Annotated in this window: 50 protein-coding genes (1 of these 50 cut by a window edge); 28 read left to right on the plus strand and 22 right to left on the minus strand. The window is 70.7% G+C overall.

What is annotated here, in order from left to right:
• Positions 1-42 precede the first annotated feature (42 nt).
• The 5 genes from ACFY5B_RS16725 to ACFY5B_RS16745 form a co-directional block, all read right to left on the minus strand.
• Positions 43-795 carry an amino acid ABC transporter ATP-binding protein gene (locus ACFY5B_RS16725; protein ID WP_389969573.1) on the minus strand — a complete coding sequence of 251 codons (753 nt, stop codon included), beginning with the start codon at positions 793-795 and terminating at the stop codon, positions 43-45.
• Positions 792-1688 carry an amino acid ABC transporter permease gene (locus ACFY5B_RS16730; protein ID WP_389969575.1) on the minus strand — a complete coding sequence of 299 codons (897 nt, stop codon included), beginning with the start codon at positions 1686-1688 and terminating at the stop codon, positions 792-794. Before ACFY5B_RS16730 ends, ACFY5B_RS16725 begins: the two co-directional genes overlap by 4 nt.
• Positions 1685-2560 (minus strand): ABC transporter substrate-binding protein, encoded by an 876-nt coding sequence (locus ACFY5B_RS16735; RefSeq protein WP_389969577.1) that lies wholly within the window; start codon positions 2558-2560, stop codon positions 1685-1687. Before ACFY5B_RS16735 ends, ACFY5B_RS16730 begins: the two co-directional genes overlap by 4 nt.
• Positions 2561-2973: 413 nt before the next feature.
• Complete coding sequence (locus ACFY5B_RS16740; protein ID WP_389969579.1) at positions 2974-3630, minus strand: MBL fold metallo-hydrolase; 657 nt, start codon at positions 3628-3630, stop codon at positions 2974-2976.
• A 10-nt stretch (positions 3631-3640) separates the two neighbouring features.
• On the minus strand, positions 3641-4333 hold the full coding sequence (locus ACFY5B_RS16745; protein WP_389969581.1) for a maleylpyruvate isomerase family mycothiol-dependent enzyme: 693 nt from the start codon (positions 4331-4333) through the stop codon (positions 3641-3643).
• A gap of 222 nt (positions 4334-4555) precedes the next feature.
• Between ACFY5B_RS16745 and uvrA the strand changes: the two genes are divergently transcribed.
• On the plus strand, positions 4556-7585 hold the full coding sequence (uvrA, locus tag ACFY5B_RS16750; protein WP_389969583.1) for an excinuclease ABC subunit UvrA: 3030 nt from the start codon (positions 4556-4558) through the stop codon (positions 7583-7585).
• A gap of 94 nt (positions 7586-7679) precedes the next feature.
• Here the strand turns inward: uvrA and ACFY5B_RS16755 are convergent, their stop codons facing one another.
• A complete protein-coding gene (locus tag ACFY5B_RS16755; protein WP_389969585.1) occupies positions 7680-8234 on the minus strand; it encodes a YceI family protein in 555 nt (184 codons plus the stop codon).
• A gap of 101 nt (positions 8235-8335) precedes the next feature.
• Here ACFY5B_RS16755 and ACFY5B_RS16760 point away from each other — a divergent pair, with 101 nt between their 5' ends.
• Complete coding sequence (locus tag ACFY5B_RS16760; RefSeq protein WP_389969587.1) at positions 8336-9205, plus strand: helix-turn-helix domain-containing protein; 870 nt, start codon at positions 8336-8338, stop codon at positions 9203-9205.
• A gap of 36 nt (positions 9206-9241) precedes the next feature.
• On the opposite strand, the gene ACFY5B_RS16765 is transcribed toward ACFY5B_RS16760, so the two are convergent.
• From ACFY5B_RS16765 to ACFY5B_RS16780, 4 genes are all read right to left on the minus strand, one after another.
• A complete protein-coding gene (locus ACFY5B_RS16765) occupies positions 9242-10147 on the minus strand; it encodes a carbohydrate kinase (protein WP_389969588.1) in 906 nt (301 codons plus the stop codon).
• On the minus strand, positions 10144-11187 hold the full coding sequence (locus tag ACFY5B_RS16770) for a LacI family DNA-binding transcriptional regulator (protein WP_389969590.1): 1044 nt from the start codon (positions 11185-11187) through the stop codon (positions 10144-10146). The genes ACFY5B_RS16765 and ACFY5B_RS16770 overlap by 4 nt, the downstream gene beginning before the upstream one ends.
• Positions 11188-11333: 146 nt before the next feature.
• Positions 11334-12281: a hypothetical protein gene (locus tag ACFY5B_RS16775; protein ID WP_389969592.1), complete on the minus strand. Its 948-nt coding sequence runs from the start codon at positions 12279-12281 to the stop codon at positions 11334-11336.
• Between the two features lie 250 nt (positions 12282-12531).
• The gene (locus tag ACFY5B_RS16780; RefSeq protein WP_389969594.1) at positions 12532-12684 is read right to left on the minus strand and encodes a hypothetical protein; all 153 of its coding nucleotides are present in this window, start codon (positions 12682-12684) and stop codon (positions 12532-12534) included.
• Between the two features lie 262 nt (positions 12685-12946).
• On the opposite strand from ACFY5B_RS16780, the gene uvrC reads away from it, so the two are divergent.
• From uvrC to ACFY5B_RS16845, 13 genes are all read left to right on the plus strand, one after another.
• Positions 12947-15070, plus strand: coding sequence for an excinuclease ABC subunit UvrC (gene uvrC / locus ACFY5B_RS16785; RefSeq protein ID WP_389969596.1), 2124 nt, complete (start codon positions 12947-12949; stop codon positions 15068-15070).
• Positions 15067-16026 (plus strand): RNase adapter RapZ, encoded by a 960-nt coding sequence (gene rapZ / locus ACFY5B_RS16790; protein WP_389969598.1) that lies wholly within the window; start codon positions 15067-15069, stop codon positions 16024-16026. Before uvrC ends, rapZ begins: the two co-directional genes overlap by 4 nt.
• Positions 16023-17117: a uridine diphosphate-N-acetylglucosamine-binding protein YvcK gene (gene yvcK, locus ACFY5B_RS16795; RefSeq protein WP_389969600.1), complete on the plus strand. Its 1095-nt coding sequence runs from the start codon at positions 16023-16025 to the stop codon at positions 17115-17117. Before rapZ ends, yvcK begins: the two co-directional genes overlap by 4 nt.
• Complete coding sequence (gene whiA / locus ACFY5B_RS16800) at positions 17108-18097, plus strand: DNA-binding protein WhiA (RefSeq protein ID WP_389969602.1); 990 nt, start codon at positions 17108-17110, stop codon at positions 18095-18097. The genes yvcK and whiA overlap by 10 nt, the downstream gene beginning before the upstream one ends.
• A gap of 151 nt (positions 18098-18248) precedes the next feature.
• Positions 18249-21203 carry a M14 family zinc carboxypeptidase gene (locus ACFY5B_RS16805; protein WP_389969604.1) on the plus strand — a complete coding sequence of 985 codons (2955 nt, stop codon included), beginning with the start codon at positions 18249-18251 and terminating at the stop codon, positions 21201-21203.
• A gap of 226 nt (positions 21204-21429) precedes the next feature.
• Positions 21430-22437, plus strand: coding sequence for a type I glyceraldehyde-3-phosphate dehydrogenase (gene gap, locus ACFY5B_RS16810; protein WP_389969606.1), 1008 nt, complete (start codon positions 21430-21432; stop codon positions 22435-22437).
• A 143-nt stretch (positions 22438-22580) separates the two neighbouring features.
• Positions 22581-23792 carry a phosphoglycerate kinase gene (locus tag ACFY5B_RS16815; protein WP_389969608.1) on the plus strand — a complete coding sequence of 404 codons (1212 nt, stop codon included), beginning with the start codon at positions 22581-22583 and terminating at the stop codon, positions 23790-23792.
• A gap of 6 nt (positions 23793-23798) precedes the next feature.
• Complete coding sequence (gene tpiA, locus ACFY5B_RS16820) at positions 23799-24575, plus strand: triose-phosphate isomerase (RefSeq protein WP_033310745.1); 777 nt, start codon at positions 23799-23801, stop codon at positions 24573-24575.
• A gap of 95 nt (positions 24576-24670) precedes the next feature.
• A complete protein-coding gene (secG, locus tag ACFY5B_RS16825) occupies positions 24671-24907 on the plus strand; it encodes a preprotein translocase subunit SecG (RefSeq protein WP_094052663.1) in 237 nt (78 codons plus the stop codon).
• A 208-nt stretch (positions 24908-25115) separates the two neighbouring features.
• Positions 25116-25451, plus strand: coding sequence for an RNA polymerase-binding protein RbpA (locus ACFY5B_RS16830; RefSeq protein WP_003957010.1), 336 nt, complete (start codon positions 25116-25118; stop codon positions 25449-25451).
• A gap of 193 nt (positions 25452-25644) precedes the next feature.
• Complete coding sequence (locus tag ACFY5B_RS16835) at positions 25645-26913, plus strand: MFS transporter (RefSeq protein ID WP_389969611.1); 1269 nt, start codon at positions 25645-25647, stop codon at positions 26911-26913.
• Between the two features lie 69 nt (positions 26914-26982).
• Positions 26983-28635: a glucose-6-phosphate isomerase gene (gene pgi, locus ACFY5B_RS16840; RefSeq protein ID WP_389969613.1), complete on the plus strand. Its 1653-nt coding sequence runs from the start codon at positions 26983-26985 to the stop codon at positions 28633-28635.
• A 93-nt stretch (positions 28636-28728) separates the two neighbouring features.
• Positions 28729-29631 (plus strand): hypothetical protein, encoded by a 903-nt coding sequence (locus ACFY5B_RS16845; RefSeq protein ID WP_389969615.1) that lies wholly within the window; start codon positions 28729-28731, stop codon positions 29629-29631.
• Positions 29632-29650: 19 nt separating this feature from the next.
• On the opposite strand, the gene ACFY5B_RS16850 is transcribed toward ACFY5B_RS16845, so the two are convergent.
• From ACFY5B_RS16850 to ACFY5B_RS16860, 3 genes are read right to left on the minus strand one after another with little or no spacing between them, the layout of a single operon-like run.
• Positions 29651-31933, minus strand: a complete 2283-nt coding sequence (locus ACFY5B_RS16850) for an FtsX-like permease family protein (protein ID WP_389969617.1) — start codon at positions 31931-31933, stop codon at positions 29651-29653.
• A 39-nt stretch (positions 31934-31972) separates the two neighbouring features.
• Complete coding sequence (locus tag ACFY5B_RS16855) at positions 31973-32731, minus strand: ABC transporter ATP-binding protein (protein WP_389969619.1); 759 nt, start codon at positions 32729-32731, stop codon at positions 31973-31975.
• Entirely contained in the window at positions 32728-33243 is a 516-nt protein-coding gene (locus ACFY5B_RS16860; RefSeq protein ID WP_107458638.1) for a PadR family transcriptional regulator, read from the minus strand. Before ACFY5B_RS16860 ends, ACFY5B_RS16855 begins: the two co-directional genes overlap by 4 nt.
• 121 nt (positions 33244-33364) lie before the next feature.
• On the opposite strand from ACFY5B_RS16860, the gene ACFY5B_RS16865 reads away from it, so the two are divergent.
• The 5 genes from ACFY5B_RS16865 (at position 33365) to ACFY5B_RS16885 (ending at position 40042) form a co-directional block, all read left to right on the plus strand.
• Positions 33365-34636 carry an ABC transporter substrate-binding protein gene (locus ACFY5B_RS16865; protein ID WP_389969621.1) on the plus strand — a complete coding sequence of 424 codons (1272 nt, stop codon included), beginning with the start codon at positions 33365-33367 and terminating at the stop codon, positions 34634-34636.
• Between the two features lie 153 nt (positions 34637-34789).
• On the plus strand, positions 34790-36445 hold the full coding sequence (locus ACFY5B_RS16870; RefSeq protein ID WP_389969623.1) for a glycoside hydrolase family 13 protein: 1656 nt from the start codon (positions 34790-34792) through the stop codon (positions 36443-36445).
• 67 nt (positions 36446-36512) lie between these two features.
• Complete coding sequence (locus ACFY5B_RS16875; protein WP_389969625.1) at positions 36513-37838, plus strand: ABC transporter substrate-binding protein; 1326 nt, start codon at positions 36513-36515, stop codon at positions 37836-37838.
• A gap of 6 nt (positions 37839-37844) precedes the next feature.
• Positions 37845-39206, plus strand: a complete 1362-nt coding sequence (locus ACFY5B_RS16880) for an ABC transporter permease subunit (RefSeq protein WP_389969627.1) — start codon at positions 37845-37847, stop codon at positions 39204-39206.
• Positions 39203-40042, plus strand: a complete 840-nt coding sequence (locus ACFY5B_RS16885; protein WP_351639157.1) for a carbohydrate ABC transporter permease — start codon at positions 39203-39205, stop codon at positions 40040-40042. Before ACFY5B_RS16880 ends, ACFY5B_RS16885 begins: the two co-directional genes overlap by 4 nt.
• Positions 40043-40207: 165 nt before the next feature.
• Here ACFY5B_RS16885 and pgl read toward each other — a convergent pair whose 3' ends face one another.
• Genes pgl through tkt form a run of 5 tightly spaced genes read right to left on the minus strand, consistent with a single transcriptional unit; the run spans position 40208 to position 46888 of the window.
• Positions 40208-40993, minus strand: a complete 786-nt coding sequence (gene pgl / locus ACFY5B_RS16890) for a 6-phosphogluconolactonase (RefSeq protein WP_389969629.1) — start codon at positions 40991-40993, stop codon at positions 40208-40210.
• Positions 40990-42123: a glucose-6-phosphate dehydrogenase assembly protein OpcA gene (gene opcA, locus ACFY5B_RS16895; RefSeq protein WP_389969631.1), complete on the minus strand. Its 1134-nt coding sequence runs from the start codon at positions 42121-42123 to the stop codon at positions 40990-40992. Before opcA ends, pgl begins: the two co-directional genes overlap by 4 nt.
• Entirely contained in the window at positions 42120-43643 is a 1524-nt protein-coding gene (gene zwf, locus ACFY5B_RS16900; protein WP_389969632.1) for a glucose-6-phosphate dehydrogenase, read from the minus strand. The genes opcA and zwf overlap by 4 nt, the downstream gene beginning before the upstream one ends.
• A gap of 4 nt (positions 43644-43647) precedes the next feature.
• The gene (gene tal / locus ACFY5B_RS16905; protein ID WP_389969634.1) at positions 43648-44766 is read right to left on the minus strand and encodes a transaldolase; all 1119 of its coding nucleotides are present in this window, start codon (positions 44764-44766) and stop codon (positions 43648-43650) included.
• 34 nt (positions 44767-44800) lie between these two features.
• Positions 44801-46888, minus strand: a complete 2088-nt coding sequence (gene tkt / locus ACFY5B_RS16910) for a transketolase (protein WP_389969636.1) — start codon at positions 46886-46888, stop codon at positions 44801-44803.
• A gap of 383 nt (positions 46889-47271) precedes the next feature.
• Between tkt and ACFY5B_RS16915 the strand changes: the two genes are divergently transcribed.
• The 3 genes from ACFY5B_RS16915 to ACFY5B_RS16925 all read left to right on the plus strand — a co-directional run bounded on the left by ACFY5B_RS16915 (position 47272) and on the right by ACFY5B_RS16925 (position 49848).
• Entirely contained in the window at positions 47272-48189 is a 918-nt protein-coding gene (locus ACFY5B_RS16915; RefSeq protein ID WP_389969638.1) for a heme o synthase, read from the plus strand.
• A 66-nt stretch (positions 48190-48255) separates the two neighbouring features.
• Positions 48256-48588: a hypothetical protein gene (locus tag ACFY5B_RS16920; RefSeq protein ID WP_389969640.1), complete on the plus strand. Its 333-nt coding sequence runs from the start codon at positions 48256-48258 to the stop codon at positions 48586-48588.
• A 153-nt stretch (positions 48589-48741) separates the two neighbouring features.
• Entirely contained in the window at positions 48742-49848 is a 1107-nt protein-coding gene (locus ACFY5B_RS16925; protein ID WP_389969642.1) for an amidohydrolase family protein, read from the plus strand.
• On the opposite strand, the gene ACFY5B_RS16930 is transcribed toward ACFY5B_RS16925, so the two are convergent.
• Genes ACFY5B_RS16930 through ACFY5B_RS16945 form a run of 4 tightly spaced genes read right to left on the minus strand, consistent with a single transcriptional unit; the run spans position 49845 to position 53447 of the window.
• On the minus strand, positions 49845-50852 hold the full coding sequence (locus ACFY5B_RS16930; RefSeq protein ID WP_389969644.1) for a heme A synthase: 1008 nt from the start codon (positions 50850-50852) through the stop codon (positions 49845-49847). The two genes, ACFY5B_RS16925 and ACFY5B_RS16930, sit on opposite strands and share 4 nt — an antisense overlap.
• A 54-nt stretch (positions 50853-50906) precedes the next feature.
• Positions 50907-51683 (minus strand): ABC transporter permease, encoded by a 777-nt coding sequence (locus ACFY5B_RS16935; RefSeq protein WP_389969645.1) that lies wholly within the window; start codon positions 51681-51683, stop codon positions 50907-50909.
• Entirely contained in the window at positions 51680-52603 is a 924-nt protein-coding gene (locus ACFY5B_RS16940) for an ABC transporter ATP-binding protein (RefSeq protein WP_389969647.1), read from the minus strand. The genes ACFY5B_RS16935 and ACFY5B_RS16940 overlap by 4 nt, the downstream gene beginning before the upstream one ends.
• A gap of 31 nt (positions 52604-52634) precedes the next feature.
• A complete protein-coding gene (locus tag ACFY5B_RS16945; RefSeq protein WP_389969649.1) occupies positions 52635-53447 on the minus strand; it encodes an aminoglycoside N(3)-acetyltransferase in 813 nt (270 codons plus the stop codon).
• Positions 53448-53608: 161 nt separating this feature from the next.
• Between ACFY5B_RS16945 and ACFY5B_RS16950 the strand changes: the two genes are divergently transcribed.
• The 5 genes in view from ACFY5B_RS16950 to sufC are tightly spaced (at most 54 nt apart) and all read left to right on the plus strand, a layout consistent with a single transcriptional unit that may run on beyond the window.
• Positions 53609-54331, plus strand: a complete 723-nt coding sequence (locus tag ACFY5B_RS16950; protein WP_389969651.1) for a helix-turn-helix transcriptional regulator — start codon at positions 53609-53611, stop codon at positions 54329-54331.
• The gene (gene sufB, locus ACFY5B_RS16955; protein WP_033310787.1) at positions 54328-55749 is read left to right on the plus strand and encodes a Fe-S cluster assembly protein SufB; all 1422 of its coding nucleotides are present in this window, start codon (positions 54328-54330) and stop codon (positions 55747-55749) included. The genes ACFY5B_RS16950 and sufB overlap by 4 nt, the downstream gene beginning before the upstream one ends.
• 54 nt (positions 55750-55803) lie before the next feature.
• A complete protein-coding gene (sufD, locus tag ACFY5B_RS16960; protein ID WP_389969653.1) occupies positions 55804-56988 on the plus strand; it encodes a Fe-S cluster assembly protein SufD in 1185 nt (394 codons plus the stop codon).
• Positions 56985-57302, plus strand: a complete 318-nt coding sequence (locus ACFY5B_RS16965) for a non-heme iron oxygenase ferredoxin subunit (protein ID WP_030852669.1) — start codon at positions 56985-56987, stop codon at positions 57300-57302. Before sufD ends, ACFY5B_RS16965 begins: the two co-directional genes overlap by 4 nt.
• A gap of 7 nt (positions 57303-57309) precedes the next feature.
• On the plus strand, positions 57310-57671 hold the beginning of the coding sequence (gene sufC / locus ACFY5B_RS16970; protein WP_389969656.1) for a Fe-S cluster assembly ATPase SufC. 403 nt of this gene lie beyond the right edge of the window; 362 of the gene's 765 nt are visible here — the first part of the coding sequence; it begins with the start codon at positions 57310-57312; its stop codon lies beyond the right edge, outside the window.

Raw genomic sequence — 57671 nt, forward strand, 5'->3', positions numbered from 1 at the left:
AGACCCGCCGATCATTGGCGGGCGACCCTTACCACCCGGTTCCTACAGTCGCCCGGCCTCCACGATCCGCCGCAGGAAGCGCCGTGTGCGCTCCTGTCGCGGATCCCCGAAGACCTGCTCGGGGGTGCCGCGCTCCAGCACCACGCCGCCCTCCAGGAAGCACACCTGGTCGGCGACCTCCCGGGCGAAGCCCATCTCGTGCGTGGCCAGCACCATGGTCATGCCCTCCTCCTTCAGCCCTCGGACCACGGTGAGGACCTCGCCCACCAGCTCGGGGTCGAGGGCGGCGGTGATCTCGTCGAGCAGCAGCAAGCGAGGACGTACGGCCAGGGCGCGGACGATCGCGACGCGCTGCTGCTGGCCGCCGCTCAGCCGGTCCGGGTACGCGCCGGCCTTCCCACCGAGCCCCAGCCGCTCCAGCAGCTCACGCGCGCGTGCCTCGGCCTCGGCCCGGGGCACACCGTGCACGCGGCGCGGGGCGAGCGTGATGTTGTCCAGGACCGTCATGTGCGGGAACAGGTTGTACGCCTGGAAGACCACGCCGATCCGGCGGCGCACGGCGTCCTGGTCGGCGCGTGGGTCGGTGATCTCCTCGTCGTCGAGCCATATCGCCCCGTCGTCGATCTCCTCCAGCAGGTTCGCGCACCGCAGCAGCGTGGACTTGCCGGAGCCGGAGGCGCCGATCAGCGCGGTGACCGTGTGCGGGGCGACCTCCAGGTCGACGTCCCGCAGGACGACCGAGCCGCCGAAGGTCTTGCGGACGGACTCCATGCGCAGCACGGGCGTCTCGCTCATGCGGTTCCTCCCTGGGCCTGCCGGCGGTCCATCCGGGCCGTCACCCAGTCCGTGAAGCGGGTCATGGGGATGGTCAGCGCCACGAAGACCAGCCCGGCGACGATGTACGGCGTGTAGTTGAGGCTGCGGCCCACGATGATGTCGGCGGCCCGTACGGCGTCCACCGCACCGCCGATCGAGACGAGCCCGGTGTCCTTCTGCAGCGACACCAGGTCGTTCAGCAGCGGCGGCACCTGGCGGCGCACCGCCTGGGGCAGTACCACGTACCGCAGTGCCTGGCGGTTGCTCAGCCCCAGCGAGCGGGCCGCGGCGCGCTGCGAGGGGTGCACGGACTCGATGCCGGCGCGGAACACCTCGGCGACGTACGCCGAGTACGTCAGGGTGAGCGCGGTGCCGCCGAGCAGCACCGGATCGACGGTCACTCCCTGGAGCCGCAGCGCGGGGACGCCGAGGACCACGATCATCAGGTTGATGATGAGCGGCAGCCCCCGGAAGAAGTCCGTGTACGCGGCGGCCAGGAAGCGCAGCGGGAAGAACACCGGCCCGCGCAGCGTGCGGGCCACGGCGATCAGCATGCCGAGGACGAGCACCGCGACCCCGCAGATCAGCAGCAGCCGGACGTTCAGCCACAGCCCTTCGAGGACCTTCGGGAACGCCTCGCGCGCGTACCCGGGGTCGAAGAAGGTCTCCTTGGTGCGCGGCCAGCCCGGTGCGCCCACGACGATCAGGTAGAGGAGGACCGCGGTGACGAGGGTCGACAGCGCGCCGATCGCCGTCGCGCGCCGGGCGCGAGCGCGCTTGTGGCGCTCCCGGTCCAGGCGCCGCTGTGAGGGGACGTAGCCGTCCGCCGCATCGTGCTCGTCGGAGGCCGGCTCCTCCTTGTGCACCGTCACTTGAGCACCGGCGCGTCGACGGCGTCCGACAGCCACTGCTGCTCGATCTTCGCGAGCGTGCCGTCCTCGCGCAGGCCGTCCACGGCCCGGGAGACGCAGGAGGTGAGCGCGCTGCCCTTGTCGAGCACGAGACCGAACTGCTCCGGGGTGCCGCCCTGGTTCTCGAACTGGCCGACGATCGTCGCGTCGGTGATCTCGGCGCCGGTGATGTAGAAGGCGGTCGGTAGGTCGACGACGATGGCGTCGACCTGGCCGTTCCTCAGGGCGGATTTGGCCTGGTCGTTCTTGGCGTAGACGGCGGCGGCCTGCTCGGGCTCCACCACGTCGTCGATGTAGTCGAGGCTGGTGGTGCCGACCTGCGCGCCCAGCTTCACACCCCGCAGGTCCGCGATGCTCTTCGCCTTCGCGGCCTTGGAGCCCTTCAGTGCGACGACGGCCTGGCGTACGTCGTAGTAGCCGGAGGAGAAGTCCACGGCCTTCTTGCGCTCCTGGCTGATGGACACCTGGTTGATGTCGAAGTCGAAGGTCTTCTCGCCGGGCGCGAAGGCCTTGTTGAAGGGGACGGTCTGCCAGGCGACCTTGTCCTTGCCGTACCCGAGCCGTTCGGCGACGGCGTAGGCGACCGCCGACTCGTAGCCCTTGCCGTTGGCCGGCTTGTCGTCCTTGAACCAGGGCTCATAGGCGGGCTCGTCGGTGGCGATCGTCAGCTTGCCCGAGGTCCGGGTGGCCAACTCGCCCTTCTCGCACGCGCTCTTGGCCGGCGACGACGGCTTGCCCGCTTCCTCCGGCTGCGGAGCGCAGCCCACGGCGGCGGCGGTGAGGAGGACGACGGCGACGGCTGCGCGGCGCAGGGCACGCGGGACGGGTTGCATGGCGGGAGATTGGCAGCCGGGGGTCTTGTTTGTCGAGGTCACACCAACACCTGTCCGGATAGTGGGAACGGGTGTTGCGGTGGTGTGAACGGGCCGCCATCGCTGTCGCGTAGGCATGCGCCGGGGCCGCCGGCCGAGGGCGGGGATCGACAGGCCGGCGGCCCATCCGCCCAGGAGCCGTCATCCTGCGCGGGGCTGAGACCAGTTGACTGCGCAACTACGTACGAGGGGAGCGCACGTACGACACCGGCGCGTGCGAACGATTCACACGGGGCGCGTGCGCGGCGCACCACGCAACGCGAAGGCGTCCGACTGAGTCCGGCTCGGTACGCCTAGACGCCCAACTCACTGCGAACGCCGACTCGGAATGCCGAGGGCGCCCCACTCACCGCCAAGGCGCCCCGCGCGGCCACTCACCACCCGCGCGCGTGCCACTCCGGCAGGTGCGGGCGCTCCGCGCCCAAGGACGTGTCGTTGCCGTGTCCCGGGTAGACCCACGTCTCGTCCGGGAGGGCGTCGAAGATCTTGGTCTCGACGTCGTGGATGAGGGTGGCGAACGCCTTGGGATCCTTGTGGGTGTTGCCCACACCGCCGGGGAACAGGCAGTCCCCGGTGAACACATGCGGATGCCCGTGCGGATCGTCGTAGACGAGGGCGATCGAGCCGGGCGTGTGCCCGACCAGGTGGCGCGCGGTCAGTTCCACGCGCCCCACCCGGATGGTGTCGCCGTCGTCGACGGGCACGTCGGTCCGCACGGGGATGCCCTCGGCGTCCTCCCGGCCCGCGTAGGTGCGGGCGCCGGTGGCCGCAACGACCTCGGCGAGCGCCTGCCAGTGGTCACCGTGCCGGTGGGTGGTCACGACGGACGCGATGCCGTCGCCACCGATCATGCCGAGCAGCGTGTCCGCCTCGTCGGCGGCGTCGATCAGCAACTGCTCGTCGGTTGCCCGGCAGCGCAGCAGATAGGCGTTGTTGTTCATCGGACCCACCGCGATCTTGGTGATCATCAGGTCCTTGAGCTCGTGCACATCGGCCGGTCCGCCGACCGTCACCTCTCCGCTGTACGTCATGTCCGCCAGCCTATAGCGGCGGCAGCGCCGGAAGCGGGCCGCCGGCCGAGGCCAGCGCGGATCCGTCGCGGCGGCCCGCTAGCCAGCCCAGCAGGTCGGCCGGGGGACCCGTGACGGTCACCTCGGGCCCCTGCCCGCCCGGCTCCCGTCCGGTGCTCCACGCGCGTGTGCCGTCCGTGACGCGGGTGGCCGGTACCTCGGGATGCCCGGCGAACCGGTCGGCCAGGAAGTCGATCTCCCGCTCGGTGAAGTCCGCCGGAAGATCCTCCAGCTCGTATCCGATGCCCAGGTCCACGTGGTGCAGCTCCACCTCCACCCACCGCCGGAACGGCACCCGGGACGCGGAGTCCGTGACTCCGTTGCGCAGCTCCACCGTGCGCGACCAGTCCGCCGGAGCGTCCCCCGCCTCCTGGAAGCGGGCGGCGCTCTCGCGCAGGTCGGCGAGCTGGACGTCGAGGGCGCGCGGCGCGTCCCGCTCGATGTCGGCGTCCCGGGCCTCGCCGGACACGTACATGGGACGCCCTTCGAGCACGTTCACAAGGGCGTCCGCGTTCCGGGCGAGGTGGGCCAGGACATGGCCGCGGCTCCAGCCGGGCAGCCGTGACGGCTCCGTCACAGAGGCGTTGTCCAGTTTGCCGACTGCGGTCAGCAGCCGCTCCGTCGCGTCACGTACAGACGCCAGGTCATGAGCGTGATCAATCATGGTGCTGACCCTAGCTGCGCCACTCCTTCGGGTGAAGGTGGTGAAGCAGTGCCGTAAATCGAAAGCACGTGCTATATGGTCGGACGTGGCGTCGGGCATGCTGGAGAGCCGGGGTTTGTTGGCAACCCGTGAATCCGACCGGCGTTGTCAGTGGCTCCCCCTAGTCTGAGAAAGACGGGGGCCCCGCCCCTGTCACTTCTCTCAAGAAAGGTGCGGACCGGCGTGGCCGACCGTCTCATCGTTCGTGGAGCGCGCGAGCACAACCTCAAGAACGTCTCGCTCGACCTCCCGCGCGACTCGCTCATCGTCTTCACGGGCCTGTCGGGGTCGGGCAAGTCCTCGCTGGCCTTCGACACCATCTTCGCGGAGGGGCAGCGGCGCTACGTGGAGTCCCTCTCCTCGTACGCCCGGCAGTTCCTCGGCCAGATGGACAAGCCGGACGTCGACTTCATCGAGGGTCTGTCCCCGGCGGTCTCCATCGACCAGAAGTCGACCTCGCGCAACCCGCGCTCAACGGTCGGCACCATCACCGAGGTCTACGACTACCTGCGCCTGCTCTTCGCGCGCATCGGCAAGCCGCACTGCCCCGAGTGCTCCCGGCCGATCTCGCGCCAGTCGCCCCAGGCCATCGTCGACCGGGTCCTGGAGCTCCCGGAGGGCAGCCGCTTCCAGGTGCTCTCGCCGTTGGTGCGTGAGCGCAAGGGCGAGTTCGTCGACCTCTTCGCCGACCTCCAGACCAAGGGCTACTCCCGCGCGCGGGTGGACGGCGAGACGATCCAGCTGTCGAACCCGCCCACGCTCAAGAAGCAGGAGAAGCACACCATCGAGGTGGTCGTCGACCGCCTGACGGTCAAGGACGGCGCCAAGCGCCGCCTCACCGACTCCGTGGAGACCGCCCTCGGCCTGTCCGGCGGCATGGTCGTGCTGGACTTCGTCGACCTCCCCGAGGACGACCCCGAGCGCGAGCGCATGTTCTCGGAGCATCTGTACTGCCCGTACGACGACCTGTCCTTCGAGGAGCTGGAGCCTCGCTCCTTCTCCTTCAACTCGCCCTTCGGCGCCTGCCCCGACTGCACCGGCATCGGCACGCGCATGGAGGTCGACCCGGAGCTGATCGTCCCCGACCCGGACAAGAGCCTCGACGAGGGTGCCATCCACCCCTGGTCGCACGGCCACACCAAGGACTACTTCGGCCGCCTGATCGGCGCCCTCGCCGACGCGCTGGGCTTCCGCACGGACATCCCCTTCGCGGGCCTGCCGCAGCGCGCCAAGAAGGCCCTCCTCCACGGCCACAAGACCCAGGTCGAGGTCCGCTACCGCAACCGCTACGGCCGCGAGCGCCGCTACACCACGGCCTTCGAGGGCGCCGTCCCCTTCGTCAAGCGCCGGCACAGCGAGGCCGAGAGCGACTCCAGCCGCGAGCGCTTCGAGGGCTACATGCGCGAGGTGCCCTGCCCGACGTGTGAGGGCACGCGCCTGAAGCCGATCGTCCTCGCGGTCACGATCATGGACAAGTCCATCGCCGAGGTCTCCGCGATGTCGATCAGCGACTGCGCGGACTTCCTGGGCGAGCTGAAGCTCACCGCCCGTGACAAGAAGATCGCCGAGCGCGTGCTGAAGGAGGTCAACGAGCGGCTGCGGTTCCTGGTCGACGTCGGCCTGGACTACCTCTCGCTGAATCGCGCGGCCGGCACCCTCTCCGGCGGCGAGGCCCAGCGCATCCGCCTGGCCACCCAGATCGGCTCCGGCCTCGTCGGCGTCCTGTACGTCCTCGACGAGCCGTCCATCGGCCTGCACCAGCGCGACAACCACCGGCTGATCGAGACCCTGGTCCGGCTGCGCGACATGGGCAACACCCTCATCGTCGTCGAGCACGACGAGGACACCATCAAAACCGCCGACTGGATCGTCGACATCGGCCCCGGCGCCGGTGAGCACGGCGGCAAGGTCGTGCACAGCGGCTCCCTGAAGGAGCTGCTCACCAACAGCGAGTCGCAGACCGGTCAGTACCTGTCGGGCAAGAAGGCCATCCCGCTGCCCGACATCCGCCGCCCCCTGGACCCGTCCCGGCAGCTCACGGTGCACGGCGCCCGGGAGAACAACCTCCAGGACATCGACGTCTCGTTCCCCCTGGGCGTGTTCACGGCCGTCACCGGCGTCTCCGGCTCCGGCAAGTCGACGCTGGTCAACGACATCCTCTACACGCACCTGGCCCGCGAGCTGAACGGCGCGCGGAGCGTACCCGGGCGGCACACGCGCGTGGACGGCGACGACCTCGTCGACAAGGTCGTGCACGTGGACCAGTCGCCCATCGGCCGCACCCCCCGCTCCAACCCGGCCACGTACACCGGCGTCTTCGACCACATCCGCAAGCTGTTCGCCGAGACCACCGAGGCGAAGGTCCGCGGCTACCTGCCCGGCCGCTTCTCCTTCAACGTCAAGGGCGGCCGCTGCGAGAACTGCGCGGGCGACGGCACCATCAAGATCGAGATGAACTTCCTGCCGGACGTCTACGTCCCGTGCGAGGTCTGCCACGGCGCCCGGTACAACCGGGAGACCCTGGAGGTCCACTACAAGGGCAAGTCCATCGCCGAGGTGCTGAACATGCCGATCGAGGAGGCCACCTCCTTCTTCGAGGCGGTCCCGGCGATCGCCCGGCACCTCAACACGCTGAAGGACGTCGGCCTCGGCTACGTCCGCCTCGGCCAGGCCGCGACCACCCTGTCCGGCGGTGAGGCGCAGCGCGTCAAGCTCGCCAGCGAGCTGCAGAAGCGCTCCACCGGCCGCACGGTCTACGTCCTCGACGAGCCGACCACCGGTCTGCACTTCGAGGACATCAGCAAGCTGCTGACGGTCCTGTCCGGACTGGTCGACAAGGGCAACACGGTCATCGTCATCGAGCACAACCTCGACGTGATCAAGACCGCCGACTGGATCGTCGACATGGGCCCCGAGGGCGGCGCCGGTGGCGGTCTGGTGGTCGCCGAGGGCACGCCCGAGCAGGTGGCCGGGGTCCCGGCCAGCCACACCGGCAAGTTCCTGCGGGAGGTCCTCGGCGCCGACCGCGTCAGCGACGCGTCCTCGGTGAAGGCGCCGCGCAAGACGACGGCCCGCAAGACGGTCGCGGCCAAGACCGCTTCGGCACGCAAGACCGCAACCAAGACGGTCACCGGCACGGCCGCCGCCAAGAAGACGGCGGCCAAGACCACCAAGGCGGCCGCGAAGAAGACCACCCGGTCCAGCAAGGACTGAGGTCTTCGCCGAACCCGCCGAAGCCGCCGAACCCCCGGAACGCGCCGGGCCCCACAGGCAACGTCCTGTGGGGCCCGGCGCGTTCGCTGTGCGGTCAGGCGTTCTCCTTCGGCTCCACGAACTGCATGTCGAGCTGGATCTTGACCACGTCGCCGAGCAGGCCGGGGGCGAAGTCCAGCCCGAAGTCCCCGCGCCGGATCTCGCCCGTCGCCTCGAACCCGGCGTGCCGGCTGCCGTCCATGGGCACCTCGACCAGCCCGCCGAACTCCACGGCCAGCGTCACCGGACGGGTCACGTCACCGATCGTCAGCTCACCCTCCATGGTCCAGTCCTCACCCTCGCCCGAGACCCGCGTCGAGCGGTACGTCATCGTCGGGCGCTTCGCCACGTCCAGCAGGTCGGAGGCGCGGACGTGCGCGTCCCGGTCGGCGTTGCCGGTATCGATCGAGGCCAGGTCGACGGTCGCGGAGATCCGCACGTCCTCGACCCGCTCCCCGACGAACAGTTCGGCCTCCAGCCGCTCGAAGCGGCCCCGCACCTTGGCGATGCCCAGGTGCCGGATCGTGAAGTTCACGGAGGAGTGGAACGGATCGAGGGCCCACTGGCCGGCGGCCAGCGGCAGGGCGGTGAGAGCGGTGTCATTCGTCATGCCCTCCACCTTGCGGGCCGAGTCGGCCGCGAGGGAGACCGGCCGGAGCCTGGTAGTGACGGGGCCACCCTCCGCGCCCGCGCGACCTGTACGTTCGGCGGGTGAGCGACAACGAGTTGGGCACGTTCCTGCGCACCTGGCGCGAAGCCGTCACCCCGGCCGAGGCGGGCCTGCCCGCAGGCCCCCGACGTCGCACCCCGGGCCTGCGGCGTGCCGAGCTGGCCACGCTCGCGGGCGTCAGCGTCGAGTACCTCACCCGGCTGGAACAGGGCCGCGACCGCAACCCGTCGGCCCAGGTGCTGGGCGCCCTGGCCGACGCGCTGAACCTCTCCCTGACCGACCGGATGCTGCTGCGCCGCCTGACCAAGGAGGCGGACGGCGGTGACCCGCTGGTCTGTGCGGCGGCCCCGCCGCTCAGCCGCGCGGCGCGCCCCACCGTACGGGCCGTGCTGGACCGCCTGGAGCCGACTCCGGCGCTGGTGGTCAACTGGATCGGCGACGTCCTCGCCCACACGACCGGGTACGAGCGCCTGGCCGGCCCCCTCGGCCTGCTCGACGACGAGCGGCCCAACCTCCTGCGGTATCTGTTCACCGACGGGCGGGCACGCAGCGCCTACCGCGACTGGGATCGCGTGGCCGACGACCTCGTCGCCCGGCTCCGGCACGGCGTCCCCCTGCGGGACCCCTACCTCACCGAGCTGGCCGACGAGCTGGCGGTGACGGCCGGTGCGGACTTCACCGACCGGTTCGCCGACCTGGCCGCGACACCGCGGCGGACGGGATCCCAGCACATCGAGCACCCTGAGGCCGGTTCCCTGCGGCTGCTGAACGAGACGCTCGCGCTTCCCGACGAGGGGCAGCACCTCGTCATCCACCTGCCCGCGGACGACGCCACGGCCACCGCCCTGGACCGCCTCAACGGCCGCCGTCCCGGAGCTCTGCGAGCGGTGGCGGTGGGGGAGACCGGCTGAAGCGCCCGGCGGGACACCCGGGGCGTCCCGCCGGTGTCAGCCCTCCAGCTCGTGCGCGTACGGCGGTTCCGCCCCGGCCCGTGAGCAGGTGATCGCCGCCGCGCGGGCCGCGAAGCCCAGCAGTTCCGTCCAGCCTTCGGGGCCCAGTTCGGCCAGGCCCCGGGCACTGAGGGCGTCGCGCACCGAGAGCCCGTGCAGCAGGGCCGCGTTGACCGTGTCGCCCGCGCCGATCGTGTCCACGACCTCGATGCGTTCGCCCGGCACCGAGTGCTCCCCGTCGGCGGTGAAGGCGGTCAGCCCGTCGCCGCCCCGGGTGATCACGACCGCTGCCGGGCCGGACGCCAGCCATTCGTGGGGCGTACCCCCGAGCCACTCCGCGTCCTCCACGGACAGCTTGAGCAGCGACACCGAAGGCAGCCAGCTCTTGAACCGCGCCCGGTAGGCGTCCGCGTCCGGGATCAGCCCGGCCCTGATGTTGGGGTCCAGCGCGGTGAACACGCCCTGCGCCGCCGCCCGGCGCATCATCTCCTCGTACGCGCTCGCGCCCGGCTCCAGAACCAGCGAGCAGGTGCCGAAGGACACCGCCCGGGTGCCTGGCGGCAGCGTGGACGGCGCCTCGAAGAGCCGGTCCGCCGTCCCGTCGACGTAGAAGGAGTACGCCGCCGAGCCGTCCGCGCCGACCGTGGCGACGGCGAGGGTCGTCGGCTCGGTGCCCCGCTGCACCGAGGACACGTCGACTCCGGTCGCGCTCAGCCGGTCCAGCAGCGCCTGTCCGAAGGCGTCGGACGACACCCGGGAGCAGAAGGCGGCGGGGGAGCCGAGGCGGCCCAGCGCCACAGCCGTGTTGTACGGGCCGCCGCCGAGTGCGGGCCGCAGCGCCGCCAGGGCACCCGTGCCCTGCGGTACCAGGTCGATCAGTGCTTCACCGGCGACGACGATCACGAAGGGGTTCCTTCCTCGGACGGGCTGGGGCAGCCGCACGATGTGCGGTGGACGAAGGCGCAGGGCAGACGCACCGTCCGGACGGGCCGGTCCGGCTCGGCGAGACGCTCCAGGAGCACGCGGACGGCCCGGGCGCCGATGTCCATGCCGGGCTGGGCGATCGCGGTGAGCCGGGGCGAGAACAGATCCGCCCAGGCGAAGTCGTCGAAGCAGCACAGGGCGATGTCGTCCGGGACGGACAGGCCGTGCGCGCTCAGGGCACGCAGCACCCCGATGGTCATGGCGTTGTTGCCGGTGACCAGCGCGGTGGGCGGCACACCCAGCGACAGCAGGGCCGCGGTCGCCTGTTCGGCGCCCGCGGACTCCGAGTCGCCGTGCACCAGGAGCCGCTCGTCGTACGCCAGCCCCGCGAACGCCAGGCCGCTGCGGTAACCGGTGATCCGCTCGCTCGTGGTGCTGAGCCCCGGCCGCCCCGCCACCAGCCCGATCCGCCGGTGGCCGAGCTCGGCCAGATGGGTGACCAGCCGGGACGTCGGTTCCGCGTTGTCGGCGCACACCTGGTCGAAGAGCGGACCGCCGTCCTCGCCGGGCGCGTCCACCAGCCGGTCCAGGAACACCGCCGGTACGTCGTGCCGCCCGAGGTAGTCGAGCAGCCCGCGCGGATCGGCGGAGGGCGCGACGATCATGCCGTCGACCCGGCGCTCGTGCAGCAGCCGGACGACCTTGCGCTCGTGCTCCGGGTCGTCGTGCGGATCGGCGATCAGCAGGCTGTACCCGGCCTCCAGCGCTGCGGCCTCGACGCCTTGGAGGATCTCCGTGAAGTACGGGTTGCTGATCGCCGACACCGCCAGCCCGATGGATCGGGTGCGGGCCGTCACCAGAGAACGGGCCAGCGTGTTGGTGGTGTAGCCGAGCTCCTCCACGGCGTCCAGCACCGCCTGGCGGGTGTGCGGCAGCACGGGCCGGGTGCCGTTCAGGACATGCGAGACCGTGGCCACGGAGACACCGGCACTCCGCGCGACGTCGGCCATGGTCGCCATGAACGTTCCCTCCTCCGCCTCCGGCGGGAACGTATCGCATTCGGCAGCGGACGTAAACGTTTGCGCAATCGCTTACGTCAGCCTGACCCCGGCTGCCCGGCAGCCGCCGACCCCGGCCGCCGCGGCAGATCCCGCGGCCGGCGCTGCTAGTCCCAGTCCCAGCCGATCCCCAGGAATCCCGCCCGCACCCGAGGCTCGACCAGGTGCACCGACCGGTGCCGGCCGCTCAGCGTCAGGTCCTGGCATCCGCTGCGCGGCGCCGCCGCCGAGTGCTGGGCGAAGCGGTGGCACCGCACGGGCACGGCCGCCGCGTCGAAGCGCACCTGGAGGGCGTACTGGCCGCCGGGGCAGTCGAAGCCGCGCACGTACTCGCGTGACAGACCCGCCGTGCCGTCCTCGACGCCGTAGCGGAACAGGAAGGTGTCGCCGGCCCGCAGCCGGGTGTCGAAGAGCAGCTCGGCCGCGAGAACTCCGGTGTCACGGTGCCAACGGACCCGACCGGTACGGCAGTTCTCCAGGGCGTGCACCCGCATGCGCTCCGGTGCGGCCCCCCGGTCGCCGTGGTGGACGGCCACGAAACGGTCGATGCCGTCCCGGTGGGCGCGCACGATGTGGTGCGCCTCGCGCTCGGCCAGCTCGCCCCGCGCCCCGATCCGGAGCCGCTCGTGGTGGCCGAGGGAGTGCAGGCCCCCGTCCGGTGGGCAGTCCAGCTCCGCCAGCAACTGGTCCAGGACGCCGGACGCCTCGACCAGGGAGCGGTAGGAGCGGGCGACGGACCGCGACCCCGACGGGTTCTCCCCGGATCCGGCGAGCAGCCGGATCAGCGACTCCTCGGGAAGCTCCAGGATCTCCTCCAGCGCGCGCACGGCCCGCAGCGACTCGGGTCGCTGCGGACGCCGGGCCCCCTGCTGCCAGTAACTCAGGCTCGTGACGCCGACCTTCACACCGTGTCGTGACAGATGGTGCTGCACCCGCTGCAGGGGCAGGCCGCGTGCGGCGATCGCGGCCCGCAGGGCGACGTGGAAGGGGCCGCCCCGCAGGGCCGAGTCCAGTTCCGCGGTGGCGACGTCCGCGTGCTGTGGGGCGTGCGGCATGCAGGGGCCTCTTCTCTGAGTCGGCAACGGCTGGTCAGACCGCTCGCGCGGGGCCCTCCCACCGGCGCGGGGCAGGTCTTCACATCCGTACGCCGTCGTTCAGGGCCCGAGTTCCCCCGCATTGAAGCGTGTTGACCCTGTCCCGACAACACCTGATGCCGGACAGTGACCCACGTCCGCCGGCCGGCTCGGTCCGGACACGCGAACGCCCGGGGCGTGCGCCCCGGGCGTTCGCGGTGGACGTGTGCTGCTAGGCGTGGTCGCCTTCGCCCTGCTTCCTGAGAGCCAGGCGCTTGGCCCGCACGATGTCGGGATCGCGCGGGTCCAGGGTGTCGGGCAGCGCGAACGGCTCGTCCGCGTACCGGCGGGCACGGACCGTCCGCCGGGTTTTCTCGATCCGCATCCGCTTCATCTGCGCAGCCCTCCGACCCGTGGCCCGCCCGCTCCCACCGGAAACGGCCGGTCCGCACCGACAACCTGTGCCTGCACCGGCACGGACTCCGCCCCCCGGGCGTCGCCGTGTGCCGTGGGTGAGCCACATTCCCGCTCCCGGTGGGCCGTAACCCCCGTGCGGCCCATGCCGTTGGAAACTGCCTCCCGCAGGGCCGCTGATCGTGCCCCTCCGCCGCGCCTGACTGTCGGTGCTCGCCAGTAGGGTGTGAGACATGGCCGACCCCTCCAGCTACCGCCCCAAACCGGGTGAGATCCCCGACTCGCCGGGGGTCTACCGGTTCCGTGACGAGCACCGCCGGGTGATCTACGTCGGAAAGGCGAAAAGCCTGCGCCAGCGCCTGGCGAACTACTTCCAGGACCTGGCGGGCCTGCACCCGCGCACCCGCTCCATGGTCACCACGGCCGCGTCCGTGGAGTGGACGGTGGTGTCCACGGAGGTCGAGGCGCTCCAGCTGGAGTACTCGTGGATCAAGGAGTACGACCCCCGGTTCAACGTCAAGTACCGCGACGACAAGAGCTACCCCTACCTCGCGGTGACGATGAACGAGGAGTACCCGCGCGTGCAGGTGATGCGCGGTCACAAGAAGAAGGGTGTCCGCTACTTCGGGCCCTACGCGCACGCGTGGGCGATCCGCGACACCGTCGACCTGCTGCTGCGCGTCTTCCCCGTGCGCACCTGCTCCGCGGGCGTGTTCAAGAACGCCGCCCGCACCGGCCGCCCCTGCCTCCTCGGCTACATCGGCAAGTGCTCGGCCCCCTGCGTGGACCGCGTCTCCGCCGAGGAGCACCGCGAACTCGCCGACGAGTTCTGCGACTTCATGACCGGCCGTACGAACACGTACATCCGCCGGCTGGAGAAGCAGATGGCGGAAGCGGCCGACGAGATGGAGTACGAGCGGGCCGCCCGGCTGCGCGACGACATCGGGGCCCTGAAGAAGGCCATGGAGAAGAACGCGGTCGTGCTCGCCGACGCGACCGACGCCGACCTGATCGCCGTCGCCGAGGACGAGCTGGAGGCGGCCGTCCAGATCTTCCACGTGCGCGGCGGACGCGTGCGCGGCCAGCGCGGCTGGGTCACCGACAAGGTGGAGGAGATCACCACCGGCGCCCTGGTCGAGCACGCCCTGCAGCAGCTGTACGGCGAGGAGACGGGCGACGCCGTCCCCAAGGAGGTCCTCGTCCCCGCCCTCCCCGACCCGGTCGAGCCGGTCCAGGAGTGGCTCACCGGCCGCCGCGGCTCCGGCGTCTCCCTGCGCATCCCGCAGCGCGGCGACAAGAAGGCCCTCATGGAGACCGTGCAGCGCAACGCCCAGCAGGCGCTCGTGCTGCACAAGACCAAGCGCGCCTCCGACCTGACCACGCGCTCGCGCGCCCTGGAGGAGATCGCCGACGCCCTCGACCTGGACAGCGCCCCGCTCAGGATCGAGTGCTACGACATCTCCCACCTCCAGGGTGACGACGTCGTGGCCTCCATGGTCGTCTTCGAGGACGGGCTGGCCCGCAAGAGCGAGTACCGCCGCTTCCAGATCAAGGGCTTCGCCGGGCAGGACGACGTCCGTTCCATGCACGAGGTCATCACCCGCCGCTTCCGGCGCTACCTCGCCGAGAAGGAGAAGACGGGGGAGTGGGCGGACGGCGAGAACGCCGGGACCCCCGAGTCCGGGACGCTCGAGACCCCTGAGTCCGGGACGCTCGAGACCCCCGAGACCGATGGCAACGGCGAGATCGTCGGGACCGGCCTCACCGAGGACGACGGCCGCCCCAAGAAGTTCGCCTACCCGCCCCAGCTCGTGGTCGTCGACGGCGGCGCCCCACAGGTCGCGGCCGCCCGGCGCGCCATGGACGAGCTCGGCATCGACGACATCGCCGTGTGCGGCCTCGCCAAGCGCCTGGAGGAGGTCTGGCTGCCCGGCGACGACGACCCGGTCGTCCTGCCTCGCACCAGCGAAGGCCTGTACCTGCTCCAGCGCGTTCGTGACGAGGCGCACAGGTTCGCGATCAGCTATCAGCGCACCAAGCGGTCCAAGCGCTTCCGCTCCAGCCCCCTGGACGACGTCCCCGGCCTCGGGGACACGCGCAAGCAGGCACTTCTGAAGCACTTCGGATCGTTGAAGAAACTGCGATCCGCCACGATCGACCAGATCTGCGAGGTCCCCGGCATAGGCCGCAAGACGGCCGAGACGATCGCCGTGGCCCTCGCCCGCTCGGCCCCGGCCGCACCCGCCGTCAACACGGCGACCGGAGAGATCATGGAAGAGGAACCGGGCACCATGGGTTCCAGTGGGGAACCCGTGACGACGGGAGCCCCGGACGAACGACGGGGGCAGGAGACATGAATGTGAACGAGCACGACAGCCGCACAGAGCACGCCGGAGACGGAGCACAGGTGAGTACGGGCACGCCCAACGACAAGACCCAGGTCCCGGACGCGGCCATCCCCGAGCTGGTGATCATCTCCGGCATGTCCGGAGCCGGGCGCTCCACGGCCGCGAAGTGCCTGGAGGACCTCGGCTGGTTCGTCGTCGACAACCTGCCGCCCGCGCTGATCCCCACCATGGTGGAGCTCGGCGCCCGCTCCCAGGGCAACGTGGCGAGGATCGCCGTCGTCGTCGACGTCCGCGGCCGCCGCTTCTTCGACAACCTCCGCGAGTCCCTCGCCGACCTGGAGGCGAAGAACGTCACACGGCGGATCGTCTTCCTGGAGTCCTCCGACGAGGCCCTGGTCCGCCGCTTCGAGTCGGTGCGCCGCCCGCACCCCCTGCAGGGCGACGGCCGCATCGTGGACGGCATCGCCGCCGAACGCGAGCTGCTGCGCGAGCTGCGCGGCGACGCCGACCTGGTGATCGACACCTCCAGCCTGAACGTCCACGAGCTGCGCGCCAAGATGGACGCCCAGTTCGCCGGCGAGGAGGAGCCGGAGCTGCGGGCGACGGTCATGTCGTTCGGCTACAAGTACGGCCTGCCGGTCGACGCCGACCTCGTCGTCGACTGCCGCTTCCTGCCGAACCCGCACTGGGTCCCGGAGCTGCGCCCCTTCACGGGCCTCAACGAGGAGGTCTCCGGCTACGTCTTCAACCAGCCCGGCGCCAAGGAGTTCCTCGACCGCTACACCGAGCTCCTCCAGCTCGTCGCCACCGGCTACCGCCGTGAGGGCAAGCGCTACGTGACCATCGCCGTGGGCTGCACGGGCGGCAAGCACCGCTCGGTCGCCATGTCGGAGAAGCTCGCCGCCCGGCTCGCCGCCGAGGGCGTGGAGACGGTGGTCGTACACCGGGACATGGGACGCGAATGACACGACGTACACCCCGGCTGAGCCGGCTGCGCCGGGTGGTGCCCGAAGGCAACGGCGACAAGGGCACCACCGGCCAAAAGAGCAGCCGGCCCGCCGAGGCCCGGGGCGGCAGGCCGCGCCGCCGGGGCACCCAGCCCAAGGTCGTCGCCCTCGGCGGCGGTATGGGCCTGTCCGCCTCGCTCGCCGCGCTGCGCCGGATCACCGGCGACCTCACCGCCGTCGTCACCGTGGCCGACGACGGCGGCTCCAGCGGGCGGCTGCGCGACGAGCTGGGCGTGCTGCCGCCCGGCGACCTGCGCAAAGCTCTGGCCGCGCTGTGCGGTGACGACGACTGGGGCCAGACCTGGGCCCGGGTCATCCAGCACCGCTTCCAGTCCCAGGGCGACCTGCACGAACACGCGGTCGGAAACCTGCTGATCGTCGCCCTGTGGGAACAGCTCGGCGACCATGTCCAGGCCCTCGACCTGGTCGGACGGCTGCTGGGTGCCCAGGGCCGGGTGCTGCCGATGTCCGCCGTGCCGCTGGAGCTCCAGGCCCTGGTCAAGGGCCATGACCCGGAGCGCCCCGACGAGGTCGACACGGTCCGCGGCCAGGCGACCGTCGCCCTCACCCCGGGCGAGGTGCAGTCCGTGCACCTCGTGCCGAACGATCCGCCGGCCGTGCCCGAGGCCGTCGAGGCCGTCCTGGACGCTGACTGGGTGGTGCTCGGCCCCGGCTCCTGGTTCTCCTCGGTCATCCCGCACCTGCTCGTGCCCGAGCTGCTGGACGCGCTCACGCAGACGAAGGCCCGCCGGGTACTCTCCCTGAACCTCGCGCCGCAACCCGGAGAAACCGAGGGCTTCTCCCCGCAGCGTCATTTGGAGGTTTTGGGACGACACGCCCCTAAACTCGCCCTGGACGTGGTGCTGGCCGACGAGGCCGCCGTGCCCGACCGTGACTCCCTGACCGATGCCGCCAAGCGGTTCGGAGCCGCGGTCGAGCTGGCGCCGGTGGCCAGACCCGACGGGACCCCGAGGCACGACCCGGAGCTGTTGGCCGCCGCGTACGACCGTATTTTTCGGATGCATGGAAGGATCGGCCCATGGCGATGACGGCAGCGGTGAAGGATGAGATCTCCCGGCTCCCCGTCACCCGGACCTGCTGCAGAAAGGCGGAGGTCTCCGCCATTCTGCGGTTCGCCGGCGGCCTCCACCTGGTGAGCGGTCGGATCGTGATCGAGGCGGAGCTGGACACGGCCATGGCGGCCCGCCGGCTCAAGCGGGACATCCTGGAGATCTTCGGCCACGGCTCCGAGCTGATCGTGATGGCTCCGGGCGGGCTGCGCCGCGGCTCGCGCTACGTGGTGCGAGTGGTGGCGGGCGGCGACCAGCTGGCCCGCCAGACCGGCCTGGTCGACGGGCGGGGCCGCCCGATCCGCGGCCTGCCCCCGCAGGTGGTCTCGGGGGCCACCTGCGATGCCGAGGCCGCCTGGCGTGGCGCGTTCCTGGCGCACGGCTCGCTCACCGAGCCGGGCCGCTCGTCCTCCCTGGAGGTGACCTGCCCGGGCCCCGAGGCCGCGCTCGCCCTGGTCGGCGCCGCTCGCCGGCTGTCGATCGCCGCCAAGGCCCGCGAAGTGCGCGGCGTGGACCGGGTCGTCGTCCGCGACGGTGACGCGATCGGCGCGCTGCTGACACGCCTGGGCGCACACGAGTCGGTGCTGGCCTGGGAGGAGCGCCGGATGCGCCGCGAGGTGCGCGCCACGGCGAACCGGCTCGCCAACTTCGACGACGCCAACCTGCGCCGCTCGGCCCGCGCGGCCGTCGCCGCCGGGGCACGGGTGCAGCGCGCCTTGGAGATCCTCGCCGACGACGTACCCGAGCACCTCGCCGCCGCCGGCCGGCTGCGCATGGAGCACAAGCAGGCCTCACTGGAGGAACTGGGCGCGCTCGCCGACCCGCCGCTGACCAAGGACGCCGTCGCCGGCCGGATCCGCCGCCTGCTGGCCATGGCCGACAAGCGTGCCTCCGACCTCGGCATCCCGGGCACGGAGGCCAACCTCGGCGAGGAGCTGGCCGACAACCTGGTCGGCTGACCCCACGTCACGTCAAAAAGCCGGTTCCGGCGCCCATTTGGGTGACCGGCACCGGCTTTCGCGTGTCGCTGAGGCACCCTTGACTCGATCATGCTCTGTCATGAGCCTGGCATCTGTTCGCTGCTGTGGCGGACCCACGCTAGGGGGGTTCATGAGACGAAGAGCGAGATCGATCCTCGCTGTCGGCGCGCTCCTGATCGGTGGAGCGAGCTTCGCACCCATCGCCCAGGCACAACCGGAGAGCTCGACCCCGTCCGACCCGGAGGAAGTCAAGGTCTTCCGCGCCGACGTCACCCAGAAGCAGGTACCCCTGCTGCTGGCGGCCGGCCAGGACGGTCACGAACTGAGTGAGCGGGTGCCCGAGAAGGGCACCGCGACCGTCGAGGTCTACCTGACGGACCAGCAGGCGAAGAAGCTGGAGAAACAGGGCGTCGACCTCACCGAGCACCAGCTCTCCACGCGGGCCGCGGCCCGCGTGGAGAGCGCCGCCGAGGGCGTGTTCCGCCCGTACAGCGGCAAGGGCGGCCTGCGGGAGGAACTCCTGCGCACCGCCCAGGAGAACCCGGACCTCACCAAGGTCGTCTCCATCGGCAAGACGATCAAGGGCCAGGACATCCTCGCGCTGAAGCTCACCAAGGGCGCGAAGAAGACGAAGGACGGCTCCAAGCCCTCGGTCCTCTACATGTCCAACCAGCACGCGCGCGAGTGGATCACGCCGGAGATGACCCGGCGTCTGATGCACCACTACCTGGACAATTACAAGAAGGACCGGCGCGTCAAGAAGATCGTCGACTCCACCGAGCTGTGGTTCCTGCTGTCGGCCAACCCCGACGGCTACGACTACACCTTCGCGGACCCCGCCAACCGCCAGTGGCGCAAGAACCTGCGGGACGTCAACGGCGACGGTGCCATCACCACCGGCGACGGCGTCGACCTCAACCGCAACTTCGCCTACAAATGGGGCTACGACGACGAGGGCTCGTCCCCGAACCCCACCGGCCAGACCTACCGCGGCGCGGGCCCGAACTCCGAGCCGGAGACCCAGGCCCTGGACGCCTTCCAGAAGCGGATCGGCTTCACGTACGGCATCAACTACCACTCCGCCGCCGAACTCATCCTCTACGGAGTCGGCTGGCAGGTGGCCACGCACACCCCGGACGACGTCCTGTACGAGGCGCTCGCCGGCACCCCTGACAACTCCGCGATCCCCGGCTACCACCCGCAGCTCTCCTCCGAGCTGTACACCACCAACGGTGAAGCGGACGGCCACGCGGCCAACGTCAACGGCCTGGCGATGTTCACCCCCGAGATGTCGACCTGCCAGACGGTCTCGGACCTGGACCCGAACGACGAGTGGAAGGCCTCCGACTGCCAGTCGGTCTTCACCTTCCCGGACGACGAGAAGCTGATCCAGCAGGAGTTCGCCAAGAACGTCCCGTTCGCGCTCTCCGTCGCCGAGTCCGCCGGCCACCCCGACCGGCCGTCATCGGCGGTCGGCCTGAGCGCCGCCGACTTCACCCCGGCCGCGTTCACCACGTCGTACTCCCGCGGCGCCGACCAGGAGGTCTCCGTCGTCGTCCGGAAGTCGGTGCGCGACAAGGAGCTCAAGTACCGCGTCAACGGCGGCCGCACCTGGGACATGTCGCTCAGGCCCTGGAAGGGCGGCGAGACCTACGGCGGTGAGGACAACCTCTACTTCGACGAGTACCGGGCGAAGGTCAAGGACGGCGAGCCGGGCGACAAGGTCGAAGTGTGGTTCACCGGCGAGGCGAAGAACGGCAAGAAGCTCTCCAGTGAGCGCTTCACCTACACCGTCGCCGAGCGGCCCCGGGCGAACACCCTCGTGGTCGCCGAGGAGGGTGTCGCCGCCACGCAGGCGCAGACGTACGTGGACGCGCTCAAGGCGAGCGGCCGCAAGGCGGTCGTCTGGGACGTGGCCAAGCAGGGGGCACCGGACGCGCTGGGCGTGCTGGGCCACTTCGACACCGTCGTCCACTACACGGGGGCGAGCGTCCCCGGTAACGCCACCCAGCTCCAGCTGCGGGCCTACCTCAACGAGGGCGGCCGGCTGGTCGAGGCCGGTGAGCAGGCAGGCGGCAACGTCGACCTCGGCGGCGGCGTGCTGTCGAACGACTTCAGCCAGTACTACCTGGGCGCGTACACCCGCACCGCCACCCCCGGGGCCACCGGCTTCACCGGCTCCGGCGACCTGAGCGGCGTCACCAGCACGCTGGGCGCCGCCCCGGGCAACCCGCTGGACAAGGCGGGCACCTACGGTGTCACCTCCGACGAACTGCGCATCGACACCTTCCCGCAGTTCGCGAGCAAGGGCGCCGGGCAGTTCGCCGGCACGGCCAGCCCGTACGGCCCGTACGCGGGCACCTCGATGGCCGCCGCCGTCCACACCGACGACGCCTACAAGCGGCTCACCCGCACCGTGGACCTCACCGGTACCACCGCGGCCCAGCAGCCGACCCTGCGCACCCAGCTCCTCTGGGACACCGAGCCCGGCTACGACCACGCCATCATCGAGGCCCGCACCACGGGCGGCGACGACTGGACGACCCTTCCCGAGGCGGGCGGCGCCACCAGGACCGCCGTGCCGACGGAGTGCCAGGGCGGCTTCTACGTGGGCGAGCACCCCCAGCTGAAGCACTACCTGACCGTGGCGGCCGACGGCTGCACCGCGACCGGCACCACCGGCACGTGGAACAGCCTCACCGGCGCCTCCAACGGCTGGCAGCAGGTGAACTTCGACCTGAGCGCCTACGCCGGCAAGACGGTCGAGCTCTCCATCAGCTACGTCACCGACCCGGGCAGCGGCGGGCACGGCGTCCTCGCCGACGACGCCTCGCTCGTCGTCGGCGGCACGGCGAAGGAGACCGAGGGCTTCGAGACCTCGCTCGGCCCCTGGAAGGTGACCGGACCGCCCGCGGGCAGCCCGGCCGTCCTCAAGGACTGGGCCCGCACCGGCGCCCTGTTCCAGACGTACGGCGCGGTCACCACGGACGACACCGTGCTGCTGGGCTTCGGTCTGGAGCACGTCACCGCCGCGGCCGACCGGGCGGCGCTGATGAGGAAGGCACTCGCTTCTCTCGACGGGTGAGTTCCCTGGTCAACAGGGAACCCGTGAGGTAGCGAAATCGAGTGATCTTGCTCGCGGCGTGGGCGGTCCGTACCCCTACTGGCGGGTACGGACCGCCCTGCTGTGTATGAGGCATCTGGATGTCACCACCAGCCCTTCAGGGAGGTAGGGTCGTAGGCGGTCGGGGACATCCCAAACAGAGCTCGCCGGCACTTCATGGCCGGCGTACCAACGAGGAGATCGGTTCGTGACGATCCGCGTAGGCATCAACGGCTTCGGCCGCATCGGTCGTAACTACTTCCGCGCGCTCCTGGAGCAGGGTGCAGACATCGAGATCGTGGCTGTCAACGACCTGGGTGACACCGCGACCACCGCCCACCTGCTGAAGTACGACACGATCCTGGGCCGCCTCAAGCAGGAGGTCACCCACACCGCCGACACGATCACGGTCGACGGCAAGACCATCAAGGTTTTGGCCGAGCGCAACCCCGCGGACATCCCGTGGGGCGAGCTGGGCGTCGACATCGTCATCGAGTCGACCGGCATCTTCACCAAGAAGGCCGACGCCGAGAAGCACATCGCCGGTGGCGCGAAGAAGGTCCTCATCTCGGCTCCGGCCAAGGACGAGGACGTCACCATCGTCATGGGCGTCAACCAGGACAAGTACGACCCGGCGAACCACCACGTCATCTCCAACGCCTCCTGCACCACCAACTGCGTGGCGCCGATGGCGAAGGTCCTCGACGAGAACTTCGGCATCGTCAAGGGCCTGATGACGACGGTGCACGCGTACACCAACGACCAGCGCATCCTGGACTTCCCGCACAAGGACCTGCGCCGCGCGCGTGCCGCCGCCGAGAACATCATCCCGACCACCACGGGCGCCGCCAAGGCCACCGCGCTGGTCCTGCCGCAGCTCAAGGGCAAGCTGGACGGCATCGCGATGCGCGTCCCGGTCCCGACCGGCTCGGTCACCGACCTGGTCCTGGAGCTCGGGCGCGAGGTCACCAAGGAAGAGGTCAACGCCGCCTTCCAGAAGGCCGCGGAGGGCGAGCTCAAGGGCATCCTGGAGTACACCGAGGACCCGATCGTCTCCTCCGACATCGTGAACGCCCCGGCGTCCTGCACCTTCGACTCCTCCCTGACCATGGTCCAGGAGGGCAAGAACGTGAAGGTCATCGGCTGGTACGACAACGAGTGGGGCTACTCCAACCGCCTCGTGGACCTTACGGTCTTCGTCGGCAACCAGCTCTGATCAACCCAGCAGGCACGTCCATGTGAGAGCAGGGCTCGGGCGGCGCGAGGACGCGCCGTCCGAGCCCTGACTCACGTACAGATCAGAGTTGTTCGAACACGAGCACTTACGAGCGATCACGAGCTCTTTCAGGAGTCCCCTTCATGAAGACGATCGACGAACTCCTCTCCGAAGGAGTGGCGGGCAAGCGGGTCTTCGTCCGCGCCGACCTGAACGTGCCGCTGGACGGCACGCGCATCACCGACGACGGCCGCATCCGCGCCGTGCTGCCCACGGTCAAGGCCCTCGCCGACGCGGGTGCCCGGGTCGTCGTCGCCTCCCACCTGGGCCGCCCCAAGGGCGCCCCGGACCCGGCCTTCTCCCTCGCCCCCGCCGCCGCGCGCCTCGGTGAGCTCCTCGGTTCGGACGTGGCCTTCGCGACCGACACGGTCGGCGAGTCCGCCCGGGCCACCGTCGCCGGCCTCTCCGACGGCCAGGTCGCCGTCGTCGAGAACCTGCGCTTCAACGCCGGTGAGACGAGCAAGGACGACGCCGAGCGCGGTGCTTTCGCCGACCGGCTCGCCGCCCTCGCGGACGTCTACGTCGGCGACGGCTTCGGCGCGGTGCACCGTAAGCACGCCTCGGTCTTCGACCTTCCGGCCCGCCTGCCGCACTACGCCGGCCACCTCATCGCCACCGAGGTCGGCGTCCTGAAGAAGCTCACCGACGACGTCAAGCGGCCCTACGCCGTCGTCCTGGGCGGCGCCAAGGTGTCCGACAAGCTCGCCGTCATCGACCAGCTGCTCGGCAAGGCCGACCGCCTGCTCATCGGCGGCGGCATGGTCTTCACCTTCCTCAAGGCCAAGGGCCACGAGATCGGCTCGTCCCTGGTCCAGGAAGACCAGCTCCCGGTGGTCCGGGAGTACATCGAGCGCGCCGAGAAGAGCGGCGTCGAGCTGGTCCTGCCCGTGGACGTCGTGGTCGCGCCGGAGTTCCCGGATCTCAAGACCAAGGCCCCGGGCCGGCCCAGCACGGTCGCCGCGGACGCCATGCCGGCCGGCCAGATGGGCCTGGACATCGGCCCCGAGTCCCGCAAGCTGTACGCCTCGAAGATCGCCGACGCGGCCACCGTCTTCTGGAACGGCCCCATGGGCGTCTTCGAGCACCCCGATTTCGCCGAGGGCACCAAGGCCGTAGCCCAGGCTCTCCTCGACTCGAAGGCCTTCACGGTGGTCGGCGGTGGCGACTCCGCCGCCGCCGTCCGCATCCTGGGCTTCGACGAGAACGCATTCGGCCACATCTCGACCGGTGGCGGCGCCTCCCTCGAATACCTCGAGGGCAAGACGCTCCCCGGCCTCGCCGCACTGGAGGACTGACCCCATATGAGCACGCGCACGCCGCTGATGGCGGGCAACTGGAAGATGAACCTCAACCACCTCGAGGCCATCGCGCACGTCCAGAAGCTCGCCTTCGCCCTGGCCGACAAGGACTACGAGGCCGTCGAGGTCGCCGTCCTGCCGCCGTTCACCGACCTGCGCTCCGTGCAGACCCTGGTCGACGGCGACAAGCTCAAGATCAAGTACGGCGCACAGGACATCTCGGCGCACGACAGCGGTGCCTTCACCGGCGAGATCTCCGGCCCCATGCTGGCCAAGCTGAAGTGCACGTACGTCGCCATCGGCCACAGCGAGCGCCGCCAGTACCACGCCGAGACCGACGAGCTGGTGAACGCCAAGGTCAAGGCCGCGTACAAGCACGGCCTGACCCCGATCCTGTGCGTCGGCGAGGAGCTCGAGGTCCGCGAGGCGGGCAACCACGTCTCCCATACCCTCGCCCAGGTCGAGGGCGGTCTGAAGGACCTCCCCGCCGAGCAGGCCGAGACCGTCGTGATCGCCTACGAGCCCGTCTGGGCCATCGGCACCGGCAAGGTCTGCGGCGCCGAGGACGCCCAGGAGGTCTGCGCGGCGATCCGCGGCAAGATCGCCGAACTGTACTCGCAGGACCTGGCCGACAAGGTCCGCATCCAGTACGGCGGCTCGGTCAAGGCCGGCAACGTCGCGGAGATCATGGCCCAGGCCGACATCGACGGCGCCCTGGTCGGCGGCGCCTCGCTGGACGCCGACGAGTTCGTCAAGATCGTGCGCTTCCGCGACCAGTGAGTAGGCGGTAGCGGCGTTCCGTCGTACCCTTGCGGGGTCCAGCACTGTGCTGGACCCCGCGTCGTCCATCCGCATCCGAGGAAGTTGGTCCAGTCGTGGTTCTGGGGTTCTCCATCGCCCTGATCGTCTTCAGCCTGCTGCTGATGCTGCTGGTGCTGATGCACAAGGGGAAGGGCGGCGGCCTCTCCGACATGTTCGGCGGCGGCATGCAGTCCTCCGTCGGCGGCTCCTCGGTCGCCGAGCGCAACCTCGACCGGATCACCGTCGTGATCGGTCTGCTGTGGTTCGCGTGCATCGTCGTGCTCGGCATCCTGATGAAGGTGAACAACTGACCGAGCCGCAATCCGCACGGAACTCGTACGTAGGGCCCCATGTCCGGTACGCGCAGCTGAGCGCGGCCTATCATGGGGCTTGCGTCTAGGTGTGAGGGTTGTAACTCCAATCACTGGACGCGCGTTGGGCCTTACGTAGACTGAGGCGCTCGCGGCGAAGCGGAACGCCGACTCGCTTCGCGGCACCATCACGCAGGGAGTTACGACCGTGGCAAGTGGCAACGCGATCCGGGGAAGCCGGGTCGGGGCGGGGCCGATGGGCGAGGCCGAGCGCGGCGAGTCCGCGCCGCGGCTGCGCATCTCCTTCTGGTGCTCCAACGGACACGAGACCCAGCCGAGCTTCGCCAGCGACGCGCAGGTGCCCGACACCTGGGACTGTCCCCGCTGCGGCTTCCCGGCGGGCCAGGACCGGGACAACCCGCCGGACCCGCCGCGCACCGAGCCCTACAAGACCCACCTGGCGTATGTGCGGGAGCGGCGCAGCGACGCGGACGGCGAGGCGATCCTCGCCGAGGCGCTCGCCAAACTGCGGGGCGAGATCTAGAAGTCGAGACCGGCCGGGCACCAGCGGGTGCCCGGCCGGAACTGCCTCGTCGGGCACCAGCGTGCCCGGCCGGTCCCCACTTCTCCGGCACCAGCGGGGGTTCGGCCATCAGCGCCTCCTCGCCGTCACCGCCGACCGATTGTCAGTGGTGCCCTCTACGGTTTGTGCATCGGACGAACCATGAGGGGGAGCGGTGGCGACGGTCGAGGTGGGGAGCAGTGCTCCGCCCGCGTGGCGCGGGGGCTTCGGGCGGCTGTGGGGCGCCGCCGTGCTGTCCAGCTTCGGCGACGCGCTGCGCACGGCCGCACTTCCCCTGCTGGCCGTCACCCTGACCGACGATCCGCTGCTCATCGCGTCCGTCACGGCGTGCGGCTATCTGCCCTGGATCGTCTTCGGCCTGCTCGGCGGGGCCGTCGCCGGCCGGGTGGACCAGCGGCGGGCCATGTGGACGGTGGAGACCCTGCGCGGGCTGCTGATGGCCGCCTTCGCGCTGGCCGTCGCGCTCGGACACGCGTCGATCGGTCTGCTCATCGCACTGGCCGTCGCGCTCACCACCCTCCAGACCCTCTTCGACAACGCTGCCACGGCGCTGCTGCCCGTCCTGGTCGACCGGGAGGCTCTCGGCAGTGCCAACGCCCGGCTGATGACCGGTCAGCGCATCGCGGGCGGACTGCTCGGCGGCCCCGTCGTTCCCCTGCTGCTGGCAGCCGGGACCGCCGTGCCGTTCGCGGCCGACGCCGTGACCTTCCTGGTGGCCGCCGCACTGATCGCCTCCCTGCCGGCCGCCGGGCGCGACCGCGAGCCGAGACCCGCGGGCAGCACACTGCGCCGGGAGATCGCCGAGGGCCTGCGCACCCTGTGGCGCGACCGCGTCCTGCGCGCCCTGTGCACCGCCACTGCCCTGTGCAACATCGGCATGGGCACCCAGCTCGCCATGCTGGTCGTCCTCGTCACCGACTGGCTCCACGCGGGCCCCGCGGGATACGCGGCGGCGGGCACCGCCTTCACCCTGGGCAGTCTGGCCGGGGGAGTGGTGAACGGCCGGCTGGTGGCACGGCTCGGCCGGCTGAGGTCGGTGCTGCTCGCCGGCTCGACGCAGACCGCGCTGCTCGTCGTCATGGGCACCGTGCGAAGCCTCGCCGTGCTCGTGGGCGCGCTGGCCGTGTTCGGGCTCCTCGGCATGGTGTGGAACGTCAACACGACGACGCTCATGCAGGAGCGCAGCCCCGCCGGACTGCTGGGCCGGGTCAGCTCGGCCTTCCGGACCCTGGCCTTCGCCGGAGTGCCCCTCGGCGCCCTGCTGGGCGGAGCCGTCGCCACCGTCTGGGGGCCCAGCACCCCGCCCCCGCTCACGGCCGCCTTCTTCGTCCTCGCCGTCTTCGCGCTGATACCCGTGCGCACGGTGAACGTATCTGTCGTCGAGCCGGAGGACGGCGCCACGACAGCCGACGTCACGCGCTGATCACATAGGTTGGGACCGGCAGCGGGGCAAGGTACGCAGGCAGGACAGGAAAGAAGGCTGAAGTCCGAGATGAACGCAGACAGCCGTACCGCACTCAACCAGACGCCTGAGTGGACGGCACTGGCCAAGCACCGCGAGGAGCTCGGCGACGTCCGGTTGCGCGAGCTGTTCGCCGCCGACGCCGGCCGCGGCACCGGCTACACCCTCCGGGTCGGCGACCTGTACGTCGACTACTCCAAGCACCTCGTCACCGACGACACCCTGCGACTGCTGCGCGAACTGGCCGCCGCCACCGACGTTTTCGGACTGCGTGACGCCATGTTCCGAGGCGAGAAGATCAACGTCACCGAGAACCGGGCCGTGCTGCACACCGCGCTGCGCGCCCCGCGGGACGCGGTGATCGAGGTCGACGGCGAGAACGTGGTGCCCGATGTGCACGCGGTGCTCGACAAGATGGCGGACTTCGCCGACCGGGTGCGGTCGGGCGAGTGGACCGGCCACACCGGCGAGCGCATCCGGAACATCGTCAACGTCGGCATCGGCGGCTCCGACCTCGGCCCCGCCATGGCGTACGAGGTGCTGCGCGCCTTCACGGACCGCTCGTTGACGGTGCGTTTCGTGTCCAACGTGGACGGCGCCGACCTGCACGAGGCGGTCCGGGACCTGGACCCGGCACAGACGCTGTTCGTCATCGCCTCCAAGACCTTCACCACCATCGAGACGGTCACCAACGCCACGTCCGCGCGCTCCTGGCTGCTGGACGCGCTCGGTGACGACGCCGCCGTCGCCAAGCACTTCGTGGCGCTGTCGACGAACGCCGAAAACGTCGCCGAGTTCGGCATCGACACGACCAACATGTTCGAGTTCTGGGACTGGGTCGGTGGTCGCTACTCCTACGACTCGGCGATCGGCCTGTCGCTGATGATCGCCATCGGCCCGGACCGCTTCCGGGAGATGCTCGACGGGTTCCGCATCGTCGACGAGCACTTCCGGACCGCGCCCGCCGAGTCCAACGTGCCGTTGCTGCTGGGCCTGCTGGGCATCTGGTACGGCAACTTCCACGACGCCCAGTCGCACGCGGTGCTGCCCTACAGCCACTACCTGTCGAAGTTCACCGCCTACCTCCAGCAGCTCGACATGGAGTCCAACGGCAAGTACGTCGGCCGGGACGGGCGCGAGGTCGAGTGGCAGACCGGGCCGGTCGTGTGGGGCACGCCGGGCACCAACGGGCAGCACGCCTACTACCAGTTGATCCACCAGGGCACGAAGCTGATCCCCGCGGACTTCATCGGCTTCGCCCGGCCCGTCGCCGAGCTGAGCGACGAACTGAAGGCGCAGCACGACCTGCTGATGGCCAACTTCTTCGCCCAGACGCAGGCGCTCGCCTTCGGCAAGACCCCCGAGGAGGTGCGGGCCGAGGGAGTGCCGGAGGAACTGGTGCCGCACAAGACGTTCCGGGGCGACCACCCGACGACCACGATCCTCGCTCCCGAGCTGACGCCGTCCGTGCTCGGCCAGTTGGTCGCCCTCTACGAGCACAAGGTGTTCGTGCAGGGCGCCGTCTGGAACATCGACTCCTTCGACCAGTGGGGCGTCGAGCTGGGCAAGGTCCTCGCCAAGCGCGTCGAGCCCGCGCTGACCGGGGCCGCCGGGGTCGAGGGCCTGGACGCCTCCACACAGGCACTGGTCGCCACGTACCGGGAGCTGCGCGGCCGGCAGTGATCACCGCCGCACGGGAAGGCGGGCGGCGGCGCGCCGTCCGCCTCCCGTAGACTCCCGGGCGATCATCACGGCGAGTGCTCGGGGGAGCGCGAAGTGGCACGCACACGCGGAAGTTGGACCGGCGGAACGCTGACGGCGGGATCCGTCCTGAAACCCCAGGACGTGGCCCGCGCGGTGTTCCACCCCGCCTGGATCCCGCAGCCGCTCGACCCGTCCGTGGAGCGCATGAAGCGGTTCCGTGTCATCGCCGGGGCGGTCGCCTCGCTCGGTGTCTACACCTTCATCGAAGGCGGCTTCGACCTCACCGAGCTGCTCGAGAACGCGATGACGGCCTCCGTCGTCCTGCTCTTCCTCACTCCGCTGACGGTCGGGGTGATGCTGTGGGTCTGGCGGCGCGGTGGCACGGTACGGCAGTTGCGGACGCCGCTCCTCAGGTCCCTCGCGCTGCTCGTGCTGTTCGTCGGCTGTGTGGCCGCCGTACTGCTGCTGGTGCGGACGGTGAACGCCTCCGCGAACATCGCCGTGATCATCGGGTTCGGCATGACGATGCTGTGGCTGCTCGCCTTCACGGCCTACGGAGCCGTACGCGTCTCGGGCAACTTCTTCGGCACGGCCGCCGTCCACCGCTGCCTGCCGCCGCTGCTCGCCATGGTGACCAGCTGGCTGGTGGCCGTCCCGGACCTCGTGACCGGTGATCTGCACGGGCTCAGCCTCACCCTGGGCGTCGTCTTCATCCTGGGCGCGCCGGTGACGGTCACCGCCATCGCGCTGCTGGAGATGCGGCGGCTCAAGCGGCGGTACGGAATCAGGCTGAACGCCCATCCGGCGACCCACACTCCCGTGCCCGGGCCGGTCCCGCCGGCGCCCCCGGCGGGCCCGCCCCACCTGCCGCCGCAGGGGAACCCGTACGGGCATCCCTACGCGCCGACCGGGCAGCACCCGTACGCCCCGCAGCCCCAGAGCCCGTACCACCCGCGGCAGCCGTACGGGGGCTGACGCCCCGGCGGTACCGGCGTCAGGCGACCGCGCTCAGCGTGTCCGCGAGGCGCCGCCGGGCCGCCCGGGCCGCGGGGAGGGCGGCCAGCGCGGCGGCGCAGAGCACCGCCCCCGCGCCGAGCAGCACCATCAGGATCACGGAGGGCCCGTGGACGATCCCGGAGCCGATGCCGCTGGACCTGCCCTGGGCGTCGATCAGCCACCGGGCGAGGGGCAGGCCGAGGGCGATGGCGGCGAGGACGGCCGCCAGGGCCGTGAGGCCGGTGGCCGTGACGGTGATCGCCGTGATCTGCCGGGGGGACAGTCCGATGGCCTTCAACGCCAGCAGGTCCCGTTCGCTCTCCCGGACGGTGCCGCCGATCGCGGTCAGCAGTTCGATGAGTCCGATGAGGGCGAGGACGGCGATCAGCCAGGCGACGACCGCGCGCAGCGGGGACAGTCCGTCCGCCGGGTTGGCCACCCTGTGCACGTCCAGATGGCCGCGCCCCGCCGCGGTGAGCCGGTCGGCGACCTCCTGCGGGTCGGCGCCCGGGTCCAGGCGGAGCTCGTAGAGGGTCGGGCGGAGCCCCGGGTTGTTCTCGCGGAGAGTGTCGAGGGACGTGGAGATGACCCGGCCGGCGTTCTCCGGCTCGATGCTGCGGCCCACGATGTGCAGGATCTGCGGCTGATCACCGACGGTCATCCGCACCCAGGCGCCGACCCGCACGTCCAGCAGGTCGAGCAGCCCCTGCCCGGCCACGGCCTCGTCGGTGGCCCGGGCCGGACGGCCCTCGGCGAGGGCGTAGGGATAAGGGTCCTGCCGGGTGCCGAGGCCGCGCAGCGCGATGGTCGCGGTCTGGCTCGGACCCAGGGCGGCCGTCTCGACGCCCGGGTAGGCGGCGGCCACCTCCGGGTCGCTTTCCAGCAGGGAGCGGGCCTGCTGTTCGCTCACACCGGCGTCGGTGCGCACGCTGAGCGTGGTGGGCAGGCCGATCTGCTCGGGCTCGCTGTGGAAACGGTCGAGGGTGGTCCAGGCGCTCATCGCCACGACGATCAGCAGCAGGGGCAGGGTGAGCCGGGCGACGGTGGCCAGGGACCGGGGGCGGCGGGTGAACGCCCGGTGCCATCCCAGCACCAGCGCGGGCGGAATCCGCACGCCCAGGGCTTGGCGCGCCACGCCGGACAACCGCCCTCCCGAGGTCGCGGCGGATCTCGGCACCGGCACCGGCGGCACGCGCCCGGCCCGCCAGGCGGCCAGCCCGGTGGTCGCGCCGATGAACAGCACCGCGCCCACCGGCACCACGAGCAGTGCCGCGGTGTGGCCGGGCAGCCCCTGCCACACGCCGACCGCGTCCCCGAGCCGCCCCGGGATCCTGCTGCCCAGGGCCTCGGCCAGAGCGGCGGCGGCCAGGGCGCCCAGCAGGGCGTAGGCGAGGTGCTGGAGCAGGAAGACGCGGACCACCTGGCCGGGGGTGAAGCCGATGGCCTTCAGGACGGAGAGGTCGCGCAGGTGTCCGCGGATGCGGGTGCCGATCGCCCCGTGCACGGCGAGTCCGGCCGCGACCAGCGCACCCAGCCCGAACAGGCCCAGCACCTGACCGAGCAGCCGGTTGTCGCCCTGCGCCTCGGCCCGCGCCTGCTGCCAGGTGGAGACCTCGCCGATCGCCCCGGGGCCCAGCACCGTCACCGCGCGCTGGACGATGTAGGACGTGTCGCCCGGGTCCGTCAGTCGCAGCCCGATCACCTGGCCGCCGGGGTCCGGCACGGCCGACGGCAGTGCCCACACCAGGCCCGGCTGCTCACCGGGCCGGTAGCGCGGCTCGGCGCTGTCGGCGAGCCCCACGACGGTCAGCTCGCGGGCGGTGCCGGGCACGTCGAGGGTGTCGCCGGGCCCGGCCAGCAGGGCACGGGCGAGGCGGCTCTCCAGGACCACACCGTTCGGGTGCGACGGGTCCAGCCAGTGCCCGGAGACCAGCGGCGGGCGGCCGTCGGAGGACCTTTCCGGCATGCCCCGCAGCTCGACGGCGGCGCGGCTGCCGCGCGCGGAGACGGTGGTGGCGGCGCTCGGATAGGGGCCGACGACGGATTCCACGCCGTCCAGATCGGCCAGTTTGCCGGTGTCGGCCGCCGTATCGGTGTGCAGCCACACATGCGCGCCGTGCGACTGCGTGAAGACGCGCTGCCAGGGGTTCGTCGCGTAACCGAACAGGGCCGTGGCCAGCAGCAGGGAGGCGACGATGCCGGCGGTGGCGAGGACGAGGAACAGCGCCTCGCCGCGGTGCGTGCGCAGATCGGAGTGGGCCCAGCGCAGGGTGGCTCGCATACGGGTCAGCCCTTCCGGGGATCGTCGTACACCCGCATGTCAGTCCTTCAGCTCCAGCACGCCGGATATGCCGGAGCGGCGCGGCGGGGTGGTGCCGCCGTCGAGTGCCGCGTCATCGGCGATCTTGCCGTCGAAGAAGCTGATCACCCGGTCCGCGGCGCTCGCCAGCCGGGCGTCATGGGTGACCAGCACGATCGTCTGGCCGCGCTGGTGGAAACGGGACAGCAGCCGCATCACCTCGCGGGTGCCCTTGCTGTCGAGGCTGCCCGCGGGCTCGTCGGCCAGCAGCAGCGGCGGGTGGTTGACCAGCGCCCGGGCCAGGGCGACGCGCTGCTGCTCACCGCCGGACAGCTCACCCGGCATGCTGCGCTCCTTGCCCGTCAGGCCCAGCTCGGCCAGCAGCGCCTCGCGCTCGGCGCGCGCCTGCTTCGGCGAGGTGCCCGCGAGCAGGGCGGGCAGCTCCACGTTGTCGGCGACGGACAGGTTCGATACGAGGTTGAAGAACTGGAAGACGATCCCGATGCGTTTCCTGCGCTCCACCGCCCAGCGGGCCTCGCCGTAGGTGTCGGTGGACTCGCCGTCGAGCCAGATGCGGCCCGCGTCCGGCCGCTGGAGTCCGCCGAACAGATGCAGCAGCGTCGACTTGCCCGCGCCGGACGGGCCGGTGATCGCCACGAACTCGCCCTGCCGTACGCACAGGTCGACCCCGCGCACGGCGTGGGCGGGCGCGCCCTCGCCGTGGTGGGTCTTCACCAGCCCCTCGGCGCGCAGCACAGGAGCGGGACGGTCGTCGCTCACTCCAGCTCCTCCAGCTCTTCCTGGCACCGCTCCAGCCAGTCGAGGTCGGCCTGCAGGTGCAGCATCGCGCCCTCGATCAGCAGATGGGCGATGCGGTTGTCGCGGTCTTCGGCGGCGGCCAGCTTCGACAGCTGCCGCATCGTGTTCAGGTATTGGCGCCGCTGCTGGTTGATCAGGGTGATCTGCTCGGCGAGGCCGGTCTGCGGAGCGAGCGCCAGCTTCATGAAGAACTCGTCCCGGACCCGCGGCTCGTCCTCGGGCTCCTCGAACCAGGCGCGCAGCGCCTCCCGCCCGGCGTCGGTGAGGTGGTAGACCTTTTTGTTGGGCCGGCTGGACTGCGCCACGTCCTCGCCCTCGATCAGTCCCGACTTCTCGAGGCGGCCGAGGGTCACATAGATCTGGCCGACATTCGGCTGAGGGTACGCGGAGCCCAGCAGTTGCTCAAGGTCCTGCTTGAGCTCGTAGCCGTGGGCGGGTCCGCGGGCGAGGAGGGCCAGGAGGGGCAGGCGCACGCGTGCAGTCCTCCTGTCCGGTCCAATGTGCTCCAGGCCCTAGTATCGCCCATACCTAACAGGTATACATGGCCTCTGTTCCGGGCAAGGGTGCCCAGCGCCGGTGTACAGGGAGGAACCTATGCGGTGGATCCATGCCGCGGGTAGGGGCCTTCTCGTTCTCGTCGTGGTCCTGACAGGCTACGTCGCCGCCGGAGCGCAGGCGGGCGAGCCCCCCGAGGGCGGTCGCGGCCCCCTCACCCTGGCCACCGCCGGAGACCTCACCGGCTACCTCGGCCCCCTGCTGGAGGGCTGGAATCGCACCCACCCCGGCGAGAAGGTCACCCTCGTCGAGCTGCCGGACTCGGCCGACGAGACCCAGGCCCAGATGATCACCGACCTGCGCGACGGCGACCGCAGCCGGTTCGACGTGCTCAACATCGACGTCAACTGGACCCCGGAGTTCGCCGCGGCGGGCTGGATCAGGCCGCTGCCCCGGGACCGCTTCCCCCTGAAGACCTTCCTCCAGCCGGTCGTGGACACGGCGACCTACGACGGGCAGCTCTACGCCGTCCCGTACGTCACCAACGCCGGCCTGCTGCTGTACCGCAAGGACGTCCTCGCGAAGGAGGGCGTCGATCCGCCGCGCACCTGGGCGGAACTGGAACGGTACGCGAAGACCATCGCCCCGAAGCACGGCCTCGACGGCTACGCCGGGCAGTTCCTGCCGTACGAGGGCCTCACCGTGAACGCGGCCGAGGCCGTCTACTCGGCGGGCGGTTCGATCCTGGGCGACGAGGGCGAGCGTGTCACCGTCGACTCCGCGGCGGCCCGCGAGGGCATCGGGTTCCTGGCCCGCGGGGTGCGCGAGGGCTGGATCCCCAGGGAAGCGCTGACGTACAAGGAGGAGGAGTCCAAGCAGGCCTTCCAGGACGGCCGGCTGCTCTTCCTGCGGAACTGGCCGTACGCCTACGTCGGTGCCTCCGCCCCCGGTTCGAAGGTCGCCGGGAAGGTCGGTGCCGTGCCCCTGCCCGGACCCGGCGGCCCGGGCACCAGCGTCCTCGGCGGCTCCAACCTGGCCGTCAGCGCGCATGCGCGCCACCCCGACTCGGCGGCCCGCCTGATCGCGTACCTCACCAGTGAACGCGTCCAGCGGCAGGTCCTCACGCGCGGCGCGCTGCCGCCGGTGCGCGCGGATCTCTACCGTGATCCCGCGCTCATCCGCAGGTTTCCCTACCTGCCGACCCTGCGGACGAGTGTCCTCGCGGCCGAGCCGCGCCCCAAGAGCCCGCGCTACGGCCAGGTGAGCCTGGTGGTGCAGGCGGTCGTGCACGACGCGATGGCGGGGCACCAGACGCCCGCCGCGGCGGTGCGACGACTGGCGCGAGAGCTCGCCGTCATCTCGCGCGGCTAGCGCTTTCCGCGACGTCCCCTACTTACTTGTTAGGTAACGCGGGCGTCTCATCTCGCTGACTATTGCCCGTATCTGTCCGCATTTGAACACCCCAACCGCTCGATACCTTCTGCCTTTTCATTGACACCCTCTCGACACGCCTACTTAACATGCATGCATAACCGCTGCCCTCCTCAGAGACAGGTCGATGGGTTGAACAGGCACCACTGGTGGCGTGACGCAGTGATCTATCAGGTGTACGTCCGCAGCTTCCTCGACAGCACCGGCGACGGCATCGGCGACCTCGCCGGCGTCCGGGCCGGACTGCCGTACCTCAAGAAGCTCGGCGTCGACGGGATCTGGCTGAGCCCCTTCTATCCCTCGCCGCAGCACGACCACGGCTACGACGTGGCCGACTACTGCGACGTCGACCCGCTCTTCGGCGACCTCGACGAGTTCGACCGGCTGGTCGCGGCGGCGCGGCGGCTCGGCATCAAGGTGCTGCTCGACATCGTCCCGAACCACTGCTCCAACGAGCACCCCTGGTTCCGCGAGGCACTCGGCGCCCCCGCGGGCAGCCCGGCCCGGGCCCGCTTCCACTTCGCCGACGGCCGCGGCCCCGACGGGTCCGAGCCGCCCAACAACTGGCACGCCATGTTCGGCGGCCCGGCGTGGAGCCGGGTGACCGAGCCGGACGGGACGCCCGGCCAGTGGTACCTGCACATGTTCACGCCCGAGCAGCCCGACTGGAACTGGCGCGACCCGGAGGTCGCCGCCGAGTTCGACCGGGTGCTGCGCTTCTGGCTCGACCGGGGTGTCGACGGTTTCCGCATCGACGTCGCCGCCGGCCTCTACAAGCGCCCCGAGCTGCCCGACTCCGACGACCCGGAGGCCGACGCCCGCACCCGCGACTCGGTCAACCCGCTCGCCTGGAACCAGCCCGAGGTGCACGACGTGTGGCGCCGCTGGCGCTCCATATGCGAGGAGTACACCGAGCGCGACGACCGCGAACGCCTCCTCGTCGGCGAGGTGTCCGTCCCGACCGCCCGGGAGCACGCCCAGTACGTCCGCTCCGACGAGCTGCACCAGGCCTTCTTCTTCGACCTGCTCAGCGCCTCCTGGGACGCCGACGCCTTCCAGAAGGTCATCTCGGAGGCCATGCAGGACATCGCCGGGACCGGCTCGACCGTCACCTGGGTCCTCAACAACCACGACCAGGTCCGCACCGTCACCCGCTACGGCGAGGCCGCCACCGAGGGCAGCGGCCTCGGCGCGGCCCGGGCCCGCGCCGCCGCGCTGCTGATGCTGGCCCTGCCCGGCGCCGCGTACATCTACCAGGGCGAGGAGCTCGGCCTGCCGGAGGTCGTCGACCTGCCCGACGACGTGCTCACCGACCCGATCTTCCGCCGCACCGGCAGCCGCGCCCGCATCCGCGACGGCTGCCGTGTGCCCCTGCCCTGGTCGGGCCAGGCCTCACCGTTCGGCTTCACGCCGGGCGTCGAGAGCGCCAAGCCGTGGCTGCCGCAGCCGGAGTACTTCGCCGAGTACGCCACCGACCGCGCCCTCGCCGACACCCGCTCCTTCTGGCACCTGTACCGCGACGGCCTCCAACTGCGGGCCGCACTGCCCCAGTTGGGCGAGGGCACGCTGCGCTGGCTGGACGCCTCGCCCGGCGTCCTGGCCTTCGAACGCGGCGACCTGGTGTGCGCCGTCAACTTCGGTACGGCCCCCACCCCCGCGCCGGTCCCCGGCACCCCCTTGCTCGCCAGCGGCCCCTGCCCGTCCGGAGTGCTCTCCGGCTCGACGGCCGCCTGGTGGATCCGTTCCTGAACGACCCACGAGAGCACGCCCCGCAAGCGAACGCTACGCAAGTCAACTCCCCGAAGGGACATCAACGATGATGCGACGACGTACCACCCTGCTCACCGGCTGCACCACCCTCGTCCTGGCGCTCGGCGCGACCGCCTGCGGCGGCGGACCCGTCTCGGCCGGCGGCGGTGACAAGGCGCTCGGCGGCCAGTCGGTCACCGTGGCCGGCGTCTGGTCCGGCACCGAGCAGAAGAACTTCCAGAAGGTGCTCGACGCCTTCACCGAGAAGACCGGCGCAAAGACACAGTTCGTCTCCACCGGCGACAACGTCTCCACCGTCGTCGGCAGCAAGATCGAGGGCGGCAACGCCCCCGACGTCGTGATGGTCCCGCAGGTCGGTGTGCTCAAGCAGTTCGCGCAGAAGGGCTGGCTCAAGCCGCTGTCGAAGAAGACCGAGCAGGCCGTCGACGCGGGATACGCCCCCGTGTGGAAGAAGTACGGCAGCGTCGACGGCACCCTCTACGGCCTCTACTTCAAGGCCGCCCACAAGTCGACCGTCTGGTACAGCCCCGACGCCCTCGAACAGGCCGGCGTGAAGCCCCCGAAGAGCTACGACGACATGCTCAAGGCCGGGCAGACCGTCTCCGACTCCGGCCTGGCCGCCTTCTCCGTCGCCGGACAGGACGGCTGGACCCTCACCGACTGGTTCGAGAACGTCTACCTCTCCCAGGCCGGACCCGAGAAGTACGACGCCCTCGCCGCCCACAAGCTCAAGTGGACCGACGCGTCCGTCGTCGACGCCCTCACCACCCTCGGCAAGCTCTTCAAGGACAAGCAGCTCATCGCAGGCGGCCAGAAGGGCGCCCTGAACACCGACTTCCCCGGCTCGGTCGAGAAGGTCTTCGGGCCGGAGCCCGAGGCCGGCATGGTCTACGAGGGCGACTTCGTCGCCGGTGTCGCCAAGGACCAGTTCGGCAAGAAGGTCGGCGAGGACGCCGACTTCTTCCCGTTCCCGGCGGTCGGCGGCGGCGAGGCACCGGTGGTCAGCGGCGGAGACGCCGCCGTCGTCCTCAAGGACGGCAAGAACCAGAAGGCCGCCCAGGCGCTCCTGGAGTACCTGTCGACGCCCGAGGCGTCCGCGGTGTGGGCCGAGGCCGGCGGCTTCCTCTCCCCGAACAAGAAGGTCGACCTCGCGTCCTACGGCGACGACGTCACCCGCGCCACCGCCAAGTCCCTCGTCCAGGCCGGTGACTCGGTCCGCTTCGACATGTCCGACCAGGCCCCCGCGGCCTTCGGCGGCACCAAGGGCACCGGCGAGTGGAAGCTCCTCCAGGACTTCCTGCGCGATCCGTCCGACCCGAAGGGCACCGCGGCGAAGCTGGAGGCCGCGGCGGCCAAGGCGTACCAGGACTGATACGCCATGACAGCGACCCTCGTGAAAGAGACGAGCTCCCCGCCGCCCGGCCCGGTCGCCGACCGCACCCGGCGACTGCGCCGGCGCGGGAAGATCATCGCCCTGCTGTTCGTGCTGCCCGCGCTGCTGCTGCTCGGCGCGCTCGTCGTCTACCCCGTGCTGTTCAGCATCGGCCGCAGTTTCTTCGACGCCTCGGGGACGAGCTTCGTCGGCGGCGACAACTACGCCGAGATGTTCCGTGACCCGGCGACCCTCAAAGCCGTGCGCAACACGGCCATCTGGGTCGTCATCGCCCCGGCCCTGCTCACCGGCCTGGGCCTGATCCTCGCCGTGCTGGTGGAGAAGGTCCGCTGGGCGACGGCCTTCAAGCTGCTCCTCTTCATGCCGATGGCGGTCTCCTTCCTCGCCGCCGGCATCATCTTCCGGCTCGCCTACGACGAGGACCCCGACAAGGGCGTGCTCAACGCCGCGGTCGTCTCCGTCCACGACGCCTTCGAGGGGGAGTCCTCCTACCCGACGGCCCGGGCGCGCGACGCCCAGGGCCTGACGAAGGACAAGGACGGCTCGTACCGCACGAGTACGAGCGTGGCGCCCGGGGACGCGGTGGCGCTCGGTCTGGTCGGCGTGCAGCCCGACGACCTGCCGGGCGGAGCCGAGCCGGCGTACGCGGCGGCGGGGCGCAAGGCCGCCGCCGACGAACTGCGCGGAGTCGTCTACCTCGACTTCACGCCCGGCGGGGGAGGGGAGCAGGGCAAGGTCGACCGGCGGGAGAGCGGGCTGCCGGAGATGAAGGTCGAGGCGGTCCGGGACGGCGAGTCGATCGCCACGACCACCACGGCCGCCGACGGTTCCTTCCGCTTTGAGGGCCTCGCATCGGGCTCCTACGAGGTGAGGCTGCCGTCGTCGAACTTCGCCCAGCCCTACGAGGGCGTCTCCTGGCTCGGGCCGGCGCTGGTCACCCCGGCGATCATCGGCGCCTACCTGTGGATCTGGACCGGCTTCGCCATGGTGCTGATCGGGGCGGGCCTGTCGACGCTGCCGCGGGACGCCCTGGAGGCGGCGCGGATGGACGGCGCGAACGAGTGGCAGATCTTCCGCCGGATCACGGTGCCCCTGCTGGCACCCGTCCTGTCGGTCGTCTTCATCACCCTCGTCATCAACGTGATGAAGGTCTTCGACCTCGTCTACATCATCGCGCCCGGTCCCGTGCAGGAGGACGCGACCGTGCTCGCGACGCAGATGTGGCTGGTGTCGTTCGGCGGCGGCAACAACCAGGGGCTCGGCAGCGCGCTGGGCGTACTGCTCCTGCTGCTGGTCGTCCCGGCCATGGTGTTCAACGTCCGCCGCTTCCGAAGGAGTCAGCGATGAACGCGGTTCGGCGCGGGCTGGGCAACGGAGTCGTCCAGGCCTTCCTCGTCCTGGTGGGCCTGGTGTGGATGACGCCGCTGGCCGGACTGTTCCTGTCCTCGCTGCGGTCCGCCGAGGACACGGCGAAGGGCGGCTGGTGGACGGTGTTCTCCAGCCCCGGGCAGCTGTCCTTCGACAACTACTCCTCGCTGCTGGGGAACGCCGGGATCACGCAGGCGTTCTGGAACACGGTGCTGATATCCGTGCCTACGACGGTGCTGGTCGTGGTGATCGCGGCACTCGCGGGGTACGCCTTCGCGTGGCTGGACTTCCCCGGGCGGGAGACGATCTTCCTGGTCGTGGTCGCGCTGCTGGTGGTGCCGGTGCAGATCGGTCTGCTGCCGGTCGCCAAACTCTTCGGGCAGCTGGGCCTGTTCGGCACGATCCCCGGTGTCGTCCTCTTCCACGTGGCCTACGGCCTGCCGTTCGCGGTGTTCCTGCTCCGCAACTACTTCGCCGAGATGCCGAAGGAGATGCTGGAGGCGGCCCGCATGGACGGGGGCAGCGAGTGGCGCATCTTCACGCGGCTGGTTCTGCCCGTCGGCCGGCCGGCGATCGCCTCCCTGGCCATCTTCCAGTTCCTGTGGGTCTGGAACGACATGCTGGTGGCGTTGCTGTTCGCGGACAGCACGTCACAGCCGCTGACCGTGGAGCTCCAGTCGCAGATACGCCAGTTCGGAAGCAACATCGATGTCCTGGCGCCCGGGGCGTTCGTGTCCCTGGTCGTCCCCGTCGTCGTGTTCTTCGCGTTCCAGAGGCACTTCGTGCAGGGCGTGATGGCGGGGTCGGTCAAGTAGCCGCTGCACCAAGGGGCTCCGCCCCCTGGACCCCCGCCTATGCCCACCCACCCCCCGAAGCGGTCAGCCAGGACGCTGGACTCGCGAGTTGCCCCATGCAAGGGCAGTTTCGGGTGGCAGGGTGGGCATAGGTCCTGGGGTCCAGGGGGCGGAGCCCCCTGATACTCAAGCCGAAGCCGGCGGATACATCGACCGCGGCAGTTGTGAGGCCGCCGACGCGTCCAGCAGCCACAGGGTTCGGCTCCTGCCGTACGCGCCCGCCGCCGGAGCCTGGATCTCTCCCGCTCCCGAGAGGGCGATCGCCGCCGCCTGGGCCTTGTCCTCGCCCGCGGCCAGGAGCCATACCTCACGGGCCGCCCGGATTGCCGGCAGCGTCAGCGTCACCCGGGTGGGTGGCGGCTTGGGCGCGCCGTGGACGCCGACGACCGTACGCTCCGTCTCACGCACCGCCGGCAGTTCCGGGAACAGCGACGCGACATGCGTGTCCGGCCCGACCCCCAGCATCAGCACGTCGAACGTGGGCACGGGCCCGTGGTTCTCCGGGCCCGACGCCGCTGCCAGCTCCTCCGCGTAGGCGGCCGCCGCCGCGTCCACGTCGGTGCCGTGCGGCCCGTCCGACGCGGGCATCGCGTGCACCCGCTTCGGATCGAGCGGCACCGAGTCGAGGAGAGCCTCCCTCGCCTGGGTGACGTTGCGCTCGGGGTCGCCCTCGGGCAGGAACCTCTCGTCGCCCCACCACAGGTCGAGCCGGCTCCAGTCGATCGCGTCCCGGGCGGGCGCCGCGGCCAGCGCCGCGAGCAGGCCGTTGCCGTTGCGGCCGCCCGTCAGGACCACGGACGCCGAACCCCGGGAGGCCTGTGCGTCCACGATCCTGGTGATCAGCCGGGCCGCCGCGGCCTGCGCCATCAGCTCCTTGTCGCGGTGGACGACCAGCTGCGGTGCCGTACTCACTTCGTCGTCGCCTTCCGTACCGGTTCCAGCGCGGGCGGTTCCTGCCTCACCGGTTCCTCCGCCGTCGCTTGTGCAGCGGGTGCTTTCGCAGCCGCTTCAACGGGAGCGGGGAGGGCGAGTCGTGCTCGCCCGTCACTTTTGGGCTCTCCGCGCTCTCCTTTGGCGACCGAGTCCCCGGGGACCCGCGGCGCCGGAGCCGACAGGGGCGACTTCAGCCGGTCCACCCCGTACCGCAGCGCCGACGCGTACGTGTCGTCCGGGTCCAGCCGCCTCAGCTCCTCCGCCATCAGCTCGGCGGTCTCCCTGCGCTTGAGCGCCACGGCCCGGTCCGGCTGGCCCTCGATGGAGAGCGTCGCCAGAGAGCCGTCGGCCCGGTCCAGCTTGATCGGCCCGCAGCTGGTGTCCATCCGGACCGCCGTCAGACCGGGGCCGCTGGACAGCGAGCGCTTCACGGGGACGTCCAGCCGGTCCGCGAGCCACATCGCCAGCAGCTCGCAGCTCGGGTTGAACTCCTCGCCCTCCACCTCGACGGCCCGGACCTCGCAGGCGACCTGGTCGAGGGCCGCCGCCAGCATGGAACGCCAGGGCGTGATGCGCGTCCAGGACAGGTCCGTATCGCCGGGGGTGTAGGTCCCCGACCGGGTCGCCAGGTCCCGGACCGGCTGCTCGGAGGCGTACGTGTCGGTGACGCGGCGCTGCGCGAGGGCGCCCAGCGGGTCCTTCGCCGGGTCGAGCGGCGCGTTCACCGGCCACCACACCACCACCGGGGCGTCCGGCAGCAGCAGCGGCAGCACCACCGACTGGGCGTGCTCCGCGACCTCGCCGTACAGCCGGAGCACGACCGTCTCGCCGGTGCCCGCGTCCGCGCCGACCCGGACCTCCGCGTCCAGACGGGACTGCGTGCGGTCGCGGGGCGAGCGGGAGACGCGCTTGATGACCACCAGCGTGCGCGAGGGATGCTCGTGCGCGGCGTCGCTCGCGGCCTTCAGCGCGTCGTAGGCGTTCTCCTCGTCCGTCACGATGACCAGCGTGAGCACCATGCCGACCGCCGGTGTACCGATCGCGCGGCGGCCCTGCACCAGGGCCTTGTTGACCTTGCTGGCCGTGGTGTCCGTGAGGTCTGTCTTCATGGCCGGCGCCAGCTCCGTCCGTGTCGCTCGAGCATTTCGTCCGCCTCGACGGGCCCCCAGGTACCGGCCTGGTACTGGGCGGGCTTGCCGTTCTTGTCCCAGTACTCCTCGATCGGGTCGAGGATCTTCCAGGACAGCTCGACCTCCTCGGTGCGCGGGAAGAGGTTCGAGTCCCCGAGGAGAACGTCCAGGATCAGACGCTCGTACGCCTCCGGGCTGGACTCCGTGAAGGACTCGCCGTAGGCGAAGTCCATCGACACGTCCCGGATCTCCATCGACGTGCCGGGCACCTTCGAGCCGAAGCGGACCGTGACGCCCTCGTCCGGCTGGACGCGGATGACGATCGCGTTGGAGCCGAGCTCCTCGGTGGCGGTGGAGTCGAAGGGGGAGTGCGGGGCCCGCTGGAAGACGACCGCGATCTCCGTCACCCGGCGGCCCAGCCGCTTGCCGGTGCGCAGATAGAAGGGGACGCCCGCCCAGCGGCGGTTGTCGATCTCCAGCTTGATCGCGGCGTAGGTGTCGGTCTTCGAGGAGGCGTCGATACCGTCCTCGTCGAGATAGCCGATCACTTTCTCGCCGCCCTGCCAGCCGGCCGAGTACTGGCCGCGCACGGTGTCCCGGCCCATGTCCTTCGGCAGGCGCACGGCGCCGAGTACCTTCGTCTTCTCGGCGGCCAGCGCGTCCGCGTCGAAGGAGGCCGGCTCCTCCATGGCCGTCAGGGCCATCAGCTGGAGCAGGTGGTTCTGGATGACGTCACGGGCGGCGCCGATGCCGTCGTAGTACCCGGCCCGGCCGCCGATGCCGATGTCCTCGGCCATGGTGATCTGCACGTGGTCCACGAGGGACCGGTTCCAGATCGGCTCGAACATCGTGTTGGCGAAACGCAGCGCCAGGATGTTCTGGACGGTCTCCTTGCCCAGGTAGTGGTCGATGCGGAAGACCTGCTCCGGGGCGAAGACCTCGTGGACGACCTTGTTGAGCTCCTCGGCCGAGGCGAGGTTGTGACCGAACGGCTTCTCGATCACCGCGCGCCGCCAGGAGCCGCCCGTCTGGTCGGCCAGCTGGTGCTTCTTCAGCTGCTGGATGACCACGGGGAAGGCCGACGGCGGCACCGACAGGTAGAAGGCGAAGTTGCCACCCGTGCCCTGTGCCTTGTCGAGCTCCTCGATGGTGGAACGCAGCCGCTCGAAGGCGTCGTCGTCGTCGAACGTGCCCTGCACGAAGCGCATGCCCTGGATGAGCTGCTGCCAGACCTCCTCGCGGAAGGGCGTGCGGGCGTGTTCCTTGACCGCGTCGTGCACTTCCTGCGCGAAGTCCTCGTGCGCCCACTCACGGCGGGCGAAGCCCACCAGCGAGAAGCCCGGCGGCAGCAGACCCCGGTTGGCGAGGTCGTACACGGCGGGCATGAGCTTCTTGCGGGACAGGTCGCCCGTGACGCCGAAGATGACCAGGCCCGACGGCCCCGCGATACGCGGGAGCCGTCGGTCCGCGGGGTCACGCAGCGGGTTGCTGCTCGACACCTGTTCAGCCCTCCGAGGGGGCGAGGCGCTTGAGCTCGGCCTCGGTCGACTTCAGCAGGTCGGTCCAGGACGCCTCGAACTTCTCGACGCCCTCCTCCTCCAGGAGCTGGACCACGTCGTCGTACTTGATCCCGAGCTTCTCGACCGCGTCGAGGTCGGCGCGCGCCTGCTCGTACGTGCCGGCGACGGCGTTGCCGCGGATCTCGCCCTGCTCCTCCGTGGCGAACAGGGTCGCCTCCGGCATGGTGTTCACCGTGTTCGGCGCGACCAGCTCGTCGACGTACAGGGTCGGCTTGTACGCCTTGTCCTTCACGCCGGTGGACGCCCACAGCGGACGCTGCTTGTTGGCGCCCGCCTTCTCCAGGGCGCTCCAGCGGTCCGAGGAGAAGACCTCCTCGTACGCCTGGTAGGCCAGCCGGGCGTTGGCGACGCCGGCCTTGCCGCGCGCGGCCTTGGCCTCGTCGGTGCCCAGCGCGTCGATCCGCTTGTCGATCTCGGTGTCCACGCGGGACACGAAGAACGAGGCCACGGAGTGGATCTGCGACAGGTCCAGGCCGCGCTCCTTGGCCTTCTCCAGGCCCTCCAGGAACGCGTCCATGACCAGGCGGTAGCGCTCCAGGGAGAAGATCAGCGTGACGTTGACGCTGATGCCCAGGCCGATGGTCTCGGCGATGGCCGGGATGCCCGCCTCGGTCGCCGGGATCTTGATGAGCGTGTTGGGCCGGTCCACCAGCCACGCGAGCTGCTTGGCCTCGGCGACCGTCGCCCGGGTGTTGTGCGCCAGGCGCGGGTCGACCTCGATCGAGACCCGGCCGTCCTGGCCGCCGGTGGCGTCGAAGACCGGGCGCAGGATGTCGGCGGCGTCACGGACGTCCGCCGTCGTGATCATGCGGATGGCCTCTTCGACGGTGACCTTGCGGGCGGCGAGGTCGGTCAGCTGCGTGTCGTAGCCGTCGCCTTGCGAGATCGCCTTCTGGAAGATCGACGGGTTGGTGGTGACGCCCACGACGTGCTGCTGGTCGATCAGCTCGGCGAGGTTGCCGGACGTGATCCGCTTGCGCGACAGGTCGTCCAGCCAGATCGCCACGCCTTCCTCGGAGAGGCGCTTGAGTGCGTCTGTCATGGAAATTCCATCTCCTACGTGTCGTATATGAGCGTCAGCGCTGAGCTGCGGCGATCGATTCCCGCGCGGCCGCGGCCACGTTCTCGGGAGTGAAGCCGAACTCGCGGAAGAGGACCTTGCCGTCGGCCGAAGCACCGAAGTGCTCCAGGGAAACGATGCGGCCGGCGTCCCCCACGTACTTGTGCCACGTGAGACCGATACCGGCCTCCACCGCGACACGGGCGCGGACGGACGGCGGCAGGACGCTGTCCCGGTACCCCTGGTCCTGCTGCTCGAACCACTCCACCGACGGCATGGACACCACGCGCGTGGGTACGCCGGCGCTCTGGAGCTGCTCGCGCGCCTCGACGGCGACGTGCACCTCCGAGCCGGTGGCGATGAGGATGACGTCGGGCTCGCCACCGTCGGCCTCGAACAGGACGTAACCGCCGCGCGCGGCATCCTCGTTGGGCTCGTACGTCGGCACACCCTGACGCGTCAGCGCCAGACCGTGCGGCTGCCCCTTGCCGAACTCCTTCGTCCAGCGCTTGAGGATCTCGCGCCAGGCGATGGCGGTCTCGTTGGCGTCGGCCGGGCGCACCACGTTCAAACCGGGGATCGCGCGCAGCGACGCCAGGTGCTCGACGGGCTGGTGCGTCGGGCCGTCCTCACCGAGACCGATGGAGTCGTGCGTCCACACGTACGTCACCGGCAGGTGCATCAGCGCCGACAGCCGCACCGCGTTGCGCATGTAGTCGGAGAACACCAGGAAGGTGCCGCCGTAGATCCGGGTGTTGCCGTGCAGCGCGATGCCGTTCATCTCCGCGGCCATCGCGTGCTCGCGGATACCGAAGTGGATCGTGCGCCCGTACGGGTCCGCCTCCGGCAGCGGGTTGTCCGCCGGGAGGAAGGAGCTGGTCTTGTCGATCGTGGTGTTGTTGGAGCCGGCCAGGTCGGCCGAGCCGCCCCACAGCTCGGGAACGACCGCGCCGAGGGCCTGGAGGATCTTGCCGGAGGCGGCACGCGTGGCCACGCCCTTGCCGACCTCGAAGACCGGGATCTTCTCCTCCCAGCCCTTGGGCAGCTCGCCCTTGGCGACGCGGTCGTACTCGGCCGCGCGCTCGGGGTTGTTGTCCCGCCACTGCTGGTACGCCTTCTCCCACACCGCGCGGGCCGCCTGGCCCCGCTCCAGCGCCTTGCGGGTGTGCGTGATGACCTCGTCGGAGACCTCGAAGGACTGCTCCGGGTCGAAGCCCAGCACCCGCTTGGTGGCCGCGACCTCGTCGTCGCCGAGCGCCGAGCCGTGCGCGGCCTCGGTGTTCTGCGCGTTCGGGGCAGGCCAGGCGATGATCGAGCGCATCGCGATGAACGACGGCTTGTCCGTGACGGCCTTGGCCTTCTGGATCGCCTCGTAGATCGCGGCCGGGTCCAGGTCGCCGTCGGCCTTCGGCTCCACCCGCTGCACGTGCCAGCCGTAGGCCTCGTAACGCTTGACGGTGTCCTCGGAGACGGCCGTCTCGGTGTCGCCCTCGATCGAGATGTGGTTGTCGTCCCACAGCAGGATCAGGTTGCCGAGCTTCTGGTGGCCCGCCATCGAGGACGCCTCGGCGGAGATGCCCTCCTGGAGGCAGCCGTCACCGGCGATGCAGTAGACGAAGTGGTCGAACGGCGACTCGCCCTCGGCGGCCTCCGGGTCGAACAGGCCGCGCTCGTAGCGGGCGGCCATCGCCATGCCGACCGCGTTGGCGACACCCTGGCCGAGCGGCCCGGTCGTCGTCTCCACACCGGTCGTGTGCCCGTACTCGGGGTGGCCGGGGGTCTTCGAGCCCCAGGTCCGGAAGGACTTCAGGTCGTCCAGCTCCAGGCCGAAGCCGGCCAGGTACAGCTGGGTGTAGAGGGTCAGGGACGAGTGGCCGGCGGACAGCACGAAGCGGTCCCGTCCGACCCAGTCGGCGTCCGCCGGGTCGTGCCGCATCACCTTCTGGAAGAGGGTGTAGGCGGCAGGCGCCAGGCTCATCGCCGTACCCGGATGGCCGTTACCGACCTTCTGTACGGCATCGGCGGCCAGGACACGCGCGGTGTCGACGGACCGCTGGTCCAACTCGGTCCACTCGAGGTCTGTGGTGGTCGGCTTGGTGCTCACCCTGGGTCAGGGCTCCTCTCCACATGTCGGATGCCGGTGTATCGGGGCGCCCACCGGCCGCAGTCGAGCCTACCCCCGTGGGACGTGCGTTTTTTCGAGTCACTCCAGAGTGCCGGGACCGATCCCGATCCGCTTCCTGACTGGGCCGTACCGCATTCGACAGGTGAATACGGAGCCGCTCATCCGGGTGCTCAATCGAGCTTGGGCGCGCCCTTCGGAAGGTGCCCGCCAACACGACCCGACCCCCGCGAATGTCCGAGTCTGGGCAACGTCTAAAGTGGCGTGGTACGCGCGAGCCTTTACCGGGACTTCACAGCGGTGAGGCTTGCTGGGATGTCTCTGTAGGGGTGTGCGTGACGGCCGTTGAATCCCGTCCAGCGGGGATGACCGGGGCGGACCAGAGCCCGGCCCACCGGCCGCTCGGGGCCCGTGTCATGGCATTCGTGGCTCTCACCAAGCCGCGGATCATCGAGCTTCTGCTGATCACGACGGTGCCGGTGATGTTCCTGGCGCAGCAGGGCGTGCCCGACCTGACGCTGGTGCTGCTGACGTGCCTCGGCGGCTACCTGTCCGCGGGCGGCGCCAACGCGCTCAACATGTACATCGACCGCGACATCGACGCGCTCATGGACCGCACCTCGCAGCGCCCGCTGGTCACCGGCATGGTCAGCCCGCGCGAGTGTCTGGCCTTCGGCATCACGCTGGCCGTCGCCTCGACGCTGCTGTTCGGCCTCACCGTGAACTGGCTGAGCGCCTGGCTCGCCCTCGGCGCGCTCCTCTTCTACGTCGTCGTCTACACGATGATCCTCAAGCGGCGTACCTCGCAGAACATCGTGTGGGGCGGCATCGCCGGCTGTCTGCCGGTGCTGATCGGCTGGTCCTCGGTCACGAACTCGATGTCGTGGGCGCCCGTCATCCTCTTCATGGTCATGTTCTTCTGGACACCGCCGCACTACTGGCCGCTGTCCATGAAGGTCAAGGACGACTACGCGCGCGTGGGTGTGCCGATGCTGCCGGTGGTCGCCTCCAACAAGGTGGTCGCCAAGCAGATCGTGATCTACAGCTGGGTCATGGTCGCCGTCTCGCTGCTGCTGACCCCACTCGGCTACACCGGCTGGTTCTACACCTCGGTGGCCCTGCTGGCGGGCGGCTTCTGGCTCTGGGAGGCGCACGGCCTGCAGAACCGTGCGAAGGCGGAGGTGACGGGCGCGAAGCTGAAGGAGATGCGCCTGTTCCACTGGTCGATCACCTACGTGTCGTTGCTCTTCGTGGCGGTCGCGGTCGACCCGTTCCTGCGCTGACACCCCGACGTACGTCACACCGCCCCGCCCTCGCGAGCCGATCTACCCGTGAGTAGCATCCTGGTCATGGCAGAGACGCAGCAGGCAGACCCCAAGGCCGAGCGCAAGGCGGCCCGGCTGGCCCAGCAGATCAGCTCCTTCTCCAAGGCCCACGGCGGCGCCGAGGGCCAGGTCGCCTACCTCGGCGAGCGCGGCGCCCGCATCGTCCTGGTCGGCGAGGACGGCAACTGGGGCGACCTGGTCGCCCCCTCCTACGAGATCGCCGAGAAGGCCGTGGAGAAGGCGGGCATCACCCGCCACGAGTCCTTCGACGGCGAATTCGCGGCGAAGGTCAAGACGGGCCCCTACGAGTGGTCGCGGATGGCGGGCATCCAGGTGGGCGGCCCCAAGAACGGTTGAGCAGTCGGCCCAGGGGCGCGGGGAACTGCGCGAGTGACCACATCCGGTCCGCAGCCGCCCGCTGACCCGCACCCCCCTCCGGTACCGCGACCTTCACCCCGGTTCACCCGTTAGGACCCTTGAGAACAACAGGGTCCACACCGGGAGGCCCGGATGATCGAAACGCCGTCACTGGTGGACCAGTACTGCCACGGAGTGCTCCGCACGGAGCTGGGCCTCGGCACCTTCGAGGCCCACCTCAGCCGCACCGAGGGCCCACCCGCCCCCGGCACCACCCTCTTCGACACCCAGACCGGCTTCGCCGTGCGGCGCTGGTGCCCGCCCCTGCTCGGCCTCGAACCCCACTGCGCACCCGCCCGCTACCTGGCCCGACGCCGGGAGCTGGGCGTCCTGGAGTCCGGCCGCCGCCTCCTGCGCGGCAGCGGCATCACGACGTACCTGGTCGACACCGGCCTCCCCGGCGATCTGACCGAGCCCGGCGAGCTGGCCAGCGCGGGTGCCGCCCAGGCCCGCGAGATCGTGCGCCTGGAACTCCTCGCCGAACAGGTCGCCGACACCTCCGGAACCGTCGACTCCTTCCTCGCGAACCTCGCCGAGTCGGTACACACGGCCGCGGCGAACGCCGTCGCCTTCACCTCGGTCGTCGGCGTACGGCACGGCCTCGCGCTCGCGCCGGAGCCGCCCGGGCCGGGGGAGGTGCGCGGCGCCGTCGGCCGCTGGCTCACCGGGCGAGGCGTCGGCGGGGAGCTGAGCGACCCGGTGCTGCTACGGCATCTGCTGTGGAGCGCGGTCGCCTCGGGGCTGCCGCTCCAGCTGCACGCGGGCCTGGGCGCACCGGGCCTGCGGATCGACCGTACGGATCCGGTGCTGCTGACGGACTTCGTACGGGCCACCGCCGGGCTCGGCACGGACCTGGTGCTGCTGCACGGCTACCCCTACCACCGGCAGGCGGCCCATCTCGCCGGTGTCTTCCCGCACGTGCACGTCGACTGCGGCGCCGCCCTGGTCCGCACGGGAGCCCGGGCCGCCACCGTCCTCGCGGAAATCCTGGAGCTGGCCCCCTTCGGCAAGATCCTCTTCTCCACCGGTGCGCAGGGCCTGCCCGAACTGCACGTGGTGGGCGCCCGTCTGTTCCGCGAGGCCCTCGGGCGGGTGCTCGGCACCTGGGTCGCCGAGGGCGCCTGGTCACTGGGTGACGCGCAGCGGGTGGCGGGCATGCTGGCGTCGGGGAACGCGCGCCGGGTGTACGGGCTCGACTAGGCCTTGGCCAGGGTGGCCTCGGCGGTGGGACCGGGCAGGTCCACAGCGGCCTCGGGCCGCTCGCGCAGCGACAGCACCACCCGCAGCACCCAGATCCACATCACGGCCGAGCCCAGCATGTGCAGGCCCACCAGGACCTCGGGCAGGTCCGTGAAGTACTGGACGTAACCGATGACGCCCTGCGCGAGCAGGATCAGGAACAGCTCGCGGGTGCGGTTCAGCGGGCTCCTCGGTGCGTCGACCGCCTTGAGGACGAACCACAGGGCGAACGTCAGCGTCACCACGATCCACGCCAGCACGGCGTGCAGCTTGCTCACCGTCTCCCAGTCGACCGGCATCCGCTCGACCTCGCTGGAGTCGCCCGCGTGCGGGCCCGCGCCGGTGACGACCGTGCCGACCAGGATGAGCAGGACGGCCGCCGCGGTCAGGAACCACACCAGCTGCTGCACGGCCTTGCCGACCAGCGGACGCGGCGCCGCGTCGCCCTCGCGGGTGCGCTGCCACATCACCGTGGCCACCGCGATGAGCGCCGACGTGGCTACGAAGTGGGCCGCGACCGTGTACGGGTTGAGACCGACCAGCACCACGATGCCACCGAGCACCGCGTTGCTCATCACGATCCAGAACTGCGCCCAGCCCAGCCGCACGAGGCCCTGCCGGTACGGCTTCTGCGAGCGCGCGGCGATGATCGCCCAGCCGACGGCCGCGCACAGCACGTACGTCAGCATCCGGTTGCCGAACTCGATGGCGCCGTGGAAGCCCATCGCGCTGGTGGCGGTGAGCGAGTCGTCGGTGCACTTGGGCCAGGTCGGGCAGCCCAGGCCCGAGCCGGTCAGCCGTACGGCGCCCCCGGTGACGACGATGAGCACCGACATCAGCAGCGCGGAGAGGGCCGCGCGCCGGACCGTCCGGGGTTCCGGGGTCCAGCGCTCGGCGATGAAGGCGAGCGGGTTGCGCAGGGCGGCCTGGGCGTCGGCGCGGGTCACGTTTGGCACGCGAACCATCGTAGGCCGCCGCTTGTGCATACGTTCACGAGGGTCCGTCACAGGACACCGTCCCTACTCCCAGCGGAAGAACTTCCCGGCCGCAGCCAGCCCCACGATGCCCCACACGGCAAGGATCCCGAGGTCGCCCCAGGGCATCCCGGCGCCGTGCTGGAGCACGTCCCGCAGCCCGTCGGACAGCGCCGCGATGGGCAGCAGGCCGAGGACGTCCTGCGCGCCCGGGGGGAACTTGTCGAGCGGCACGACGACCCCGCCGCCCACGAGCAGCAGCAGGAACACCAGGTTGGCCGCGGCCAGCGTCGCCTCGGCCTTCAGCGTCCCGGCCATCAGCAGGCCCAGGCCCGAGAAGGCCGCCGTGCCGAGGACCAGGAGCAGCAGCACGGCGAACGGGTTGCCGTGCGGCGACCAGCCGAGCGCGAAGGCGATCACCGTCAGCAGGATCACCTGGAGCACCTCGGTGACCAGGACGGACAGCGTCTTCGCCGTCATCAGGCCCCAGCGGGGCAGGGGCGAGGAGGCGAGCCGCTTCAGCACGCCGTAGCGGCGCTCGAAGCCGGTGGCGATGGCCTGGCCGGTGAACGCCGTCGACATCACCGCGAGCGCGAGGATGCCGGGCGCGAGGAAGTCGACCGCTTCGCCGGCGCCGGTGTCGACGATGTCCACGGTGCTGAAGAGCACCAGGAGCAGGGTGGGGATGACGACGGTCAGCAGCAGCTGCTCGCCGTTGCGCAGCAGCATCTTCGTCTCGAGCACGGCCTGGGCCGCGATCATGCGGGGGAGGGGCGCCGCGCCGGGCTTCGGCGCGTAGGTCCCCGTGCCGGTGGCGGTCATGAGCGCAGCTCCTTGCCGGTGAGCTCCAAGAAGACGTCTTCGAGAGTGTGCCGCTCCACCGAGATCTTCTCCGGCATCACGCCGTGCTGGGCGCACCAGGAGGTGACCGTCGCCAGCAGTTGCGGGTCGACCTTGCCGGTGACCCGGTAGGAGCCCGGTGTCAGCTCGGCGGCGGAGCAGTCGGCGGGCAGGGCTTTGAGCAGCGAGCCCACGTCCAGGCCCGGCCGCCCCGAGAAGCGGAGCGTGTTCTCCGCGCCGCCCCGGCACAGCTCCTCCGGGGAGCCCTGGGCGATGACCCGGCCCGCGTCGATGATCGCCACGTCGTCCGCGAGCTGCTCGGCCTCGTCCATGTAGTGGGTGGTGAGGATGACGGAGACGCCGTCGGCCCGCAGGTCCCGCACGAGGTCCCAGGTGGCGCGGCGGGCCTGCGGGTCGAGTCCGGCGGTCGGCTCGTCGAGGAAGACCAATTCCGGCCGCCCGACCACGGCCATGGCCAGCGCGAGCCGCTGCTGTTGCCCGCCGGACAGCCGGCGGAACGTCGTACGGCCGCAGGAGCCGAGGCCCAGGCGCTCGATCAGCGCGTCCACGTCCAGGGGGTGCGCGTGCAGCCTGGCGACGTGGCGGAGCATCTCGTCGGCCCGGGAGCCCGAGTAGACACCGCCGGACTGGAGCATCACGCCGATGCGGGGCCGCAGGTCCCCGGACTGTCTCACCGGGTCGAGGCCCAGGACGCGCACCGTGCCGGAATCCGGCTTCCGGTACCCCTCGCATGTCTCGACCGTGGTCGTCTTGCCCGCCCCGTTGGGGCCGAGCACGGCGGTCACGCCCGTCCGGGCCACCAGGTCGAGCCCGTCCACCGCGGTCTTCGTGCCGTACCGCTTCACCAGGGCCTGGACCTGGATCACGGGCTCACTTCGCATGGGTCCAAAGTCTAGGGAGGCGGGCCGGACCTCAGACCGGCGGGTGGAGGAATTCCTCATCACGGGGCCGGTGGACCGCCAGCCACCGTTCGGCGTAGGCCACCGCGTCCGCCACCGGGAACAGCCGCGCCTCGGCCGCGCCGACCTTTCCGCGCACGACGGGCCGGTCCCGTTCGAAGTCGTAGCCGAGCTCGTCGAAACGGTCCGAGCTGATCGACACCTCGGTGACCGTCTCCCAGCCCTCCGGCCCCGGCCGGCCCACGGCGACGCGCGGGGACGGGATCCGGTACTCGGCGAGGTGGAAGCTCGTGCAGGAGGCGTAGCCGGCGCCGAGCAGCAGCACCCGGGCACCCATCGCCTCCAGCTTCGCCAGCGGACTGCGCTCACCGAGCCGGCAGTCGGGCGCGTGCCCGTCGAGCACCTCCGCCGCGCGGGGGCCGAGCGCCGCGAACGAGGTCTGCGGATGCGCGCTGCGCAGGGCGCCGGGCCAGGTGCGCACGGTCTCGGGGACGACGCCGACCCCGCGGCTGGGTGTGATCCGCGGGTCGTAGGCGGGCATGGTGGCGCGGATGGCCGCCCACCATTCCGGTGGGACCGGCGGGTTGCTCCACAGGGCCGGGTCGGACAGGTCGCCGGTCTGGGTGGGAACCACGAGCGTGCCCTCCGTGCCGAGTGCGTCGAGCAGTCCTCGTACGACCGCGACGGCGCCGCCGTTGACCCATCCGAGCGCGCTGAGCGAGGAGTGCGCGAGGAGGGTCTCGCCGGGCCGCACGCCGAGCTCGCGGAGCTGGGTCCGGAGCGTCTCGCGGGTGACAAGAGGGCCGGTCGGAGGCGGTGTGGGCATGGTTGTGGAGTGTCCCCGATACGGCTGACGCATGCCACCCGTTTGATCGATCAGAGATCGTTTCCGCAGGTCGGATTAGGTTTACCTAAGTGACGCAGGGCACCGTCGGGTGCCGCATGCGCGGCTTGCCCGGTCCGGAAGAATTACGCAACAATGGCGTTGTGAAAAACGTCGGCGAGGCACCCCACGAGGAGCTGGCGACCGGGGAGCGGTCCACCCGCAACCGAGTCGCCCGGTCCATCCTGGACCACGGCCCCTCGACCGTCGCCGAGCTCGCCGAGCGGCTGCGCCTCACCCAGGCGGCCGTGCGCCGGCACCTCGACGCCCTCACGGGCGACGGTGTCGTGGAGGCGCGCGAGCAGCGGGTGTACGGCGCGCGGACCCGTGGCCGGCCGGCCAAGGTGTTCGCCCTGACGGACTGCGGCCGGGACGCCTTCGACCAGTCCTACGACACGCTCGCGGCGGACGCCCTGCGCTGGATCGCCGACCGCGAGGGCGGCAACGAGGCGATCGCCGCTTTCGCCCGCGCCAGGATCGCCGCACAGGCGGGCGCCTACCGCCGGGCGGTCGAGACCGCACCGCCCGAGAAGCGGACCGAAGCACTGGCCAAGGCCCTGAGTGCCGACGGGTACGCTGCTACGGCGCGCAACGCGCCCCACCCGCAGCAGGGTGAGCAGCTCTGCCAGCACCACTGCCCGGTCGCCCACGTCGCCGAGCAGTTCCCGCAGCTGTGCGAGGCGGAGACGGAATTCTTCGCCGAGCTGCTCGGTACACACGTACAGCGGCTCGCCACCATCGCGCACGGCGACGGCGTCTGCACGACGTTCATCCCCAAGATTTCCCACAACGCATCTGCAAGCACGGCCGGGAGGAACCCCGCATGACTCTCCCCACGGAGACTGCCCACCCCGAGCTGGAGGGCCTGGGCAAGTACGAGTACGGCTGGGCCGACTCCGACACGGCCGGCGCCTCTGCCAAGCGCGGCATCAACGAGGACGTCGTCCGGGACATCTCCTCCAAGAAGAGCGAGCCGGAGTGGATGACCAAGCTCCGCCTCAAGGGCCTGCGCCTGTTCGAGAAGAAGCCCATGCCGAACTGGGGCTCCGACCTCTCCGGCATCGACTTCGACAACATCAAGTACTTCGTGCGCTCCACGGAGAAGCAGGCGGAGTCCTGGGAGGACCTGCCCGAGGACATCAAGGCCACGTACGACAAGCTCGGCATCCCCGAGGCGGAGAAGCAGCGCCTCGTCGCCGGTGTCGCCGCGCAGTACGAGTCGGAGGTCGTCTACCACCAGATCCGCGAGGACCTGGAGGAGCAGGGCGTCATCTTCCTCGACACCGACACCGCGCTGAAGGAGCACCCGGAGCTCTTCAAGGAGTACTTCGGGACCGTCATCCCCGTCGGTGACAACAAGTTCGCGTCGCTGAACTCCGCCGTGTGGTCGGGCGGTTCCTTCATCTACGTGCCGCCGGGCGTCCACGTGGAGATCCCGCTCCAGGCCTACTTCCGCATCAACACCGAGAACATGGGCCAGTTCGAGCGGACCCTGATCATCGTCGACGAGGGTGCCTACGTGCACTACGTCGAGGGCTGCACCGCCCCGATCTACAAGTCGGACTCGCTGCACTCCGCGGTCGTCGAGATCATCGTCAAGAAGAACGCCCGCTGCCGCTACACGACCATCCAGAACTGGTCGAACAACGTCTACAACCTGGTCACCAAGCGCGCCGTCGCCTACGAGGGCGCGACCATGGAGTGGGTCGACGGCAACATCGGCTCCAAGGTGACGATGAAGTACCCGGCCGTCTACCTGATGGGCGAGCACGCCAAGGGCGAGACCCTGTCCATCGCCTTCGCGGGCGAGGGCCAGCACCAGGACGCCGGCGCCAAGATGGTCCACATGGCCCCGAACACCTCCTCCAACATCGTCTCCAAGTCGGTGGCGCGAGGCGGCGGCCGCACCTCCTACCGCGGTCTCATCGAGATCGGCGAGGGCGCCCCGGGCTCCAAGTCGAACGTCCTGTGCGACGCGCTGCTGGTGGACACCATCTCCCGCTCGGACACCTACCCCTACGTGGACGTCCGCGAGGACGACGTGTCCATGGGCCACGAGGCGACCGTCTCCAAGGTCTCCGAGGACCAGCTCTTCTACCTGATGAGCCGCGGCCTGAGCGAGGACGAGGCCATGGCGATGATCGTGCGCGGCTTCGTCGAGCCCATCGCCAAGGAGCTCCCCATGGAGTACGCGCTGGAGCTCAACCGGCTGATCGAGCTGCAGATGGAGGGCGCGGTCGGCTGACCCGCCCCCTCGACAGCAGACGTCCCCCTCAGGAAAGAGAGCACTACGACAGCCATGGCTGAGGCCCAGAACATCCCGGTGGGCTCGACCACCGCCGGCTCGATCGCGGTCGCCGCGGAGTCGACCGTCGCCACGCGCATGAGCGCGCCCCCCTCCTTCGACGTGGCGGACTTCCCCGTCCCGCACGGCCGTGAGGAGGAGTGGCGGTTCACCCCGCTGGAGCGCCTGCGCGGCCTGCACGACGGCACCGCCGTCGCGAACGGCAACGGCGTGAAGGTCGACGTCCAGGCCCCCGAGGGCGTCACGGTCGAGGCCGTCGGCCGCGACGACGCCCGGCTCGGCAAGGCCGGCACCCCGGTGGACCGCGTCGCCGCCCAGGCCTACTCGGCGTTCGAGAAGGCCGGAGTCGTGACCGTCCCCAAGGAGACCGTCCTCACCGAGCCCATCCGCATCACGGTGCACGGCGAGGGCGGCACCGCCTTCGGCCACCAGGTGATCGAGCTGGGCGCCTTCGCCGAGGCCGTCGTGGTCATCGACCACACCGGTGACGCGGTGCTCGCCGCCAACGTCGACTACCTCCTGGGCGACGGCGCCAAGCTCACCGTCGTCTCCGTCCAGGACTGGGACGAGAAGGCCGTCCACGTCGCCCAGCACAACGCGCTGGTCGGCCGCGACGCCTCCTTCAAGTCGGTCGTCGTCACCTTCGGCGGCGACGTCGTCCGGCTGCACCCGCGCGTGCAGTACGCCGGCCCCGGCGGCGAGGCCGAGCTGTTCGGCCTGTACTTCACCGACCAGGGCCAGCACCATGAGCACCGCCTCCTGGTCGACCACAACGTCCCGCACTGCAAGTCGAACGTCGTCTACAAGGGCGCGCTCCAGGGCGAGGACGCGCACGCCGTGTGGATCGGCGACGTGCTCATCGAGGCCAAGGCCGAGGGCACGGACACGTACGAGATGAACCGCAACCTGGTCCTCACGGACGGGGCGCGCGTGGACTCCGTACCGAACCTCGAGATCGAGACCGGCGAGATCGTCGGCGCCGGACACGCCTCGGCGACCGGCCGCTTCGACGACGAGCAGCTCTTCTACCTGATGGCCCGCGGCATCCCGGAGCACGAGGCCCGGCGCCTCGTGGTCCGCGGCTTCTTCGCCGAGCTGGTCCAGCAGATCGGCCTCCCCGACATCGAGGAGCGCCTGATCGCCAAGATCGAGGAGGAGCTGGAGGCGGCGGTCGCATGACCTTCGTACGCGCCTGTGGACTGGGCGAGCTGGAGGAGGACACCCCGAAGCGGGTGGAACTCGACGGCACGCCCCTGTCCATCGTGCAGACCGAGGGCGAGGTGTTCGCGATCCACGACATCTGCTCGCACGCGAACGTCTCCCTGTCGGAGGGCGAGGTCGACGACTGTCACATCGAGTGCTGGCTGCACGGCTCGCGCTTCGACCTCCGTTCCGGCAAGCCCGACGCCCTCCCGGCGACGCGCCCCGTCCCCGTTTACCCCGTACAGATCGATGGGGACGACGTGCTCGTCTCCCTCACCCAGGAGTCCTGAGGCATCCATGGCAACGCTTGAAATCCGAGACCTGCACGTCACCGTCGAGGCCGACAACGCCACGAAGGAGATCCTCAAGGGCGTCGACCTCACCGTGAAGCAGGGCGAGACGCACGCCATCATGGGCCCCAACGGCTCCGGCAAGTCGACCCTCGCCTACTCCCTCGCGGGTCACCCGAAGTACACGATCACCGGCGGCACCGTCACCCTCGACGGCGAGGACGTCCTGGAGATGTCCGTCGACGAGCGCGCCCGCGCCGGCCTGTTCCTCGCGATGCAGTACCCGGTCGAGGTTCCGGGTGTCTCCGTGTCGAACTTCCTGCGCACCTCCGCCACCGCCATCCGCGGCGAGGCCCCCAAGCTGCGCAC

It is taken from the genome of Streptomyces sp. NPDC013187, assembly GCF_042899705.1.
GTDB lineage: Bacteria > Actinomycetota > Actinomycetes > Streptomycetales > Streptomycetaceae > Streptomyces > Streptomyces hawaiiensis_A.

Bases quoted from the DNA above. Each gene is read 5' to 3' on its own strand.
- ACFY5B_RS16725 (WP_389969573.1), bottom strand. From the start codon at position 795: ATGAGCGAGACGCCCGTGCTGCGCATGGAGTCCGTCCGCAAGACCTTC.
- ACFY5B_RS16735 (WP_389969577.1), bottom strand. From the start codon at position 2,560: ATGCAACCCGTCCCGCGTGCCCTGCGCCGCGCAGCCGTCGCCGTCGTC.
- ACFY5B_RS16740 (WP_389969579.1), bottom strand. From the start codon at position 3,630: ATGACGTACAGCGGAGAGGTGACGGTCGGCGGACCGGCCGATGTGCAC.
- ACFY5B_RS16745 (WP_389969581.1), bottom strand. From the start codon at position 4,333: ATGATTGATCACGCTCATGACCTGGCGTCTGTACGTGACGCGACGGAG.
- ACFY5B_RS16755 (WP_389969585.1), bottom strand. From the start codon at position 8,234: ATGACGAATGACACCGCTCTCACCGCCCTGCCGCTGGCCGCCGGCCAG.
- ACFY5B_RS16770 (WP_389969590.1), bottom strand. From the start codon at position 11,187: ATGGCGACCATGGCCGACGTCGCGCGGAGTGCCGGTGTCTCCGTGGCC.
- ACFY5B_RS16775 (WP_389969592.1), bottom strand. From the start codon at position 12,281: ATGCCGCACGCCCCACAGCACGCGGACGTCGCCACCGCGGAACTGGAC.
- ACFY5B_RS16780 (WP_389969594.1), bottom strand. From the start codon at position 12,684: ATGCGGATCGAGAAAACCCGGCGGACGGTCCGTGCCCGCCGGTACGCG.
- uvrC (WP_389969596.1), top strand. From the start codon at position 12,947: ATGGCCGACCCCTCCAGCTACCGCCCCAAACCGGGTGAGATCCCCGAC.
- rapZ (WP_389969598.1), top strand. From the start codon at position 15,067: ATGAATGTGAACGAGCACGACAGCCGCACAGAGCACGCCGGAGACGGA.
- yvcK (WP_389969600.1), top strand. From the start codon at position 16,023: ATGACACGACGTACACCCCGGCTGAGCCGGCTGCGCCGGGTGGTGCCC.
- whiA (WP_389969602.1), top strand. From the start codon at position 17,108: ATGGCGATGACGGCAGCGGTGAAGGATGAGATCTCCCGGCTCCCCGTC.
- ACFY5B_RS16805 (WP_389969604.1), top strand. From the start codon at position 18,249: ATGAGACGAAGAGCGAGATCGATCCTCGCTGTCGGCGCGCTCCTGATC.
- ACFY5B_RS16815 (WP_389969608.1), top strand. From the start codon at position 22,581: ATGAAGACGATCGACGAACTCCTCTCCGAAGGAGTGGCGGGCAAGCGG.
- tpiA (WP_033310745.1), top strand. From the start codon at position 23,799: ATGAGCACGCGCACGCCGCTGATGGCGGGCAACTGGAAGATGAACCTC.
- pgi (WP_389969613.1), top strand. From the start codon at position 26,983: ATGAACGCAGACAGCCGTACCGCACTCAACCAGACGCCTGAGTGGACG.
- ACFY5B_RS16850 (WP_389969617.1), bottom strand. From the start codon at position 31,933: ATGCGAGCCACCCTGCGCTGGGCCCACTCCGATCTGCGCACGCACCGC.
- ACFY5B_RS16865 (WP_389969621.1), top strand. From the start codon at position 33,365: ATGCGGTGGATCCATGCCGCGGGTAGGGGCCTTCTCGTTCTCGTCGTG.
- ACFY5B_RS16870 (WP_389969623.1), top strand. From the start codon at position 34,790: ATGCATAACCGCTGCCCTCCTCAGAGACAGGTCGATGGGTTGAACAGG.
- ACFY5B_RS16875 (WP_389969625.1), top strand. From the start codon at position 36,513: ATGATGCGACGACGTACCACCCTGCTCACCGGCTGCACCACCCTCGTC.
- ACFY5B_RS16880 (WP_389969627.1), top strand. From the start codon at position 37,845: ATGACAGCGACCCTCGTGAAAGAGACGAGCTCCCCGCCGCCCGGCCCG.
- ACFY5B_RS16885 (WP_351639157.1), top strand. From the start codon at position 39,203: ATGAACGCGGTTCGGCGCGGGCTGGGCAACGGAGTCGTCCAGGCCTTC.
- opcA (WP_389969631.1), bottom strand. From the start codon at position 42,123: ATGAAGACAGACCTCACGGACACCACGGCCAGCAAGGTCAACAAGGCC.
- tal (WP_389969634.1), bottom strand. From the start codon at position 44,766: ATGACAGACGCACTCAAGCGCCTCTCCGAGGAAGGCGTGGCGATCTGG.
- ACFY5B_RS16915 (WP_389969638.1), top strand. From the start codon at position 47,272: ATGACCGGGGCGGACCAGAGCCCGGCCCACCGGCCGCTCGGGGCCCGT.
- ACFY5B_RS16920 (WP_389969640.1), top strand. From the start codon at position 48,256: ATGGCAGAGACGCAGCAGGCAGACCCCAAGGCCGAGCGCAAGGCGGCC.
- ACFY5B_RS16925 (WP_389969642.1), top strand. From the start codon at position 48,742: ATGATCGAAACGCCGTCACTGGTGGACCAGTACTGCCACGGAGTGCTC.
- ACFY5B_RS16930 (WP_389969644.1), bottom strand. From the start codon at position 50,852: ATGGTTCGCGTGCCAAACGTGACCCGCGCCGACGCCCAGGCCGCCCTG.
- ACFY5B_RS16935 (WP_389969645.1), bottom strand. From the start codon at position 51,683: ATGACCGCCACCGGCACGGGGACCTACGCGCCGAAGCCCGGCGCGGCG.
- ACFY5B_RS16940 (WP_389969647.1), bottom strand. From the start codon at position 52,603: ATGCGAAGTGAGCCCGTGATCCAGGTCCAGGCCCTGGTGAAGCGGTAC.
- ACFY5B_RS16945 (WP_389969649.1), bottom strand. From the start codon at position 53,447: ATGCCCACACCGCCTCCGACCGGCCCTCTTGTCACCCGCGAGACGCTC.
- sufB (WP_033310787.1), top strand. From the start codon at position 54,328: ATGACTCTCCCCACGGAGACTGCCCACCCCGAGCTGGAGGGCCTGGGC.
- sufD (WP_389969653.1), top strand. From the start codon at position 55,804: ATGGCTGAGGCCCAGAACATCCCGGTGGGCTCGACCACCGCCGGCTCG.
- ACFY5B_RS16965 (WP_030852669.1), top strand. From the start codon at position 56,985: ATGACCTTCGTACGCGCCTGTGGACTGGGCGAGCTGGAGGAGGACACC.